At 73.4% G+C, this 57671-nt stretch carries 45 protein-coding genes and 2 pseudogenes (2 of these 47 only partly in view); 32 read left to right on the top strand and 15 right to left on the bottom strand.

The genetic code is table 11. The features are described 5' to 3' along the window. The 4 genes from ACFYTT_RS19510 to ACFYTT_RS19495 all read left to right on the top strand — a co-directional run. Nucleotides 1-925: the 3' portion of a glycosyl hydrolase family 18 protein gene (locus ACFYTT_RS19510; RefSeq protein ID WP_131053843.1), read on the top strand. The gene continues 695 nt to the left of window position 1, outside the view; only the last 925 of its 1620 coding nucleotides appear in the window; its start codon lies beyond the left edge, outside the window; its stop codon occupies nucleotides 923-925. Nucleotides 926-1132: 207 nt separating this feature from the next. Then, nucleotides 1133-1639, top strand: a complete 507-nt coding sequence (locus ACFYTT_RS19505) for a hypothetical protein (RefSeq protein WP_131053844.1) — start codon at nucleotides 1133-1135, stop codon at nucleotides 1637-1639. 86 nt (nucleotides 1640-1725) lie between these two features. Further along, nucleotides 1726-3132, top strand: coding sequence for a class II 3-deoxy-7-phosphoheptulonate synthase (locus tag ACFYTT_RS19500; protein WP_131053845.1), 1407 nt, complete (start codon nucleotides 1726-1728; stop codon nucleotides 3130-3132). Nucleotides 3133-3236: 104 nt separating this feature from the next. Then, on the top strand, nucleotides 3237-4211 hold the full coding sequence (locus ACFYTT_RS19495) for a threonine aldolase family protein (RefSeq protein WP_387261015.1): 975 nt from the start codon (nucleotides 3237-3239) through the stop codon (nucleotides 4209-4211). 64 nt (nucleotides 4212-4275) lie between these two features. Here ACFYTT_RS19495 and ACFYTT_RS19490 read toward each other — a convergent pair whose 3' ends face one another. Together ACFYTT_RS19490 and pknB are read right to left on the bottom strand one after the other, a co-directional pair. Further along, complete coding sequence (locus ACFYTT_RS19490) at nucleotides 4276-5151, bottom strand: deoxyribonuclease IV (RefSeq protein ID WP_387260869.1); 876 nt, start codon at nucleotides 5149-5151, stop codon at nucleotides 4276-4278. Next, entirely contained in the window at nucleotides 5151-7142 is a 1992-nt protein-coding gene (gene pknB, locus ACFYTT_RS19485; protein WP_357215774.1) for a Stk1 family PASTA domain-containing Ser/Thr kinase, read from the bottom strand. The genes ACFYTT_RS19490 and pknB overlap by 1 nt, the downstream gene beginning before the upstream one ends. 189 nt (nucleotides 7143-7331) lie before the next feature. Here pknB and ACFYTT_RS19480 point away from each other — a divergent pair, with 189 nt between their 5' ends. Next, nucleotides 7332-7706, top strand: coding sequence for an Rv2175c family DNA-binding protein (locus tag ACFYTT_RS19480; RefSeq protein WP_131054324.1), 375 nt, complete (start codon nucleotides 7332-7334; stop codon nucleotides 7704-7706). Nucleotides 7707-7843: 137 nt separating this feature from the next. On the opposite strand, the gene ACFYTT_RS19475 is transcribed toward ACFYTT_RS19480, so the two are convergent. Beyond that, a complete protein-coding gene (locus tag ACFYTT_RS19475) occupies nucleotides 7844-8926 on the bottom strand; it encodes a polyprenyl synthetase family protein (RefSeq protein ID WP_131054323.1) in 1083 nt (360 codons plus the stop codon). A 160-nt stretch (nucleotides 8927-9086) separates the two neighbouring features. Between ACFYTT_RS19475 and metF the strand changes: the two genes are divergently transcribed. Both metF and ACFYTT_RS19465 read left to right on the top strand, forming a co-directional pair. Further along, nucleotides 9087-10004 carry a methylenetetrahydrofolate reductase [NAD(P)H] gene (gene metF / locus ACFYTT_RS19470; RefSeq protein ID WP_131054322.1) on the top strand — a complete coding sequence of 306 codons (918 nt, stop codon included), beginning with the start codon at nucleotides 9087-9089 and terminating at the stop codon, nucleotides 10002-10004. A 43-nt stretch (nucleotides 10005-10047) separates the two neighbouring features. Further along, nucleotides 10048-10737 (top strand): CDP-alcohol phosphatidyltransferase family protein, encoded by a 690-nt coding sequence (locus tag ACFYTT_RS19465; protein ID WP_131054321.1) that lies wholly within the window; start codon nucleotides 10048-10050, stop codon nucleotides 10735-10737. A 121-nt stretch (nucleotides 10738-10858) separates the two neighbouring features. Here the strand turns inward: ACFYTT_RS19465 and ACFYTT_RS19460 are convergent, their stop codons facing one another. From ACFYTT_RS19460 to ACFYTT_RS19435, 6 genes are read right to left on the bottom strand one after another with little or no spacing between them, the layout of a single operon-like run. Next, entirely contained in the window at nucleotides 10859-12346 is a 1488-nt protein-coding gene (locus ACFYTT_RS19460) for a phytoene desaturase family protein (RefSeq protein WP_387260863.1), read from the bottom strand. 32 nt (nucleotides 12347-12378) lie between these two features. Then, entirely contained in the window at nucleotides 12379-13500 is a 1122-nt protein-coding gene (locus tag ACFYTT_RS19455; RefSeq protein WP_387261013.1) for a glycosyltransferase, read from the bottom strand. A gap of 24 nt (nucleotides 13501-13524) precedes the next feature. After that, the gene (locus tag ACFYTT_RS19450; protein ID WP_387260860.1) at nucleotides 13525-14373 is read right to left on the bottom strand and encodes a carotenoid biosynthesis protein; all 849 of its coding nucleotides are present in this window, start codon (nucleotides 14371-14373) and stop codon (nucleotides 13525-13527) included. Beyond that, nucleotides 14370-14942, bottom strand: coding sequence for a GNAT family N-acetyltransferase (locus ACFYTT_RS19445; RefSeq protein WP_176094890.1), 573 nt, complete (start codon nucleotides 14940-14942; stop codon nucleotides 14370-14372). Before ACFYTT_RS19445 ends, ACFYTT_RS19450 begins: the two co-directional genes overlap by 4 nt. Further along, a complete protein-coding gene (locus ACFYTT_RS19440; protein ID WP_131054316.1) occupies nucleotides 14939-15682 on the bottom strand; it encodes a monooxygenase in 744 nt (247 codons plus the stop codon). Before ACFYTT_RS19440 ends, ACFYTT_RS19445 begins: the two co-directional genes overlap by 4 nt. After that, nucleotides 15679-16167: a YbaK/EbsC family protein gene (locus tag ACFYTT_RS19435; protein WP_131054315.1), complete on the bottom strand. Its 489-nt coding sequence runs from the start codon at nucleotides 16165-16167 to the stop codon at nucleotides 15679-15681. The genes ACFYTT_RS19440 and ACFYTT_RS19435 overlap by 4 nt, the downstream gene beginning before the upstream one ends. Before the next feature lie 508 nt (nucleotides 16168-16675). Here ACFYTT_RS19435 and ACFYTT_RS19430 point away from each other — a divergent pair. The 8 genes and pseudogenes from ACFYTT_RS19430 (at nucleotide 16676) to ACFYTT_RS19395 (ending at nucleotide 27076) form a co-directional block, all read left to right on the top strand. Next, nucleotides 16676-17125: an SAV_6107 family HEPN domain-containing protein gene (locus ACFYTT_RS19430; protein ID WP_176094889.1), complete on the top strand. Its 450-nt coding sequence runs from the start codon at nucleotides 16676-16678 to the stop codon at nucleotides 17123-17125. Nucleotides 17126-17179: 54 nt separating this feature from the next. Beyond that, on the top strand, nucleotides 17180-17926 hold the full coding sequence (locus ACFYTT_RS19425; protein WP_387260855.1) for a hypothetical protein: 747 nt from the start codon (nucleotides 17180-17182) through the stop codon (nucleotides 17924-17926). A 61-nt stretch (nucleotides 17927-17987) separates the two neighbouring features. Beyond that, nucleotides 17988-19706, top strand: a pseudogene (locus tag ACFYTT_RS19420) (DNA polymerase Y family protein). A 78-nt stretch (nucleotides 19707-19784) separates the two neighbouring features. After that, entirely contained in the window at nucleotides 19785-23159 is a 3375-nt protein-coding gene (locus ACFYTT_RS19415) for an error-prone DNA polymerase (protein ID WP_176094887.1), read from the top strand. Between the two features lie 102 nt (nucleotides 23160-23261). Continuing rightward, on the top strand, nucleotides 23262-24041 hold the full coding sequence (locus ACFYTT_RS19410) for a methyltransferase domain-containing protein (protein ID WP_176094886.1): 780 nt from the start codon (nucleotides 23262-23264) through the stop codon (nucleotides 24039-24041). Then, nucleotides 24038-25264, top strand: coding sequence for an alkaline phosphatase family protein (locus ACFYTT_RS19405; protein WP_387260852.1), 1227 nt, complete (start codon nucleotides 24038-24040; stop codon nucleotides 25262-25264). Before ACFYTT_RS19410 ends, ACFYTT_RS19405 begins: the two co-directional genes overlap by 4 nt. Before the next feature lie 38 nt (nucleotides 25265-25302). Then, complete coding sequence (locus ACFYTT_RS19400) at nucleotides 25303-26562, top strand: DNA polymerase IV (protein WP_387260849.1); 1260 nt, start codon at nucleotides 25303-25305, stop codon at nucleotides 26560-26562. 115 nt (nucleotides 26563-26677) lie between these two features. Continuing rightward, a complete protein-coding gene (locus ACFYTT_RS19395; protein WP_131056765.1) occupies nucleotides 26678-27076 on the top strand; it encodes a DUF3040 domain-containing protein in 399 nt (132 codons plus the stop codon). Between the two features lie 289 nt (nucleotides 27077-27365). Here ACFYTT_RS19395 and ACFYTT_RS19390 read toward each other — a convergent pair whose 3' ends face one another. Genes ACFYTT_RS19390 through ACFYTT_RS19380 form a run of 3 tightly spaced genes read right to left on the bottom strand, consistent with a single transcriptional unit; the run spans nucleotide 27366 to nucleotide 32209 of the window. Further along, the gene (locus ACFYTT_RS19390; protein WP_387260845.1) at nucleotides 27366-29840 is read right to left on the bottom strand and encodes a DUF3488 and DUF4129 domain-containing transglutaminase family protein; all 2475 of its coding nucleotides are present in this window, start codon (nucleotides 29838-29840) and stop codon (nucleotides 27366-27368) included. A 16-nt stretch (nucleotides 29841-29856) separates the two neighbouring features. Then, nucleotides 29857-31155, bottom strand: coding sequence for a DUF58 domain-containing protein (locus ACFYTT_RS19385; RefSeq protein WP_131055598.1), 1299 nt, complete (start codon nucleotides 31153-31155; stop codon nucleotides 29857-29859). A gap of 1 nt (nucleotide 31156) precedes the next feature. Continuing rightward, nucleotides 31157-32209: a MoxR family ATPase gene (locus ACFYTT_RS19380; RefSeq protein WP_176094881.1), complete on the bottom strand. Its 1053-nt coding sequence runs from the start codon at nucleotides 32207-32209 to the stop codon at nucleotides 31157-31159. A 376-nt stretch (nucleotides 32210-32585) separates the two neighbouring features. On the opposite strand from ACFYTT_RS19380, the gene mbhE reads away from it, so the two are divergent. The 7 genes and pseudogenes from mbhE to leuS all read left to right on the top strand — a co-directional run bounded on the left by mbhE (nucleotide 32586) and on the right by leuS (nucleotide 41334). Next, the gene (gene mbhE, locus ACFYTT_RS19375) at nucleotides 32586-35339 is read left to right on the top strand and encodes a hydrogen gas-evolving membrane-bound hydrogenase subunit E (protein ID WP_387260840.1); all 2754 of its coding nucleotides are present in this window, start codon (nucleotides 32586-32588) and stop codon (nucleotides 35337-35339) included. Continuing rightward, a pseudogene (locus ACFYTT_RS19370) lies at nucleotides 35336-35641 on the top strand (sodium:proton antiporter); the annotation flags it as partial. The gene mbhE and the pseudogene ACFYTT_RS19370, both read left to right, overlap by 4 nt. A 110-nt stretch (nucleotides 35642-35751) precedes the next feature. Continuing rightward, a complete protein-coding gene (locus ACFYTT_RS19365) occupies nucleotides 35752-37215 on the top strand; it encodes a proton-conducting transporter membrane subunit (protein ID WP_387260837.1) in 1464 nt (487 codons plus the stop codon). Next, on the top strand, nucleotides 37212-37667 hold the full coding sequence (locus tag ACFYTT_RS19360; RefSeq protein WP_387260834.1) for a Na+/H+ antiporter subunit E: 456 nt from the start codon (nucleotides 37212-37214) through the stop codon (nucleotides 37665-37667). Before ACFYTT_RS19365 ends, ACFYTT_RS19360 begins: the two co-directional genes overlap by 4 nt. After that, nucleotides 37664-37921: a monovalent cation/H+ antiporter complex subunit F gene (locus tag ACFYTT_RS19355; protein ID WP_131053919.1), complete on the top strand. Its 258-nt coding sequence runs from the start codon at nucleotides 37664-37666 to the stop codon at nucleotides 37919-37921. The genes ACFYTT_RS19360 and ACFYTT_RS19355 overlap by 4 nt, the downstream gene beginning before the upstream one ends. Next, the gene (gene mnhG, locus ACFYTT_RS19350) at nucleotides 37918-38268 is read left to right on the top strand and encodes a monovalent cation/H(+) antiporter subunit G (RefSeq protein ID WP_131053918.1); all 351 of its coding nucleotides are present in this window, start codon (nucleotides 37918-37920) and stop codon (nucleotides 38266-38268) included. The genes ACFYTT_RS19355 and mnhG overlap by 4 nt, the downstream gene beginning before the upstream one ends. Before the next feature lie 231 nt (nucleotides 38269-38499). Then, a complete protein-coding gene (gene leuS, locus ACFYTT_RS19345; protein WP_387260831.1) occupies nucleotides 38500-41334 on the top strand; it encodes a leucine--tRNA ligase in 2835 nt (944 codons plus the stop codon). A 459-nt stretch (nucleotides 41335-41793) separates the two neighbouring features. On the opposite strand, the gene ACFYTT_RS19340 is transcribed toward leuS, so the two are convergent. The 3 genes from ACFYTT_RS19340 to ACFYTT_RS19330 are packed head-to-tail and all read right to left on the bottom strand — an operon-like array spanning nucleotide 41794 to nucleotide 44460. Further along, nucleotides 41794-42507 (bottom strand): TVP38/TMEM64 family protein, encoded by a 714-nt coding sequence (locus tag ACFYTT_RS19340; protein ID WP_176094877.1) that lies wholly within the window; start codon nucleotides 42505-42507, stop codon nucleotides 41794-41796. Next, nucleotides 42504-43223, bottom strand: a complete 720-nt coding sequence (locus tag ACFYTT_RS19335) for a type 1 glutamine amidotransferase (RefSeq protein ID WP_131053915.1) — start codon at nucleotides 43221-43223, stop codon at nucleotides 42504-42506. The genes ACFYTT_RS19340 and ACFYTT_RS19335 overlap by 4 nt, the downstream gene beginning before the upstream one ends. Next, on the bottom strand, nucleotides 43213-44460 hold the full coding sequence (locus ACFYTT_RS19330) for a MurT ligase domain-containing protein (RefSeq protein WP_131053923.1): 1248 nt from the start codon (nucleotides 44458-44460) through the stop codon (nucleotides 43213-43215). Before ACFYTT_RS19330 ends, ACFYTT_RS19335 begins: the two co-directional genes overlap by 11 nt. 354 nt (nucleotides 44461-44814) lie before the next feature. On the opposite strand from ACFYTT_RS19330, the gene mraZ reads away from it, so the two are divergent. The 10 genes from mraZ to murC all read left to right on the top strand — a co-directional run. Continuing rightward, complete coding sequence (mraZ, locus tag ACFYTT_RS19325) at nucleotides 44815-45246, top strand: division/cell wall cluster transcriptional repressor MraZ (protein ID WP_131053914.1); 432 nt, start codon at nucleotides 44815-44817, stop codon at nucleotides 45244-45246. Between the two features lie 177 nt (nucleotides 45247-45423). Next, nucleotides 45424-46527: a 16S rRNA (cytosine(1402)-N(4))-methyltransferase RsmH gene (gene rsmH / locus ACFYTT_RS19320; RefSeq protein WP_131053913.1), complete on the top strand. Its 1104-nt coding sequence runs from the start codon at nucleotides 45424-45426 to the stop codon at nucleotides 46525-46527. Beyond that, nucleotides 46524-47132: a septum formation initiator family protein gene (locus ACFYTT_RS19315; protein ID WP_131053912.1), complete on the top strand. Its 609-nt coding sequence runs from the start codon at nucleotides 46524-46526 to the stop codon at nucleotides 47130-47132. Before rsmH ends, ACFYTT_RS19315 begins: the two co-directional genes overlap by 4 nt. A 3-nt stretch (nucleotides 47133-47135) precedes the next feature. Continuing rightward, entirely contained in the window at nucleotides 47136-49334 is a 2199-nt protein-coding gene (locus tag ACFYTT_RS19310) for a peptidoglycan D,D-transpeptidase FtsI family protein (RefSeq protein WP_387260826.1), read from the top strand. A gap of 336 nt (nucleotides 49335-49670) precedes the next feature. Beyond that, complete coding sequence (locus ACFYTT_RS19305; protein ID WP_387260823.1) at nucleotides 49671-51230, top strand: UDP-N-acetylmuramoyl-L-alanyl-D-glutamate--2,6-diaminopimelate ligase; 1560 nt, start codon at nucleotides 49671-49673, stop codon at nucleotides 51228-51230. Continuing rightward, entirely contained in the window at nucleotides 51227-52633 is a 1407-nt protein-coding gene (gene murF, locus ACFYTT_RS19300) for a UDP-N-acetylmuramoyl-tripeptide--D-alanyl-D-alanine ligase (protein WP_131056877.1), read from the top strand. The genes ACFYTT_RS19305 and murF overlap by 4 nt, the downstream gene beginning before the upstream one ends. Beyond that, nucleotides 52630-53763, top strand: coding sequence for a phospho-N-acetylmuramoyl-pentapeptide-transferase (gene mraY / locus ACFYTT_RS19295; protein ID WP_131056879.1), 1134 nt, complete (start codon nucleotides 52630-52632; stop codon nucleotides 53761-53763). The genes murF and mraY overlap by 4 nt, the downstream gene beginning before the upstream one ends. A gap of 532 nt (nucleotides 53764-54295) precedes the next feature. Next, complete coding sequence (locus tag ACFYTT_RS19290) at nucleotides 54296-55723, top strand: FtsW/RodA/SpoVE family cell cycle protein (RefSeq protein ID WP_176095948.1); 1428 nt, start codon at nucleotides 54296-54298, stop codon at nucleotides 55721-55723. Further along, nucleotides 55723-56829, top strand: coding sequence for an undecaprenyldiphospho-muramoylpentapeptide beta-N-acetylglucosaminyltransferase (murG, locus tag ACFYTT_RS19285; RefSeq protein ID WP_131057404.1), 1107 nt, complete (start codon nucleotides 55723-55725; stop codon nucleotides 56827-56829). Before ACFYTT_RS19290 ends, murG begins: the two co-directional genes overlap by 1 nt. Nucleotides 56830-56987: 158 nt before the next feature. Then, on the top strand, nucleotides 56988-57671 hold the start of the coding sequence (murC, locus tag ACFYTT_RS19280; protein WP_387260819.1) for a UDP-N-acetylmuramate--L-alanine ligase. The gene runs 792 nt beyond the window's last position; only the first 684 of its 1476 coding nucleotides appear in the window; the start codon lies at nucleotides 56988-56990; its stop codon lies off the right edge, out of view.

The raw sequence follows: 57671 nt of genomic DNA, 5'->3' as shown, positions 1-57671 counted from the left end.
GGAGAGCGTCGACGGCGTCGCCGACACCTGGGACCAGCCGCTGCGGGGCAGCTTCAACCAACTGCGCAAGCTCAAGAAGATGTACCCGCACATCAAGGTGATCTTCTCGGTCGGCGGCTGGACCTGGTCCGGCGGCTTCACCCAGGCCGCGCAGAACCCGACCGCCTTCGCGGAGAGCTGCTACAACATGGTCGAGGACCCGCGCTGGGCGGACGTCTTCGACGGCATCGACATCGACTGGGAGTACCCGAACGCCTGTGGCCTGACCTGCGACGCCAGCGGCCCGAACGCGTTCAAGAACGTGGTCAGCGCGCTGCGTACCCGGTTCGGTTCCTCGGCGTTGGTGACCGCCGCGATCACCGCGGACGGCAGCAACGGGGGCAAGATCGACGCGACCGACTACGCCGGTGCCTCGACCCACCTCAACTGGATCATGCCGATGACGTACGACTACTTCGGCGCCTTCGCCCCGCAGGGCCCCACCGCCCCGCACTCGCCGCTCAACTCGTACACCGGCATTCCGCAGCAGGGCTTCTGGTCGGACGCCGCCATCCAGAAGCTCAAGAGCAAGGGCATCCCCGCCAACAAGCTGCTGCTCGGCATCGGCTTCTACGGCCGGGGCTGGACCGGGGTCACCCAGACGACGCCCGGCGGCACCGCCACCGGACCGGCCCCCGGCACCTACGAACAGGGCATCGAGGACTACAAGGTGCTCAAGAACACCTGCCCGGCCACCGGCACCATCGGCGGCACCGCGTACGCCAAGTGCGGCAGCAACTGGTGGAGCTACGACACCCCGTCCACCATCGGCGGCAAGATGACGTACGCGAAGAACCAGGGCCTCGGTGGCGCCTTCTTCTGGGAGCTCTCCGGAGACACCAGCAACGGTGAGCTGATCGGCGCCATCAAGGGCGGTCTCGGCTGAGCCGAAGGCCGACGTGTCACCCACACGACGGGGAGGGGCCGCACCGGCCCCTCCCCGTCCGCGCCGTCGGCGGCGTGATGGCGTGCAAGGAAGGGACCCTTCCTATGCAAAAGACGATAGGAAGGGTCCCTTCCTTGCACGCAGCGCGGGTGTGACAGACTCGCCGATCGACTGGTTGCGGATGGTGGGCGGGAGGTCACGACAGCGATGCCGACGAGATTCCGGCGGTCGGTCGTCACCGCCGTGCTGATCGCGAGCATGCCGGCCGCGCTGGCCGGCTGCGGCCTGCTCGGCGGGGAGGACGAGGCGGAGCAGCCCGGTCGGGCGCCCGCCGAGGAAGCCACGACCAAGGCCCGCGAGCGGGTGCAGGCGTACCTCGACGCGATGGCGGCCAAGGACGTGGCGGCCGGGCGCAGCCAGCTCTGCACCACGCTGCACGAGGCGTTCGACGATGCCGCCACCGGCCCCAACGGTGACTTCGCGGACCACTTCGAGGTACCCCGCTCCGAGATCGTCGACATCCGGCCCGGAGAGGCCGGGCAGGAGGTCAGCGTCTCGGTCACGGTGACCGCCGGTCGCCGCGAGGCCACCCGCGCGCTGCTGTTCACGGTCACCCGGGACGGGCTCGACTGGTGCATCTCGGCCGAACGTCCGGGTGGGAACAGCCCCGCCCCGGTGGCGCCGGACGGCAGTGCCCCGGCCCCGACCCCGTGACCTGCGTCGCCGTCTGACCCGTCCATCTGCCGGAACCCGGCCCCTCGCCGGTCGCCCGTCCGGCCGGTCGCCGTACGCTGGGATTCATGCGCCATGAGTGGCATCAGTTGAGCCATCCGTCGGTGGGCAGCCCGGTGTTGCAGACCAGCCGTCCGACCGTGAACTCCGCCGAGGACGAGGCCCTCGGCCTGGACCGCTGGCGGGAGCTGCCACGGGCCCAGACCCCGCCCTGGCCGGACCAGGCCCAGGTGGCCGAGGTCTGCAAGGTCCTCGACACGGTGCCGTCGGTGGTCGCACCGTACGAGGTCGACCAGCTCCGTCGGCGCCTCGCGCTGGTCTGCGAGGGCAAGGCGTTCCTGCTTCAGGGCGGTGACTGCGCCGAGACCTTCGCCGACAACACCGAGAGCCACCTGTTGGCCAACGCCCGCACGCTGTTGCAGATGGCGATCGTGCTCACCTACGGCGCCTCGCTGCCGGTGGTCAAGGTGGCCCGGGTCGCCGGGCAGTACACCAAGCCGCGGTCGCTGCCGACCGACGCCCGGGGGCTGCCGGCCTACCGCGGCGACATGATCAACTCGCTGGAGGCCACGCCGGAGGCGCGCGTCGCCGACCCGCAGCGCATGATCCGGGCGTACGCGAACTCGGCCGCCGCGATGAACATGCTCCGGGCGTACCTCGCCGGGGGGCTGGCCGACCTGCACGCCGTGCACGACTGGAACAAGGGATTCGTGCGCAACTCCCCGGCCGGCGAGCGGTACGAAGCGATCGCCCGGGAGATCGACCGGGCGATGGCCTTCATCCGGGCCTGTGGGATGACCGACGACGAGGCGCTGCGTACGGTCACCCTCTACTGCTCGCACGAGGCGCTCGCGCTGGAGTACGACCGGGCGCTGACCCGGGTCTCCGACAACCGGGCGTACGGGCTGTCCGGGCACTTCCTGTGGATCGGTGAGCGGACCCGGCAGCTCGACGGGGCGCACATCGACTACATCTCCCGCATCGCCAACCCGATCGGCGTCAAGCTCGGCCCGACCACCACCCCGGACCAGGCCATCGAGTTGTGCGAGAAGCTCAACCCGGACAACATCCCCGGCCGGCTCACGCTGATCAGCCGGATGGGCAACCACAAGGTCCGGGAGGCGCTGCCGCCGATCGTGGCTAAGGTGACCGCCGCCGGGGCCAAGGTGGTGTGGCAGTGCGACCCGATGCACGGCAACACCCACGAGTCGTCCAACGGCTACAAGACGCGGCACTTCGACCGGATCGTCGACGAGGTGCTGGGCTACTTCGAGGTGCACCGGGGGCTGGACACCCACCCGGGCGGCCTGCACGTCGAACTGACCGGCGAGGACGTCACCGAGTGCCTGGGCGGCGCGCAGAACATCGCCGACCTGGACCTGCCCGGCCGGTACGAGACCGCCTGCGACCCGCGCCTGAACACCCAGCAGTCGTTGGAGTTGGCGTTCCTCGTAGCGGAGATGCTCCGTGGCTGACGCGAGGAGTGAGCTTGCGAGCCCCGCAGTCGGCGGCCGAAGGGAGAACCGTGGCTAGTGTGATCGACCTGCGGTCGGACACGGTGACCCGGCCGACCGCCGGGATGCGGGAGGCGATGGCCACCGCCGAGGTCGGTGACGACGTCTACGGTGAGGACCCGACGGTCAACGCGCTGGAGGCGGAGGTCGCCGCGCTGTTCGGGCACGAGGCGGCGCTGTACTGCCCGAGCGGCTCGATGGCCAACCAGATCGCCCTGCAACTGGTGGTGCCGCCCGGTGCGGAGCTGCTCTGCGACGCCGACGCGCACGTCATCACGTACGAGATGGGTGCGGCTGCCGCGTACGGTGGGATCACCTCGCGGACCTGGCCTGCGGTGGGCGCGGAGATCGACCCCGACGTGGTCGCCGGCATGGTCCGTCCGGACGGCTACTGGGCGGTGCCCACCCGGGCGATCGCCGTGGAGCAGACCCACAACCGGAGTGGCGGCGGGGTGCTCCCCCTGGACACGCTCCGCGCGCTGCGGGAGGTGGCCGACTCGGCGCAGGCGGCGCTGCACTGCGACGGCGCCCGGATCTGGCACGCGCACGTCGCCGACGGGGTGCCGCTGGCCGGGTACGGTGCGCTGTTCGAGACGCTGTCCGTCTGTCTCTCCAAGGGTCTCGGCGCACCGGTCGGCTCGCTGGTGGTCGGCAGTGCCGAGCGGATCGACCGGGCCCGGTCGATCCGGAAGCGGATGGGTGGCGGGATGCGCCAGGCCGGCATTCTGGCCGCCGCCGGACGGTACGCCCTGGCTCACCACGTCGACCGGCTCGCCGAGGACCACGCGAAGGCGGCCCGGCTGGCCGAGGCGATCGCCCCGTTCGGGGTGCTGGCGAATGTCGCGCGGACCAACCTGGTGCCGTTGGATCTGACCAAGGCGTCCCTGGACGCCCCGACGCTGGCCGCCGCGGCCCGTGCCGACGGTGTGTTGATCTCGGTCCTCGGCCCGCGTACCGCCCGGCTGGTGACCCACCTGGACGTGAGCGACGACGCCGTGGACCAGGCGGCCACCGTGCTCACCCGCATCCTGCGTCGCTGACCCGCCCGCCGCCGCGTCCGCGCGGGGCGAAGCGGCGGGTACGGCCGGAGACCGGGGGAGCCGGTCAGGCGGGGGCGAGGCGGCGCAGCGTGGCGATGTCGGCGGCGTGGCCTTCGTACCCCTCGGTGGGGGTCTCCACCAGGATCGGCACGCCTGCGGTGGCCGGGTGCCGCATCAGCTCGGCGAAGGCGGGCTCGCCGATCGTGCCCTTGCCGATGGTCTCGTGTCGGTCGCGGGTGGATCCGCACAGGTCCTTCGAGTCGTTGGCGTGCACCAGCCGCAGCCGGTCCGCGCCGACGGTGGCCACCAGGACGTCGAGCGTCTCGGTCATCCCGCCCTCGGCGGCCAGGTCGTGCCCGGCCGCCCAGGCGTGGCAGGTGTCGAAGCAGACGCCGAGCCCGGGGTGGCGGTCCACCGCGTCGAGGTAGGGCCCGAGATGCTCCACGCGGCTGGCCAGGGACCGGCCGCCACCGGCGCTCGGTTCCACCAGCAGCATCGGCCCGCCACCGGCGGCGGCCGAGTCCAGCAGCGGCAGCAGCGACTCGCGTACCTGCCGCATGGCTGTCTCGGTGTGTCCGGCGTCGACCGCGCTGCCGGCGTGGAACACCACCGCACGCGCGCCGATCGCGGCACCCCGGCGCAACGCGTGGGCGAGGGTCTGCACCGAGCGCTCGACCGTGGCCTGCGTCGGCGACCCCAGGTTGACCAGCAACGACGCGTGGATGTACGCGGCCACGCCGCGTTCGGCACAACCGTCGCGGAACAGCGCGTCCTGCACCGGGTCACCGGTCGGTGTCGCCCACCCCCGGGAGTTGCCGACGTAGACCTGCGCCACCTCGGAGCCGGCCGCGTCGACGTACGGCAGTGCCGCCTTCGCCAGCCCACCGGAGGCGGGCGTGTGCGAGCCGAGCGGCCGGTGGCCGGGGTGTGCGGCCGTCATCAGAAGCACCCGATGGTGATCTGGCTGCCGGGCGGCACCTGGGCGTTCTCGCTCGGGTTCTGGAACCGGGCGACGGCGTTCGGGTTGAACTGCACGGACACCTGGAAGCCCTGGCTCTCCAGCACCTGCTTGGCCTGCTGGCAGGGCAGGTCGACGACGCGGGGGACGGTCACCTGCGGTGGTCCCTTGCTGACCTCCAGCCGGACCTGGGCGCCCTTCTCCACTCCGCTGCCGTCGGCCGGACTCTGCCCGAGCACCTCGTCACGGGGCTTGTCGGAATCCTTGTAGGTGGGCTCGACCAGCACCAGACCGAGCTGGCCGATGATCCCGCGAGCCTCGTTGAGGCTCTTGCCGACCAGGTTCGGCACGGTGATCGGGGCCCGTCCCTTGCTGAGGAAGACGGTGATCTCCTGCCCCGGTTTGACCTCCTCGCCGGCCTCCGGCTTGGTGGCCACCACCATGCCCTCGGGCAGGCCGTCGTCGAACCGGGCCGCGCCCTTGACGACCTCGAGTTGTGCGTTGGCCAGGTCCGCCTCGGCCAGGTCGAAGTCCTTGCCGACGACGTCCGGCATCGGGAACCGGTCCGGTCCCAACGACAGGGTCAGGGTCAGGGTGCCGCCCTTGAGGATCCGGGCGGCGGAGGCCGGCTCCTGCGCCAGCACACCGTCGCGCGGGACCTCGCCGTCGTGCCGTGGCTCGGCGTAGCGCACCGTGAAGCCGCCCTGGGACGCCTGGGACTCCGCCTCGGCCTTGCTCATGCTGACCAGTTCCGGGGCGGTGGTGTACCGGCCGACCCCGAACCACCAGCCACCGAGCGCGGCGACCAGCCCGAGCACCACCACGACGGCGGCGATGGCCAGGCGTCCGCCGGAGTCCCCGCCGAACAGGCGGGCCCGCAGCGCGGCCACCTGGGCGGGCAGTCCGCTGCCGCCGCTCGGCGCGGCCCGGCGCCGGCCCCGTGGCGGGGGGCTGCCCTCGGGCAGCCGGGCCCAGGGCGGTCGCTCGGGCGGGCGGACCGTCGAGACCACCATCGTGGGCTGGGAGACCACCGGCCCGTCGGCGAGCGACGGCAGCATGGTGGTGTGGCTGTTCGCGGTGCCGAGCCCGTCCCGGGCCACCTGCACCTCGGCCAGCAGGGCGGCGGCGTCGGAGGGGCGGGCCGCCGGGTCACGCCGGGTGGCCCGGGCCACCAGGTCGTCGAGCACCCTGGGCAGGCCGGGGACCAGCGTCGACGGTGCCGGGACGTCCCGGTCGACGTGCTGCCAGGCGATGTCGATCGGCCGGTCACCTTCGTACGGCACCCGGCCGGTGAGCATCTCGAACAGCACGATGCCCGCCGAGTAGACGTCGGTGCGGGCGTCCGCGCGACCGTCGCTGACCAGTTCCGGCGCGACGTACGCCACGGTGGCCATGAGCTGGTTGCCGTTGTCGTGGTCGGTGCTGGCCTCGACGGCGCGGGCCAGCCCGAAGTCGGTGACCTTGACAACCCCGTCGACGAGGTTGGCCGGACCACCGCTGGGTGCCTCGGCGACCAGCACGTTCTCCGGCTTGATGTCGCGGTGCACCAGCCCGGCCCGGTGGGCGGCGGCGATCGCCGCGAGCATCTGCTCGGTGATGGCCAGCGCCTCGTCCGGGTTGAGTCGGCGGCGCTCGGCCAGCACCTCGCGCAGCGTGCGGCCGCGCACGTACTCCATCACCAGGTAGGGCATGCCGTCGTGGGTGCCCTGGTCGTAGACCGCCACCACGTTGGGGTGGGTGAGCCGGGCGATGGCCTTGGCCTCGTCGGTGAAGCGGTCGACGAAACCGGCCAGTCCGGGGCGTGCCGGCGCGCCGGCGGTGGCGTGAATGGTCTTCAGCGCGACGGTGCGTTCGAGCCGCTCGTCGGTGGCGGTGTACACGGTCGCCATGCCGCCACGAGCCACGCGACCGCGGATGCGGTAGCGCCCGTCGATCAGCGAGCCCAGCAACGTGTCGGCGACCTGTGTGTCCATCGGCAGGGAGTCTATGTGTCCGGGGGAAGAAGATAGAATTTCTGTGTCCAGGTGGAGATAGAACTGGATGCTACCGCCGCAACCACCCCCGTGGGGCCACCCTGCGTACTCAGGCTGTCGCCGCCCCTGCTCAGTGCGCCGACGGGAGGTCGTTGACCCGGGGGGAGGGTGGCATGGCAGGGTGGTCCGGTGACCGACTCCGTACCCGCCGAGGGCACCGCGCCCGAGGCCGGCCCCGCCGACTGGCTGACCCTGCCGGACGTCGCCGAACGGCTCGACCTGACGATCAGCAAGGTCCACCAGCTGATCCGGGATCGTGAGCTGATCGCGGTACGCCGCGACGGCGTCCGGCGGATCCCCGCCGACCTGGTGGCCAACCGCACCGTGCTCAAGCATCTGCCCGGCGTGCTCACCCTGCTGGACGACGCCGGCTACGACGACGAGGCCGCGCTGCGTTGGCTCTACGAGCCCGACCCGTCGCTACCCGGCGGCACCCCCGCCACCGCCCTCGGCGGCGACCAGGCCCGCGAGATCAAGCGCCGCGCGCAGGCTCTCGGCTTCTGACCCGCAGTCGACCCCTCACCCGGTCCGGGTCGGGCCGGCGCGCGACCGAGCCGTCCGGCGTCCGACCCGCGTGCGCCCGGACCCTCCGCGCCGACCCCCGCGACCGGACCGCCGGCCCGGTCGCGGGGACGCGCCGTTCAGTCGGCCCGGCGGGTGGCGGCGATGGCCAGGTCCACCAGGGCCTGCCGGGCCTCGGTGTCCAGGTCCACGGCGACCAGCGCGGCGAGCGCCGCGTCGGTGAGCGTGACGATGCGCTGCTCGGTGCGGGCGAGCGCCCCGGTCGAGGAGATCAGCTCACGCAGCCGGGCCACGCCCTCGGTGTCCAGTTCGGCGTCGCCGAGCCCGGCCAGCAGCAGCGCGCGCCCGGCCTCGTCGGCCGCCTCCATCGTCGCCGCGACCAGGTAGGTCCGCTTGCCCTCGCGCAGGTCGTCACCGGCCGGCTTGCCGGTCTGCGCGGGGTCGCCGAAGACGCCGAGTACGTCGTCGCGCAACTGGAACGCCTCGCCCAGCGGCAGCCCGTACGCCGAGTAGGCGATGCGGACGTCGGCGGGCGCGTCGGCCAGCGCCGCGCCGAGCAGCAGCGGCCGCTCCACCGTGTACTTGGCCGACTTGTACCGGGCGACCTTGCCGGCCCGTTCCAGCGACGTGTCGCCGGTGGCCTGGGTGACCACGTCCAGGTACTGCCCGACGGTGACCTCGGTGCGCATCTCGTCGAAGTCCGGGCGGGCGCGGGCCACCGTCCGCGGGTCGAGCCCGGCGGAGTGCAGCAGCTCGTCGGACCAGACCAGGCAGAGGTCACCCAGCAGGATCGCCGCCGCGTCGCCGAATCCGTCGGGATCGCCACCCCAGCCGGCCGACCGGTGCCGGGCGGCGAACCGCCGGTGCACCGCCGGCTCACCCCGTCGGGTGTCCGACCGGTCCATCAGGTCGTCGTGGATCAGGGCGCTGGCCTGGACGAACTCCAGCGCGGCGAGGGCAGTCACCACCGGGTCCGTGTCCACCCCGCCGGCGCCCCGGAACCCCCAGTAGGCGAAGGCGGGCCGCAGCCGCTTGCCGCCGCCGAGCACGAACGCCTCGATCGCCTCGGCCACCGGCACCAGCGCGTCGTCGACACCGGTCATCCAGGTGCGGCGGGCGGCGAGGAAGTCGGCCAGTGCCTTGTCGACGCGTTGGCGCAGGCCGGCACGGTCGACGGGGGAGACAGGAGCAGCGTGGGTCACGTTCCCGACGCTAATGGGTCGGGGCCGGACACGGCGACCCACCCACCGTCCGGCGCGCCGTGGCTCACCTGCGTACCGGCCTCCCGGGGTGGGCATCGGTCACGTCCCCACCCCTGGGAAGGTGCTGGGGGTACGGGGGACCGGCCGCTAGAGTCGGTACGTGGCGCTCGGACTTCCCTCGATCCTCCCGAATTCGCAACCGGCGATCGGGGAGTTGGTCCGCGACTGCCAGCCGACCTTCTCCTTCGAGTTCGGGCCGCCCAGGACCGAGCAGGGCGAGCGGCAGCTCTGGCAGGCCATCCGTGAGTTGGAGCCGTTGCGCCCCTCGTTCGTCTCGATCACCTACGGTGCCGGCGGGACGACCCGGGACACCACCGTCGCGGTCACCGAGCGGGTGGCCACCGAGACGACCCTGCTGCCGATGGCGCACCTGACCGCGGTCAACCACTCGGTGGCCGAGTTGCGGCACGTGATCGGTCGGCTGGCCAGTGTCGGGGTGCGCAACGTGCTGGCGGTCCGGGGCGACCCGCCCGGCGATCCCAACGGCGAGTGGGTGCCGCACCCGGACGGCGTGGACTACGCCGAGGACCTGGTCCGCCTGGTCCGCCGCTCCGGTGACTTCAGTGTCGGCGTCGCCGCCTTCCCGTACCGTCATCCGCGCTCGGTGGACGTCCAGACCGACACCGAGTACTTCGTCCGCAAGTGCCGGGCCGGTGCCGAGTTCGCGATCACCCAGATGTTCTTCGACGCCGACGAGTACCTTCGCCTGCGCGACCGGGTGGCCGCCGCCGGCTGCGACACGCCGATCCTGGCCGGCGTGATGCCGGTGACCAAGATCGGCACGATCGAACGCTCCGTGCAGCTCTCCGGGGCGCCGTTCCCGCCGGCCCTGGCGGCGCGGTTCGAGCGGGTCGCCGACGACCCGGAAGCGGTCCGTCGGCTCGGCATCGAGCAGACCAGCGAAATGTGCCGGCGACTGCTCGACGAGGGCGTCCCCGGGATCCACTTCATCACCTTCAACCGTTCCACCGCGACCCGGGAGATCTGGCAGAACCTGCGGGTGGGCGCCGCGACGTGACGCGGCGGGCGCGACACCTCAGCGCCGTCGGGTCGGTTGAACCGTGGTGGGCAGACAGCTGAACTGGAACGAGTACGCCGTCGCGTGGGCCCGGCTGCACGGCGGGTTCGACCCCCGGGCGGCCACCCCCGTGGTACGCGGCTGGCTCCGTTTCGCCTACCAGGTCGGTTTCCTGCTGGGCCGGCTCCGGGTCGGCCCGACCGCGGTCACCGTCTTCGGCGTACTGCTCTGCCTCTGCGTACCACTGTTCGCCGGGCGACCGGGCGACGGACCGTTCCTGGCCGCGCTGTTCGTGCTGCTCGCCTCGGTGGCGGACAGCGTCGACGGCGCGGTGGCGGTGGCCACCGGCCGCACCACCCGGCTCGGCTACGTCTACGACTCGCTGGCCGATCGGATCGGCGAGGCCGCCTGGCTGGTGGCGTTCTGGCTGGTCGGCGCGCCGGGTGGGCTGGTCGCCGCGGCGGGCGCGCTGTCCTGGCTGCACGAGTACGTCCGGGCCCGGGCGGTCGCCGCCGGGATGCGCGACATCGGCGCGGTGACGGTGGGGGAGCGGCCCACCCGGGTCTGCGTGGCCGTCGCCGGGCTGCTGCTGGCCGGCCTGACCGGGCTGATCGACCTGGACCTGGCGGCCGGCACGATCACCATGGCGACGGCGGTGTGGGTGCTGCTGGCCGCCTTCGGCCTGGGGCAGTTGCTCTCCGCCGTCCGCCGGGCCCTGATCGACGCCGACTGAGTCGTCGGCCCGCCGGTGTGCGCGTCGGCCCGCCGGTGTGCGCGTCGGCCTGCGGGTGTTAACAAGGGGCCCTTGCTCTACCGCAGGCGTTAAGAAGGTGCCCTTCCTTACATCCCGCCCCCTACCAGGCGGGGCCGATCTCGTCGGCGACGATCTGCGCGGACAGGGCCACCATCGGCAGGCCGCCCCCCGGGTGGCTGGAGCCGCCGACCAGCCACAGGCCGTGCGCCGCCCCCCGGTTGGCCGGGCGGAGCAGACCGCCGGCCGTGCCGTAGATGGTCCCGCCCGGCGCGCCGGTGGAGTCGGCCAGGTCGGCCGGGGTGCGGATCTCGCGGAACACCAGCCGGTCCCGGACATCCATGCCCCGTTCGGCCAGCACGTCCAGGATCCGGTCGGCGTACGCCGCCGCCAGCCCCGGCCGCCGCCAGTCCACCGCCCCGGGCGCGGTGCCGTGACGGGCGGCGTTGACCAGCACGAACCATGCCTCGTGTCCGGTCGGGCGGACCGCCGGATCGTCGGCCGCCGTGACGAAGACCGTCGGGTCGGTGGCCGGACGGGCGCGTACTCCCCGCCCCGGGGCACCGAAGATCGCGTCGAACTCGGCGTCGTAGTCGCGCGGGAAGAAGACGGTGTGGTGGGCCAGCCCGGAGTTGCCGCGTACGCCGAGCAGCAGCACGAAACCGGCCAGGCTGCGGTCGGTGAGCCCGGCCAGCCGACGCGGGTCGGGCAGCAGGTCCCGGTAGACGGTGAGCGCGTCGACGTTGGCCACCACCACGTCGGCCGGCACCGGGGCGGCCTGCCCGGCGACGCGTACGCCGTGCGCCCGCCCGCCCGCCGCGTCGATCCGGGTGACCGTGGCGCCGGTGCGGATCATCACGCCGAGGTCCAGACAGCGCGACAGCAGCGCGTCGGCGAGGCTGCCCAGCCCGCCGCGCAGATACCAGCCGCCGAAGGCCAGCTCCGCGTAGGGGACCGCGACCAGCGCGGCCGGCGCGCGGCGTGGATCGGCACCGGTGTAGGTGGCGTACCGGTCCAGCAGCATCCGCAGTCGGGGGTCGGACAGGTGGGCGCGACCCAGCCCGCGCAGGCTCTGACCGGGCCGGATGGCGGCCAGGTCACCGAGCCGCCAGGCCAGCCGGGTCAGGTCCCGGGGCGAGTCGACGCGGCGGCGCAGGATGTCGTGCTCGGAGGCCCGCCACACCCGGCCGGCGCGTCGCCACAGCCGCTGCCAGTCGGTCGCCGCCCGATCGCCGAGGACGGCGCCGATGCGGGCGGCGAACTCGGTCGGGTCGGCGCAGGAGTCCAGCACCGGCCCGCCGCCGGGGAAGACGTGCCGCACGATCGGGTCCAACGGGACCAGGTCGAGGTACTCGTCGAGCTTGGCCCCGGTCGCCTCGAACAGCTCGTGGAAGATCCCGGGCAGGGTGAGCAGGCTGGGACCGGTGTCGAAGTGGAACGGCCCGGAGGCGGTGTCGTGCGTGTACCGCCCGAGTTTGCCGCCGACCGTGTCGGCCCGTTCGAGGACGGTCACCTGGTGGCCGGTGACGGCCAGCCGGGCGGCGACCGCCAGTCCACCCACTCCGGCGCCGACGACCACGATCCGCGCCATGCGATGTCCTCCCAGAGTGGGCCTACCAGGGCCTAGCCGACCGGTCGGCCGCGCCAGGACAGGCGCCGCCGCTTGCGCAGATGGTACGACCGTACGGTCAACCAACCGAGGACCGCGACCGACACGGGGTGGCCCAGCGCGTCGGGCCAGGCCCGCCCACCGGTGGCGCGTGCGCTGACCACCCGCCCGACCACCCCCAGCAGGTACGCCGACAGCGCGAGCGCGGCCACCACCGGCGCGCCGGCCAGCAGCGCGCCGACGGCGACCAGCGGCGGCGCGGTGTAGAGCAGGAGCAGCAGGGACATGACCACGGCGGCGGCGAGCGGATGCCCGAACGAGGCCCAGAGCGACTTGGTGTAACCGTCGCGCAGTTGCGGCCAGTCGTCGTACATCCGGCAGACGGCCAGCCGGGAACCGTCGGCGAGGGCGATCCGGCCGCCGGACCGTTTCACCGCCCGGGCCAGCTCGATGTCCTCCAGCACCCGGTCGGCCACCGTTGCGTGCCCACCGGCGCGCAGGTAACCGGCGCGGTCCACGACCAGGAACTGACCGCCCGCCGCGGCCAGCGACGGCCGGGGCGAGCGCTCCATCGCGCGCAGCGGCAGGAAGGTCAGCCACAACCACTGCAACAACGGCTGCACCAGCCGGTCCGCCGCCGTGCGCACCACGATCCGGGGGTACGGCGACAGCAGCGCCGCCCCGGCGGCCCGCAGCTCGGTCACCGCCGCCGCCACCGCGTACCGGTCGAGCACCACGTCGGCGTCGACGAAGACCAGCGCGGTGGTCGACGCGTCGGCGCGGTCGGCCAGTTGCCAGCAGGCGTGCGGCTTGCCCAACCAGCCCGGTGGCGGCGCGATCCCGGTGACCAGGGTGACCCGGGGATCGTCGCCGACCACCCCGCGGACCACGTCGGCGGTGCCGTCGGTGGAGCCGTCGTCGAGCACCACGACCCGCAGCCCGGGTACGCCACGCTGGGCGAGCAGGGCCCGCAGGCACGGGGTCACCCGGGCGGCCTCGTCGCGCAGCGGCAGCAGCACCGTCACCGCTTCGGTGACCTCGACCGGCCCCGACGCGGGACGGCGCAACCAGCGGCCGGCGTTGACCAGGGTGTGCCCGGTCAGCACGACGAGCACCCCGAACACGGCGAGCGACAGAGCCTCACTCACGCCGGGGCTCGCTCATGCCGAGACGTCGGCGTGGGGTCGGGGCGCGGCGTCGGCGCGTCCCGTGCGGCGCTGCCGCAGCAGGCTGACCGCCAGCGGCACCGCGACGACCGCCATGCCGGCCGCACCCCACAGTGCCGAGGCGGGCAGGTCGAGGAAGACCGCGTGAGCCAGCACGCTGGAGCCGTACGTCCACAGGTAGAGCGCGTACAGCGGAGTGTCGGTGGCGTCGGTGGTGTCCACGGCCGGTCCGGCGAGCGGGCGTAGCGCGCTCATCATGAGCACCGCGAACAGCAGCCAGCCGAGGTAGTTGCTGATCGGGATGCCGGGCAGGCCGGGCAGTGCCGGGGTCGGGTCCCGCCACACCCAGTGCCCCTCGGCCACCATCTGCGGGTCGAGGAAGAGGTCCCAGGTGGCCAGGCCGAGGGTGGCCAGCGCGATCCGGGTCGGCCACCGCCAGCGACCCGCCGCCACCGTGATCCGCGTGGTGAGCCGGGTCGCCACCAGCCACGCCGGCCAGGCCATCCAGGTCCAGGCCAGCGGGATGATCAGCGGTACGCCGGCCAGCTTCGGACCGAGCTGACCCGAGTAGTCGTAGCTGCCGAACGGAAATCCGGTGGCGACGCCGAGCGCCTCGATGGCGAACCCGCCCCCGGTCGCCGTGGCGATCAGCGCCGCAGCCGTACGCGGCCCCCGCGACAGCAGCGCGTGGCCGACCGAGAGCAGGTAGCCGAGGACGACGGTGGCCACGGTCAGCCGGGCCCGGGTCGTCCCGTCGGTCAGCGGGTAGCCGATCTGGGCCAGCACCAGCAGGACGAGCATCGCCCAGGCGTAGACCCGGGCACGGCGGGCGGACGGCGTCATGGCTGTCCGGGCCGGGCCGGCGACGTCGGTCCCGGCAGGGGCAGGTCCCGACCGAGTACGCCGAACGGGCGCTCGTCGCCGGGGAACCGGAAGTCGCGCAGCACGTCGACGAAGCCGAACCGGCGGTACAGCCGCCAGGCGCGCGAGGTGTTCTCGTCGGCCTCCGGGGTGGAGAGCAGCGTGGTGCTGCCCTCGGCCATGGTGAGCAGGGCACGCAGTTGACCGGCGCCCAGGCCGTGCCCCTGCGCCGGGGGCCGGACGTGCAGCTCGACCACCTCGAAGCAGTCGGTCAGCCAGCGCTTCCGGTCGCCCTGCTCCAGTGCCCGCCAGACCTGGTCGTGCCACCACTGGCCGGGCCCGCCGACGTAGCCGTAGCCGAAACCGGCCAGGTGACCCTCGCTGGTCAGGCTGGCCACGGCACGGAAACCGGGTCGGCGTACGTGGGTGGCGATGTAGCCACGACGGGCCTCCAGCAGGTCGGCGCGGTATCCCATCGCCTCGCCGTAGACGGCGACCACGTCGTCCAGCCGCCGGAGGAGATCGTCCGGTGTCCACCGCACCAACCTCACGCCTGTCCACCCTTCGCCGGGTCGTCCGCGTCGCCGACCCACCCCAGTACCGTCCGGTCACCGACCACGTCACGTACCTCGAATCGCGCGAAGAGTTCCTCGGCGTACCACCGCTCGGTCGGGGTGCGGGTGATCGCGGCCCGGTGCTCCGGGTGACGGTACGCGAACGCCACCAGATCCGCCGGATCCCGCCACACGCTCACCGTGCCCTGCCAGCCCAGGGGCGCCTCGCCGACGCCGAAACGGGCCAGCAGGCCGGGCGCGGCGTGCAGGGCGGCGGCCACCGGTGGGACGGCCCGCCAGAAGGTGAGCGCCCGCGCCGGACGCAGCCGGGCCCGGGTCAGTGCCAGCACCGGGCCGTGGACCGGCCCGCCGGCGGGCTCGCCGAACGGTCGCCGACCGGACCACTCACCCCGGCTGGTCAGCGGACGCAGGTCGAGCCGGACGCCGGACCGGGCGATGTCGGCCCAGGCCCGATCCACCCGCGAGCCGGTGAACCGGGCCGCCTCGGCGGGGGAGTCCCACACCGTCAGCGCGGCCCAGCGGGTGAGGTCGGCGTCGCCCGGCCCGAAGCCGGTGCCGGTCCCGGTGCCGAGCAGCTTGCCGAACCGTACGCCGGGCAGCGCGCGCAACCGGCGCGGGTCGAGCGCCATCCGGCCCAGCGCCCGGCCCAGGGCGGCCCGGGGGATCCGCCACACGTGCAGGGTGACCAGTCCGGGAACGGTCTCGGTGGTACTCACGCCACGTCGGTCGGGGTCCCGTAGGTGACCCGCAGCAGCTCGGCGTACGTGGTGGGGAAGACCGCCTGCGGCACGCCACCGGCGGCCCAGACCTCGTCGTACTTCTCCAGCGCGGTGTCGACGAGCGTACGCAGCGGGCGCGGGTGGCCGACCGGGGCGACTCCGCCGATCACCTGTCCGGTGTGCTCCTTGACGAACTGCGGGGTGGCCCGGCGCAGCCGGGTGACCCCGAGCCGGGCGGCCAGGGCGTCGGTGTCCACCCGGTGCGCGCCGGAGGTGAGTACCAGCAGGGGTTCACCGTCGGCGTCGAAGACGAGCGAGTTGGCGATGGCGCCCACGTCGACACCGAGCGCCTCGGCGGCCGCCGCGGCGGTGTGCACCGCGTCGGGCAGCAACCGGACCAGGGCCCGCTTGCCGGAGCCGTTGCGGGTGTACGGACCGTCGAGCGCGTCCTGCACCGCCTCGACGTTCGGGTGTGACTGCATCCCGCCATTCTTCCCGGTACGCCGACGGCAGGCGCACCCGGCCACGGCATGCGGAACCGGTCGCCCTGACCAGGCGGGCGACGTGGCTGGCCCCGGCGCGTCACACGTTGCGTTTTCGTCAGAGGGAGGGTGTACTGTCAGCAGTAGTTAGAACGAGTGTTCGATTGCTGGTGTCGCCGGCTAAATCGAACGTTCGTTCCAACCCCTCGGGGGCGGGTGTTTCGCGGCACCGGCTCCCGGACAGGTGCGGTGCCGCGGATCGCACCTGGGCTCCGGGCAGTCGCGAGTCCGGACCCGTCAGGCAGGCCGTCGGCCGCCGCCCACGACCCCCGGGCGGCGGCCGACGGACCCGCCGGTAACGCCGGCCGGGTGGGGTGTGGGGAAGCTCCGCACCCGGCCGGCCACCTACCTGGTGCGTCTTCCTCCGCACCGCCCGCCGCGGGCGCGTACCGCGCCGACGGGTCCACCCGTCGCGCGACCGCCCCGCTCGGCCCACGTGGAGGAGACCATGCCGACCAGTCCGGCCCAGGCGCCGACGGTGCCCGCGCACGTGTTGCCGCACCGCACTCCCGCCCAACTGCTCACCGTGGCCCGGCAGGGCCTCGCCGAGGCCGGCCGGACCGGCCCCGACGGCCTCCGGTACGCCGCCGCCCACCTCGCGGCGCTGCGCGCCGCCGCCGCGGTGCTCGCCGCCCGTGCCCGTCCCGCACCCACCCGCCGCAACCGGATCACCAGCGTCTGGGTGCTGCTCGCCGTCGTCGCCCCCGAACTCGACGAGTGGGCCGCCTACTTCGCTCTCGGCGCCGGCAAGCGCGCCGCCGCCGAGGCCGGCATACCCCGGGTGGTCACCGCCCGGGAGGCCGACGACCTGCTCCGTGCCGCCGAGGAGTTCGTGACGGTGGTGGAGGCCGCGCTCGGCCTGGCACATCAGCCGGCGATCGACGGTCTCGTCGCCTGACCAGCACCACCCACCGGCGGGCACCCGGTGGCGACACGACGGGGGGTAGGTCCGATGGCGGGCCGCATGGTGGTCGGTTCCGCCGCGCTGGCCGGGTTGGTGCGTCCGGCCAGCGCACCCGACCCGGTGGGTGGTCACCGGATACTCCCCGTCCGGCCCGAGCTGACCGGGCTGCTGCCCGGTCGTGGACTGCGGCGGGGCAGCACCATCGCGGTCGGTCTCGGGCAGCCCCGGCACAGCGGCACCACCTCGCTGCTGCTCGCCCTGCTCGCCGAGGCGTCCCGGGCCGGTTCGTGGTGTGCCGTGGTCGGGATGCCGACCTTCGGCGCGGGTGCGGCGGCCGAGGCCGGGATCGCCCTGGACCGGCTCGCCCTGGTGCCGCAGCCCGGCCCCGAGTGGCCCACCGTCGTCGCCGCGCTCATCGACGGGGTCGACGTGGTGGTCACCGCGGTACCCGCCACCGTCTCCGCCTCGGTCGCCGTCCGGTTGGCCGCACGGGCCCGCCAACGCGGCAGCGTGCTCGTGCCGTACGGCCGGTGGGACGGGGCGGACCTGACACTCCAGGTGGTCCGGGGCACCTGGGAGGGACTCGGGGCAGGGCGGGGGCGGCTGCGCCGCCGGGAGGTGACCATCTCGGCACACGGGCGGGGCGCGGCCGCCCGCGCCAAGGAGCTCACGGTGTGGTTGCCCGGTGACGAGCTGACCCGCGTCATCCCCCGCTCCGCCACCACCGCCGACCGGTCACCTCCCGCCCGGTTCCGCGTGCTGGCCTCCCCCCAACCGGCGGAGCACGCGACATGAGCGAGCGTCAGCGAGTGAGTCATCAGCTTCGTGGTGGCTCATGGCGGCGCGGAGCGTCGACATGAGCGCGCCTGCTCGGACGTTGCTGCTCTGGTGCCCGGACTGGCCGGTGCTCGCCGCCGAGATCGTCGACGGGGTGCCCGCCACCGGGCCGGTCGCGGTGCTGCACGGCAACCGGGTGGTCGCCTGCTCCGAGCAGGCCCGGGCCGAGGGGATCCGCCGGGGGCTGCGCCGACGGGAGGCGCAGGGACGCTGCCCGGGGCTCACCGTCGTCGACCACGATCCCGGTCGGGACGCGCGGGCGTTCGAGCCGGTGGTGGCCGCGGTCGAGGAGGTGGCGGTCGGGGTCGAGGTGGTCCGCCCCGGGGCCTGCGCGCTGGCCGCCCGGGGTCCGGTCCGGTACTTCGGCGGTGAGGAGGCGGCCGCCGAACGGATCGTCGAGCACGTCGCCCAGAGTTGCGCGGTGGAGAGCCAGGTCGGTATCGCCGACGGGGTGTTCGCCGCCGGGCTGTCCGCGCGGGAGGGGCGGATCGTGCCGCCCGGTGGGACGCCGGAGTTCCTGGCCGCCCAGCCGGTCGAGGCACTCGGGCGGCCCGCCCTGGCTGACCTGTTGCGCCGGCTCGGAGTGCGTACGCTCGGGGACTTCGCCGCGCTGGCCGCCGGTGACGTGCTCGCCCGGTTCGGGTTCGACGGTGCGCTGGCCCACCGGTGGGCCAGCGGTGGCGACGACCGGCCGTTGGCGGTCCGGCGCCCGCCCGTGGACCTGACGGTCGCCGCCGACCTGGACGAGCCGATCGAGCGCGTCGACGTGGCGGCGTTCGCGGCCCGGACGCTGGCCGAACGGCTGCACGAGCGGCTCGCCGGGCACGGGCTGGCCTGCACCCGGCTCGGCATCGAGGCGGTGACCGCGCACGGTCAGGAGTTGCACCGGGTCTGGCGGCACGACGGCCTGCTCAGCGCGGCGGCGATCGCCGACCGGGTCCGCTGGCAACTGGACGGCTGGCTCTCCGGCGGTGGCCGGCGCGGTGGCGACCGACCGCCCCGGCCCACTGCGGGGATCGTCCGGCTGCGGCTGGTGCCGGACGGGGTGCTGGCCCAGGCCGGTCTGCAACCGGGGCTGTGGGGCGAGACCGGTGCGGAACGCGAGCGGGCACACCGGGCCCTGAGCCGGGTGCAGGGTCTGCTCGGCCCGGAGGCGGTGGTCACCGCCGTACTCGGTGGAGGTCGGTCACCGGCCGACCAGACGCGGCTGGTGCCCTGGGGCGACGAGCGGTCACCGGCCGGTCCCGGCGCCGGTGCGGCCGTACCGTCCTGGCCGGGGCGGCTGCCGCCGCCGTCGCCGGCGGTGGTGCTGACCACCCCGCTCGCCGCGAGCGTGCTGGACGCCACCGGCGTACCGGTCGTGGTGAGCGCGCGACTGGCGGTGAGCGCCCCGCCGACCCAGTTGATCATCGCGGTGGAGGGCGGTGCCCAGGTCGGCCGGATCAGCGCACCGGCCGGGACCGCCAGTGCGGGTGGTACGGCGGACGGCGCCGTCGGTCGGGGTGGCGGGTCAGCCGGGACCGCCGGCCGGGGTGGTGCGTGGGCCGGGATCTCCGGCCGGGCCGGGGTGCCGGTCGAGATCGTCGGCTGGGCGGGCCCGTGGCCGGTCGACGAGCGGTGGTGGGACCCGGTCGAGGCGTGTCGGCGGGCCCGTTTCCAGGTCAGCCTGGCCGACGGCAGCGCCCTGCTGCTCGCCGTCGACGCCGGCCGGTGGCTCGTGGAGGCGGTCTATGACTGAGGCGGAAGTGAATCGTGGTGCGTTCCGTCCCCGGGGAGGGCCGGAACGCACCGGGATCTCGGTGGGCCGGGTGGGGCGGTGAGTTTCCACAATCCTCGGCTGCCCTGGTCGGAGCTGGAGCGGGTGCTCTCCGGGCGTACCGGGGAGGGTGAACGGCACCTGCGGGTGGTGGATCCCCTCGCGGTCGACGCCGACGGGGGTGACTCGCCGGCCTGGAGTCGGAGCCGGGAGCAGTACCGTCCGCCCGAGCTGGCCCGCCCCGACGGTGTGGTGCCGTACGCCGAGCTGCACGCGCACACCAACTTCAGCTTCCTCGACGGGGCCAGCCACCCGGAGGAACTGGCCGAGGAGGCCGTCCGGCTGGGGCTGACCGCGCTCGCCGTCACCGATCACGACGGCTTCTACGGCGTGGTGCGCTTCGCCGAGGCGGCCCGCACGCTGGACCTGCCGACGATCTTCGGGGCGGAGCTGTCCCTCGGTCTGCCCGGCCCGCAGCAGGGCGTACCCGACCCGCACGGCAACCACCTGCTGGTGCTGGCGCACGGCCACGAGGGGTACGCGCGGCTGGCCACGACCATCGCCCGCGCCCAGTTGCGGGGCGGGGAGAAGGGACGCCCGGTCTACGGGGAACTGGAGGAGGTGGCCGCCGACCTGCGGGACCACGTGTTGGTGCTGACCGGTTGCCGCAAGGGACACGTGCCGTCCGCCCTGCTCACCGAGGGGGTGGACGCGGCGGCCCGGGAGCTGGACCGGCTCACCGCGCTGTTCGGCGCGGAGACGGTGGCGGTGGAGCTGACCGACCACGGGCACCCGGTCGACGGCGACCGCAACGATGCGCTGGCCGAGCTGGCCGCCGCCGCCGGGCTGCCCACGGTCGCCACGAACAACGTGCACTACGCCACCCCCGGGCGGCGTCGGCTGGCCACCACCGTCGCCGCTGTGCGGGCCCGGCGCAGCCTGGACGAGATCGACGGTTGGCTGCCCGCCGCCGGCACCGCCCACCTGCGCAGCGGTGCCGAGATGGCGGCGCGCTTCGCCGCGTACCCGGGGGCGGTGGCCCGGGCCGCCGAGTTCGGCGCGGAACTCGCCTTCGACCTCCAGCTCGTCGCGCCCCGGCTGCCGGCGTACCCGGTGCCGCCGGGGCACACCGAGATGAGCTGGCTGCGGCACCTCACCGACGAGGGGGCGCGGGAACGCTACGGCCCGCGCGAGGCGCACCCGCAGGCGTACGCGCAGCTCGACCACGAGCTGAACATGATCGAGGAGTTGGGTTTTCCCGGCTACTTCCTGGTGGTCTACGACATCGTCGACTTCTGCCGGCGGGCGGACATCTACTGCCAGGGCCGGGGCTCGGCGGCGAACTCGGCGGTCTGCTACGCCCTGCGGATCACCAACGTGGACGCGGTGCGGCACCGGCTGCTGTTCGAGCGTTTCCTGGCCCCGGAACGCGACGGCCCGCCCGACATCGACGTGGACATCGAGTCCGACCGTCGGGAGGAGGTCATCCAGCACGTCTACGCCCGGTACGGGCGGGAGCACACCGCCCAGGTGGCCAACGTGATCTCCTATCGACCCCGGTCGGCGGTGCGGGACGTGGCCAAGGCGTTCGGTTTCTCGCCGGGGCAGCAGGACGCGTGGAGCAAGCAGATCGACCGGTGGGGCGACGTGGCCACGGTGGACGTGCCGGAGATCCCCGAGCAGGTGATCGCGTACGCCAACGAACTGACTGGTGGCTCGGGGAGGTGGGCGGGCTTCCCCCGGCACCTCGGCATCCACTCCGGCGGCATGGTGATCTGCGACCGGCCGGTGATCGAGGTCTGTCCGGTGGAGTGGGGCCGGATGCCCGGCCGCAGCGTGCTCCAGTGGGACAAGGACGACTGCGCCGCCGTCGGCCTGGTCAAGTTCGACCTGCTCGGCCTGGGCATGCTCTCCGCGTTGCACTACGGGTACGACATGATCGGGATGAGTCTGGACCTCGGCGACATGTCGCTGGAGGATCCGGAGGTCTACGACATGCTCTGCCGGGCCGACTCGGTCGGGGTGTTCCAGGTGGAGAGCCGCGCCCAGATGGCCACGCTGCCCCGGCTGCGGCCCCGGACGTTTTACGACCTGGTGGTCGAGGTGGCGCTGATCCGTCCCGGCCCGATCCAGGGCGGCTCGGTGCACCCGTACATCCGGCGCAAGAGCGGGCAGGAGCCGGTGACCTTCCCGCATCCGTTGATGCGCAACGCGTTGGAGAAGACGCTCGGCGTACCGCTGTTCCAGGAGCAGTTGATGCAGCTCGCCATCGACCTGGCCGGGTTCGACGCGGCCGGGGCCGACGAGTTGCGCCGGGCGATGGGGGCCAAACGGTCGGTGGAGCGGATGGCGAAGATCGCCGACCGGCTCTATCGCGGCATGGCCGAGCGCGGCATCACCGGCGAGCTGGCCGACGACGTCTACCGCAAGCTCACCGCGTTCGCCAGCTACGGTTTCCCGGAGAGCCACGCGATGAGCTTCGCCTATCTGGTCTACGCCAGTTCCTGGCTCAAGCGCTACCACCCGGGCCCGTTCCTGGCCGCGCTGCTCAGCGCCCAGCCGATGGGCTTCTACTCGCCGCAGACCCTGGTCGACGACGCCCGTCGGCACGGTGTGGAGGTACGCCGTCCGGACGTCAACGCCAGCGGCGCGAAGCCGGTGCTGGAGTCGACCCCGCAGACCCGCTGGGGCAGCCGGCCCGGTGAGCCGCCGCACGCCTGGGGGCTGGGCGGTCCGGCTGTACGGCTGGGGCTGTCCAGTGTGCGTACGCTCGGTGATCCGGTGGCCGAGCGGATCGAGGCGGAGCGGACGGCGCACGGGCCGTACCGCGACATGCCGGATCTGGCCCGGCGGGTGGGGCTGACCTCGGCTCACCTGGAGGCGCTGGCCACCGCGGACGCCTTCGCCTGTTTCGGACTGAGTCGGCGGCAGGCGCTCTGGGCGGCCGGCGCGGCGGCGCAGGACCGGCCGGATCGCCTGCCCGGCACGGTGACCGGCGCGACGGCGCCCACCCTGCCCGGCATGGAGGAGGTGGACCGGCTGGTCGCCGACGTGTGGGCCACCGGCCTGTCCCCGGAGCACCACCCGGCCCGGTTCATCCGTCCCCGGCTGGAGGCCCTGGGCGCGGTGCCGATCGACCGGCTGGGGCGGGTGGAGCCGGGCCGACGGATCCGGGTCGGCGGCATCGTCACCCACCGGCAGCGCCCGGCGACCGCAGGTGGGGTCACCTTTCTCAACCTGGAGGACGAGACCGGCATGCTCAACGTCACCTGCTCCCCGGGGCTGTGGCAGCGGCACCGGCGGGTGGCCCGGACCAGCGCCGCGCTGGTGGTGCGCGGGCTGTTGCAGCGGCACGAGGGAGTGGTCAACCTGGTCGCCGACCGGCTGGACGCGATCGAGCCACCGGTCAGCCCCGCGTCCCGCGACTTCCGCTGACCGATCCGCCGCCGGCGGTGCGTCTCGCCGTCGGGCCCGCGCGTCGCCGGCCGCGTGTCCCGTCGTCGGCCCGCGCCGCCCCGACGGCGTGCCTCGCCGCACATGACCGGCCGGGCAGGCCCTAGGCTCGACCGGGTGGAACAGACCCCGAACCCGGCCGGGCCGCCGCTCACCCCCCGTACCGCCGTGGTCTGGTCGGTGCTCCGCGCCGAGTTGGACCGCCGACCCGCCGCCGAGCTGACCGTGCTCGACGTCGGCGGTGGCACCGGTGGCTTCGCCGTGCCGCTGGCCCGGGCCGGGCACCGGGTCACCGTGGTCGACGCCAGCCCCGACGCGCTGGCCGCGCTCAGCCGCCGGGCCGCCGAGGCCGGGGTGGCACAGCGGGTACGCGCCGTGCAGGGCGACGGTGACGCGCTCGCCGGACTGGTCGAGCCGGCCAGCGTGGACCTGGTGCTCTGCCACGCCGTCCTGGAGGTCGTCGACGATCCGGCGCCGGTGGTGGCCGCGCTGGCCGGGGCGCTGCGGCCGGGCGGTGCGGCCAGCGTGCTGGTCGCCGGGCGGGCGGCGGCGGTGCTCGGCCGGGCGATGAACGGCCACCTGGACGTGGCGACGACGCTCGCCGCCGACCCCGACGGCACCGCCGGTTCCCGGGACACGCTGCGGCGGCGTTTCGACGCCGACGGCGCCACCGCGCTGCTGGCCGCCGCCGGGCTCGCCGTCGAGGAGATCCACGGCGTACGCGTGCTCGCCGACCTGCTGCCCGCAGCCGTGGCGGACGGCCAGCCGGGCGCCCTGTTGGAGCTGGAACGGGCGCTGGCCGCCCGGCCGCCCTGGCGGGATCTGGCGGCGCAACTGCACCTGTTCGCCCGCCGTCCGGCATGACCGGCCCGGAGGGGGCGGCCGTGCGCCCCCCGGTGTTAGGAGGGGGCCCTTCCTATGCACCAGGCGTTAACAAGGTGCCCTTCCTTGCACCTGTCACGCCGGAGTACGGCGGGGGGAGCATCGCCGACGTGCTGCCCAGCGCGCTCGCGGTGCTCGGTGTGCCCGGTGCCGCCGACCTGCTCGACCTCGGTGCCGACCTCTCCGGCGTACGCCGGATCGCGGTGCTGCTGGTCGACGGGCTCGGGTGGTACCAGATCCCGACCGCCGCGCCGTACGCGCCGACCCTGGCCGGGTTGACCGCGGCGGCGGGTCGGCCGCTCACCTGCGGCTTCCCCTCCACCACCCCGGTAAGCCTGGTCACCCTGGGCACCGGGGCGGCACCCGGCGCGCACGGGGTGCTCGGGTTCACGCTGCGGGTGCCCGGCACCGAGCGGGTGCTCAACCACATCGAGTGGTCCGGCGACCCGTCGCCGCTGCGCTGGCAGCCGGTCGCCACCCAGTTGGAGCGGGCCCGGGCCGCCGGGGTGGCGGTGACCGTGGTCAGCCGGCCGGAGTTCGGCGGCAGTGGCCTGACGGTGGCCGCGAACCGGGGCGGCGACTACCGGGGCGCGGCCGGGGTCGACGCGGTGGCCACCACGATGCTGGCCGCGCTGACCGCCGGCCGAGGCCCCACCCTGGTCTCCGGGTACCACCCGGACGTGGACCGCGACGGGCACCTCAGCGGCGTCGACTCGGCACCCTGGCGGGCCTCGGTGGCCGAGGTGGACGGGATGCTGGCCCGGTTGGTCGACGGGTTGCCGCCGGACGGGGCGCTGCTGGTCACCGCCGACCACGGCCAGCTCGACGTGCCCGCCGCGCACCGGTTCGACCTGGACACCGACCCTCGGCTGACCGACGGGGTGCGGGTCGTCGCGGGCGAGCCCCGGGTGCGGTATCTGCACACCGCGCCCGGTGCCACCGCCGACGTGGTGGCGGCCTGGTCGGCTGTGCTCGGTGACGCCGCCCGGGTGCTGGTGCGCGACGAGGCGGTGGCCGCCGGCTGGTTCGGGCCGGTGCCCGAGGTGCACCTGGAGCGGGTCGGCGACGTGGTGGTGGTCTGCAACGACACGTACGCCGTGCTGGCCAGCCGGTCGGAGAGCCCGATGGTCTCCCGGCTGGTGGCCTTCCACGGCGCGGACACCGCGGCCGAGATGACGATTCCGCTGCTGGTGCTGCGGGGCTGACCGGACGTCCTGTCCCACCCCGGGGTTAACCTGCCGGGGTGGGACGCAGCCAGTCGTTGCCCCGGGGTGGCGATCCCCGGTTCGGGCCGGACGCCGACGACGCCGGCTGTTCGATCCTGCACGTCGACATGGACGCCTTCTTCGCCTCGGTGGAGGTGCGGCACCGACCGGAGTTGCGCGGCCGGGCCGTCGTGGTCGGCGGGGTCGGCGCACGCGGGGTGGTCAGTTCGGCCAGCTACGAGGCCCGGCGGTACGGCGTCCGCAGCGCGATGCCGACGATGCGGGCCCGGGCGCTCTGCCCGCACGCGGTGTTCCTGCCACCGGACTTCAGCCGCTACTCGGCCGCCTCGCGGGCGGTCATGCAGATCTTCCGGGACATCACGCCGCTGGTCGAGCCGCTCTCCCTGGACGAGGCGTTCCTGGACGTCGCGGGTGCCCGGCGACTGTTCGGGCCGCCGGCCGCGATCGCCCGCCGGATCCGCGAGCGGGTCGCCGCCGAGCAGGAGCTGACCTGTTCGGTGGGGGTGGCGTCGAGCAAGTACGTGGCCAAGCTCGGGTCGACCCGGGCCAAGCCGGACGGCCTGCTCGTGGTCCCGGCCGCCCAGGTCCTCGACTTCCTCCATCCGCTGCCGGTCGCCGCCCTCTGGGGAGTGGGGGAGCGGGCCGAGCAGAACCTCCTGCGGCTCGGGCTGCGCACGGTGGGCGACCTCGCCCAGGCCCCGCTGGGGATGGTGCGGACCGCCGTCGGCGCGGCGGCGGCCGGGCACCTGCACGAGTTGGCGTGGGGACGCGATCCGCGTCGGGTCAGCCCCGAGCACGCGGAGAAGTCGGTCGGCGCGGAGGTCACCTTCGACGTCGATGTCAATGATCCGACCGAGATCCGGCGCACCCTGTTGGCGCTCGCCGAGAAGGTCGGTGGCCGGTTGCGTGCCGGTGGGCTGGTGGGGCGCACCGTGTCGCTCAAGGTGCGGATGGCCGATTTCCGCACGGTGAGCCGGTCGCGCACCCTGGACGTGCCCACCGACGTGGCGCGGGAGATGTTCGACACGGCCTGGTCCCTCTACACCGCTCTGGCGCCTGGTGAGCGGATCCGCCTCGTCGGCGTACGCGCGGAGGGTCTGACCCCCGCGGACGAGACGCCCCGGCAGCTCGCGCTCGGTGCGCCCGAGCGGGGATGGCGCGAGGCGGAGGTCGCGGCGGACGCTGCGGCTGCCCGATTCGGGCGGTCCGTCATAGGACCGGCCAGTCTTCTCGGGGGGCGTGATCCCCGACGAAATGAAAATCCGACGCGGCCGTAGGTCGTCCCGCTTTCCGACGCGCGAGGGCCCTCGTAGACTTGCGGGTAAGCAGCCGGTTGGCTGCCACGGTCTGTCGGTCCGACCGGACCGACCAACGTGACCGGGGAGGAGTGCCGTGCCGCTCTCGGAGCACGAGCAGCGGCTGTTCGAGCAGATCGAGCGGTCGCTTGCCGAGGACCCCAAGTTCGCCTCGGCCGTGCGCGCCAGCGACCCGCGTTTCCACGCGCGGCGTCGCCTGCTCGTCGCTGCCGGCGTGATCGTCGCTGGCCTGGCGTTGTTGGTCTATGGCGCGGTGATCAAAACTCCGCCGTTGGCAGTGGCGGGATTCGTTGTCATGTTGGCCTCGGCGGCGTTCGCGGTGCAGTCGCACCGCCGGGCGCAGTCACCGGACCTGCACGTCGTCGGAGGCACGGCGAGTCGTCGCCGGTCCCGGGGACGGTCCGGTCGCCGGTCGGGGGGTTTCCTCGACCGGATGGAGGACCGGTGGCGTCAGCGCCCGGAGGGGCACCGCTGACCCGCTGTTCCTGACGGCGGGGCATTCGTCCCGGACCTGACCGGTCCGGGACGTAGCGGCGTGCGACGACGGATGTGTGCTCCGGGTGCCCTTCGGGCGCCCAGGGCGAATGCGGTGACGTGGCGCGCTCCGTGCTGCCCAGCGAGCGGCCGAGTGACGAGCACGACCCCCAGCAGGCGGCGAGCGACAGCAGACCACGACGGGCCGGGTACCGGTGGATGTCCACCGGCACCCGGCCCGTGTCGTCGTGCCCGGACCGTGCCCTGTCGTGCCCGGACCGGGTGGGCGGTCAGCGACTCGCGCGGTTCGCGATCAGCCGGCGCGGACTGAACCGCAGCAGCCGGTGGCGTACCTGACCGCCGGAGTTCACCAGCCGCGACGAGGTGTCCGCGACGGTGGTGCGCCAGCGTTGCAGCACCGACGGCGGCAACACGGTCGCCATCAGTCGGGTTCGCCGGTCGGCCCGCTCGGCCAGCGCACCGCGTACCGTGCGCAGGGCCGTGGGCAGCGGCTCCCCGGTCAGCGGGTCGCGCGCGTACCGGGCCCGCTCCTCGGCGCGACCGAGCAGACGGGCCGCCGTCCCCGCCCCGGTGTCCGGTGCGAGGGCCTCCCGGACCAGCCGGTCGGCGGTCGCCCGGGGGGTCTCCGTCCGGTCCACCCGGATCCGGTAGTCGACAAGCGTGTCGAGCAGTTCGTCCCAGGCGGCGTGCGCGTCCGCCCGTGCCCGGTCCGGGTCGGCGCCGACCGACACCGCCGGTCGGTGCTCTCCGGTGGCGGTCGCCTTCGTCGCGTCGACCGTCCGGATCACCGGTGCCGGCCGACCTCGGCGGTGGCGTAGCGCGAGCCGGCGCAGCGCCGGCACGGCGAGCAGCGCCAGCAGGGCGAGTACGCCCACGGCGAGCAGCCACGGCCAGCGCGGCGCCTGCTGGGTGGGCGCGCCCGGGGCGGCACCGACGGCCGGGTCGTCGCCCTCCTGGAACTGGTCCGGTCCGGCGTCCGGTCCGGCTGACGGGTCATCCGCGTCGGGCGCCTCCGTGGCGTCGGTCTGCGGGGTGTTGTCCTCCGGGGCGTCGACGTCCGGCGCCCACGCGGAACGGGCCGAGCCCGGCACGCCGTAGGTCGGGGTGGCGTCGAAGGGCACCCACCCGATCTGGTCGAAGTACACCTCGGTCCAGGCGTGCAGGTTCCGGTTGGTCAGGGTGAGGGTGTCGGCGGTACGCCGGCTGCCGTTGGTGAACCCGAAGGCCACCCGGGCGGGGATGCCGGCGTCGCGGACCATCCAGGCCAGCGCCGCCGCGTACTGCTGGCAGTAGCCGGCCTTGTTCTCCAGGAAGTCGAGGATCTCCTGCCCGCTGGTGCCCTGTTCGGTGCTGAGCTGGTAGGTGAAGCCGTTCTCCTCGGAGAAGTAGTCGTAGATCGCGCGCACCTTGTCGTACTCGGTGCGCTTGCCCCGGATCAGGTCGGCGACCAGGGTCCGCACCTCGGGCACGTCGGGGGTGACGGTCTGCTGGACCCGGCGGGGGTCGTCGGCGGACAGCGCCCGGGCCGCGCGCAGGGCCTGCGGCGTGTACGTCGAACGGACGTAGTCGAACGAGTACGACTTCTCCCGGGAGTTCTCCCGGTTCGAGAAGACCACCTGCAGGTCCTGGTCGTAGAACCAGTTCCGGTTCAGGTCGGTGAAGTCGACCGGCTCGGCGTACACCGGCATCAGCGGCATGGCCAGGGCCCGGGTCACCTCGACGGTGGCCCGGTGCCGGGTCCGCTCGACCCCCCGTACCTGCTGCTCCGACGGGTCGGGCAGCTCACCGGTGACCCGGCTGCCGTTCGGTCCGCGTACCCGGAAGCCGTCGCCGCGCAGCTCGTCGGCGACGCCGAAGCGCAGATAGAACGGCTCCTCCTCGGTGGTGGTCACGGTGACCAGGTCGGTGGTCTCGGACTGGTTCAGCGTGCCGCTGAGCGCGGCGAACAGGTCGACGCGGCCGGGCGCGCCGCCGAAGCCCTGCCCGCCCAGACCGCTGCCGACGCCGGAGTTCAGGTTGTTCATCAGGCCGGAGGTCATGCCCGGTACGGCCAGCGGCACCAGGACGGCCAGCGCCAGGCCCACCACGGCCAGCCGCCGTCCGGCGGCGGCCAGCGGGGACGCCTCCCAGACGTCGACGTCGCGGCCGTCCCCGGTGAACCGCCGGCCGAACCGCCGGACCCGGTCGACGTTGTCGGTGACCAGCAGCCAGAGGAAGCCGGCGGCCCCGACGGCGAACGGCAGCGGCGGCACGCTGTCCACGTAGACCGCCACCGGCACCGAGTAGATGGCCAGCATCGGCAGGCCGGCCAGGGCGGGCCGGCGCAGCCCGACGCAGAGCACGTCGACCAGGACCGCGACGCCGCCGACGCCGAGCACGGTGATGAACAGCAGCGGGTCGGTGTCCGGCACCTTCACGCCGTGCGAGCGCATGTCGTCGACCGAGGTGCTGAGCAACTCGGCGAAGTGCCCGAAGGTGGCCGGCGTGGGCAGCACCGCGAGCAGTTCCTCGCCGCTGGGGAAGAGCCAGGTCAGGGCCAGGGTGAGGCCGGCGACCATGGCCAGGATCTGGGCCCACAGCGGGGTCCGGCCGAGCCGGGACAGGGCCGCCGCGGCGGCCACCGCGGCCACCGCGATGACCGACTGCACCAGCCAGGTCCACTGTTCGAAGATGGCCGACAGGGGCGCGGCGGCGAGCAGGGTCGCGGCGGCGGCCACCAGACCCAGGTTCCGATGGGCGATCATGAGAGGGACCTTCCGTTCATCGCACGCCGCCGGCCACCGTCTCGGCCATCGCGGCCCGCAGGGCGAAACCCTGCGAGCCCCGGCCGGCCTGCGGCCAGAGCGCCGGCAACCGGCCGCCGTGGTCGACGCCGATCACCCGCCAGCCGGACTGCATCAGGGCCAGCGCGGCGGTGTCGTGTGCCTGGTCGGCCTCGGTCCGGGCCTGCGCCGGCAGGTTCAGCCAGGCAGAGCTGTCCAGCAGGAAGCAGACGCAGGTGGCGCCGTTGGCCCGCAGCCCGGACAGCACCTCCGCCTCGGCGGTGCTCAGCGACCCGAAGACGCCGATGATCAGACCGCCGTCGGAGCGCTGCCGGACGTGTTGCACCAGGGCGGTGATCTCGACGCGTTCGTCCAGCCGCACCTCCGCGAGCTGGTCGAGGAGCAGACCGTCACCGGCGCCCTCGGTCGCGTTCACGTCCGCGCCGGAGCCGGTGACCAGCCGCAGCTTGTAACCGGCCTGACGCAGGTGCACGGCGATGCTGGCGGCGGCCGAGACGGCCCACTCGAAACTGGCCGTCGGGCCGTCGCCCTGGTGGCCGTACGCCCGGGTGTCCAGCAGGACCGTCGCGCGGCTCTCCCAGGGCTGTTCCTCCCGGCGCACCATCAGCTCCCCGGTGCGCGCGGTCGACTTCCAGTGCACCCGGCGCAGGTCGTCGCCGCGCCGGTACTCGCGGGTCGCCGCGTCGTCCTCGCCGTGCACCGCCACCGAGCGGGCCCGGCTCTCGCCGCTGCCGGCGTACTCACCGGGCAGCCGCACCGCCGGCAGCGGCACCACCTGCGGCACCACGGTCAGCGAGTCGGTGCCCGGGAAGGCCCGGCTCAGTTCGCACAGACCGAACGGGTCGGTCATCCGGACCACCAGCGGCCCCACCTCGTACCGGCCGCGCACGTCCGCCCGCACGGTGTACGCCACCGAGCTGGCCTGGTGCGCGCCGAGCCGTTCCAGCACCACCCGGGGCCGGCTGCCGAGCGCGTACGGCAGTCGGTCCTCCAGCAGCAGGGTTCCGGTGGGCAACCGGGACAGGTTCTGCAACCGCAGCACCATCCGGGCGGTGGCGCCGACCGGCACCCGGTGCGGGTCCAGCGAGCGGTGACAGGCGAGCTTGTAACGGCTGCGGCCGACGTAGAGCGCGGCGAGCAGCGGGAGGACGGCCAGCAGCACGGCCACTCGCAGCAGGTCCTTCTCGCCGAGGATGCCGGCGGAGACGGCGGCCGCCAGCGCGGCCGCCAGGAAGGAGCGACCGCGGGTGGTCAGGCCGCGTAAGCCGTCACGCACGTCACGGCCTCCGGGGTTCGAACGGGGCGCGACCGTTGCCGGCCGGCGGGCGGCTGTCGTACGGCGAACGCTGGCGGTCGTGCGGCAGCGGCAGCCGGTGCACCAGGTCCGCCACGATCGCGTCGGTGGTACGCCGGGCGAGCTGGGCGTCGGCGGTGGGGATGAGCCGGTGCGCCAGGACCGGTACGGCGAGTACCTGGAGATCGTCGGGGAGGACGTAGTCGCGCCCGTCGAGGGCGGCCACCGCGCGGGCGGTGCGCAGCAGTTGCAGGGTGCATCGCGGGGACGCGCCGAGCCGCAGTTCGGGTGCCTCGCGGGTGGCGGTGACCAGGTCGATCGCGTACTGCTTGACCGCGTCGGCGACGTGCACCTGCCGGACGTGACCGATCAGCCGGCGCACGGTGTCGGCGTCGGAGACCGGGCGCAGTGCCGGCAGCGGGTCCACCGCGCCGTGGGCGTCGAGCATCGCCAGCTCGGCACTGGGGTCGGGGTAGCCCATCGCGATCCGGGCGGTGAAGCGGTCCCGCTGCGCCTCCGGCAGGGGGTACGTGCCCTCCATCTCGATCGGGTTCTGGGTGGCGATCACCATGAACGGGGTCTGCAACTGGTACGTCACCCCGTCGACGGTGACCTGCCGTTCCTCCATGCACTCCAGCAGCGCGGACTGGGTCTTCGGCGAGGCCCGGTTGATCTCGTCGCCGACGACCAGGTTGGCGAAGACGGCACCCGGCCGGAACTCGAAGTCGTGCGTCTCCTGGTTGTAGACGCTGACGCCGGTGACGTCGCTGGGCAGCAGGTCGGGGGTGAACTGGATGCGGCGGACGGAGCAGTCGATGGAGCGCGCGAGGGCCTTGGCCAGCTTGGTCTTGCCGACGCCGGGCACATCCTCGATGAGCAGATGCCCTTCGGCGAGCAGGACGGCCAGAGCAAGCCGCACGGTGGCGGTCTTGCCCTCGATGACCTGTTCGATGTTGGCCACGATGGCGTCGCTCGCTGCGCGGAACTCGTCGTGCGGCAGCAATCCGCCAACTTCGTCCCAGGTCTGTTGAGTCACGGGCCTCCTCCTCGTCGCCGTCACGGCAGCTCTGTACGGAGCACCTGGACCCGCCGTTGGGTTCGCGACGTGCGAGCCTCGTCTGCCGCAACAATCTCACTGGCCTCTCAGGCTAACCATGTTTCTCGCCAACGCCGACTGGCGCAGGTGTTTGGGTGCTTACTGACTGATTTGTGGTTCACGCAGCGCATGTCGTCGGTTCTGCCGGGTAAGCGGCGCCGGACGCCCCGACACCTGACCGAGGAGGGACATGCGCGACCGGACGCAGACCCCGTGGGGCCGCCCCGGCCCGGGGGCGTCCGGCGACCGTGCCACCGGGCGTTGACATGGCGACGGCACCGGCATCCGAGGTGCTCCCGGCCGGGCGGGCGGCGTCGTGATCCTCGCCGTGGCGCTCGCCTGGCAGCTCGGGCTGGCGGCCTGCGTACCGCTGCTGACCCGGCGCCTCGGGCGGAACGCCGGCTACCCACTGGCCGTCGGCTACCTGGTCGCGGCCGGTCTGCTGCTCACCCGGCTGCCGACGATCCTGGACGACCGGTACGTCACCCTCGGCTGGCGGTGGCTGCCCGGCCTCGGAGTCGACGCCGCGTTGCGGATGGACGCGCTCGGTCTGGTCTTCGCGCTGCTGGCGCTCGGCGTCGGCGCGCTGATCATGGCCTACTGCCCCCGCTACCTCAGCGTCGACGACGACGGGCAGGAGCGGGTGTACGTCACCATGACCCTCTTCGCCGCCGCGATGCTGGGCCTGGTGCTCGCCGACGACCTGCTGGTCCTCTTCGTCTTCTGGGAGCTGACCTCCATCCTCTCGTTCGTCCTGATCGGACAGGGCGGACGTCCGGCGGCCACCGGCCCGGCCGTGCAGGCGCTGCTGGTCACCGTGGCCGGCGGGCTCGCCCTGCTGACCGCGATCGTGCTGCTGGCGGTGCAGACCGGCACCACCAGCCTGGAGACGATCGTCGCCGAGCCGGAGCGGCTGCGCGGCGGCACCGCCTGGGCGGCCGGGGCCCTGATCGTGCTCGCCGCGATCACCAAGTCGGCCCAGTTGCCGTTCCACTTCTGGCTGCCCGGCGCGATGGTGGCGATCACCCCGGTGAGCGCGTACCTGCACGCGGCGACGATGGTCAAGGCCGGCATCTACCTGCTGATGCGCTTCTCCGCCGTGTTCGGCGGCACGGTGGTGTGGGACGTCACACTGATGTCGGTCGGGCTGCTCACCGCGATCGTCGGCGCGCTGCTGGCGCTGCGGCAGTACGACCTCAAGGCGCTGCTGGCCTACTCGACCGTCAGCCAGCTCGGGCTGCTGGTCGGCGTGATCGGCGTGGGCACCCCGGCGGCCGACGCGGCGGCGATCCTGTACACCGTCGCGCACGCGTTGTTCAAGGCGACGCTGTTCATGCTGGTCGGCATCATCGACCACCAGGCGGGCAGCCGGGACGTCCGGGAGCTGTCCGGCCTGCACCGGGTGATGCCGGTGACGGTCTGGCTCACCGTGCTGGCCGCGATGTCGATGGCGGGGTTACCGCCCACCATCGGGTTCGTCGGCAAGGAGGCGATCTTCGAGGCATTCGGCGATGCGCACGGCGTCGGCCGGCTGGGCTGGGTCGCCGCCGGGCTCGGTGTCCTCGCCTCCGTGCTCACCTTCGCGTACGCGGCCCGCCTGGTGCACGGGATGGTCGAGGGGCCGACCCGGCAGCGGCGACTGCGCGAACCCTCCTGGGCGTTCCTCGCCCCGGCGGCGGTCGCCGCGGTGACGGCGACCGTGCTCGGTCCGGCGGTGTCGGTGCTGAGTCCACTGGTGGAACGCGCCGCCGACGCGGCCCGGCCGGAGGGCACACCGCCGTACCTGGCGTTCTGGCACGGCTTCACGCCCGCACTGGGCCTCAGCGCCGCCACCGTGCTGCTGGGCACGCTGATGTTCCTCGGCCGGGTCCGGGTGGACCGGCTGCTGCGGGCCGTACCCACCACACCGCCCTTCGCCGAGCTGGTCGAACGCGGCCGGCGACGGTTGCTCCGGGTCGGCGCGCTGGTGGCCCGCCCGGCGCACGCCACCGGCCCGGCGCCTTTCCTGGTCCGCCCGCTGCTGGCGGTGGTGGTGCTGGCGGCGGGCGCCGCGTTGCTGGCCGACGTCGCGCCCCTGCCGCACGTCGACCCGGCCCGCCCCGGCGACTGGCTGCTGGTCGGCCTGCTCGTCACGACGCTCGCCGGTCTGCTGGCGGCGCGGTCCGCGCTGGCCGCGATCGGGCTGACCGGGGTGGTGGGTCTGCTGCTGTCGGCCTGGTTCCTGACGGTCGGCGCGCCGGACGTGGCACTGACCCTGATGTTGGTCGAGGTGCTGACCGCGGTCGTCGTGATGCTGGCCCTGCGCCAGCAGCCGGACCGGCTGGCCCCGGTCGGGCGGCGCTGGTCGGTGACCGCCGCCGCCGCGCTCGCGGTGGTGACCGGTGTCGCCGCGGCGGCCGGCACCGCCGTGCTGACCGGCCGGGGCGAACCGTCCGGTCCGGGACGGTGGTACCTCGACCGGGCGGAGGGGTTGACCGGCGGCGCGAACGTGGTCAACACCATCCTGGTCGACTTCCGCGCCCTGGACACCCTGGGCGAGGCGGTGGTGCTCGCGGTGGTGGCCCTCGGGCTGGTCCGGCTCGGTGCTGACCGCCCGGCCCGGCCCGACGTCGGCGACCCGGCCGACGACGACGTGGTGCTCGCGTTCGCCTACCGGATGCTGGCACCGGTGATGCTGGTCGTCTCGGCGCTGCTGTTCCTACGCGGGCACGAGGCCACCGGCGGCGGATTCATCGGGGCGTTGCTGGCCGGTACGGCGGTCGGGCTCGGGCAACTGGCCCATCCCGGCGGGGCGCCCCTGCTGGGCCGGGTGCCGGCGGTGCCGCTGGTGGCCGCCGGGTTGCTGATCGCCGTCGGCGCCGGGGCGGCCCCGCTGGCCGTCGGCGAACCCCTGCTCACCCCGCTCGGCCTGAGCACGCCCGACCCGCTGCCGACGCTCTCCACCGCGCTGGTGTTCGACCTCGGCGTCTACCTGATGGTCCTGGCGTTGGTGGTGGCCGCCGTCCGGCGGCTCGGGCTGCCGTCGGGTGCCCCGCCCGCCGCCGCCCCACCCGTCGGCGCCGCCCGATGAGCGCCGCCGTGCTCGTCGGCACGCTGGTCGCCGCCGGGGTGTTCCTGCTGGTCCGGCCCGGACACCTGCGCGTGGTACTGGGTTTCGTCCTGCTCGGCCACGCGGTCAACGTGGTGCTGCTGGCCGCCGGCGGGCTCGGCCGCCGCACGGCGCCGGTCCGTGAGGTGGGCCCGGACACGGCGGACCCGCTGCCGCAGGCGTTCGTGCTGACCGCGATCGTGATCACCTTCGGGGTCACCGTGCACCTGCTCGGCCTGCTGCGTCGGGGCTCCGCGGACCCGGACGCCGACGCCGACGGCCCCGGCGGCGTCACCGACCCGGACGGCCCGGGCGAGACCGACGCCGACGAGCGTGCCGGGGACGGCGACCCCGAGAGTGGTCCGGCACCGACCGGACCGGACGGGGTACGGCGGTGACCCTGCTGCTCCTGTTCCCCGTCGCCGGGCCCCTGCTGGTGGCCGGTGGGCTGCTCGCCCTGCCGGGGCGGCTCCGGACGCACCGGGTCGCCGCACTGGTCATCACCGTCGCCGTGCTGTCGGCGGGCGTGGCGCTGCTGGTGACCACCACCGTCGCCGGGGACATCCCGGTGCTGAGGGTCGGCGGCTGGCCGCCACCGGTGGCCATCAGCCTCGCCGCCGACGCGTTCGGCGCCCTGCTGGTCACCGTGTCGGCGGTGGTGGTGCTCGGCTGTCTGGTGTCGGCCGTGGGCTCCGGCGACGACCGCCGCCCGTACTTCCTGCCGCTGGTGCTGGTGCTCTCGGCCGGGGCGTACGGTGCGTTCCTCACCACCGACCTGTTCAACCTGTTCGTGCTGATCGAGGTCATGCTGGTGCCCTCGTACGTGCTGTTGAGCCTCGCCGGGGGCATCGGGCGCGGCGGTGCGGGCCGGGTGTACGTGTCGACGAACCTGCTCGGCTCCACCCTGCTGCTGGGCGGAGTCGCGCTGGTCTACGGCACCACCGGAGCGGTCGGACTGGGAGACCTCGCCGGGGCGGCCCGCGACGAGCCGGCCGTGGCGGTGGCCGGCGGCGTGGTGCTGCTCGCCCTGGGCGTCAAGAGCGCGCTGGTCCCGGTGCACGACTGGCTGCCCCGCACCTATCCGGTGGCCTCGCCGGTGGTGGTGGCGCTCTTCTCCGGCCTGCTGACCAAGGTGGGTCTCTACGCCGTCATCCGGATCTACGCGGTGGTGTACGGCGGCGACCCGGCGTACCACTGGCTGCTCGGCGTGGTGGCGCTGCTGTCGATGGCGGTCGGCGTGCTCGGCGCGGTCGGCGAGGGCTCGATGCGCCGGATCCTCGTCTTCCACATGGTCAGCCAGATCGGCTACGTGCTGCTCGGCGTGGCGCTGTTCACCGCCGCGAGCCTGGCCGCGGCGGTGTACTACCTGGCCCAGTACGTGCTGGTGAAGGCGGCGCTGCTGCTCTGCGCGGCGGCGGTACGCGCCGGCCGGGGCACCGACCGGCTGGACGGCACCGGTGGCCTCGCCGTGCAGCGCCCCGCGTTGGCCCTGGCCTTCGCCGGTGCGGCGCTGTCGCTGGCCGGCCTGCCGCCGTTCTCCGGCTTCCTGGCGAAGTTCCTGTTGCTGCGGGCCGCCGCCGAGGTCGACGCGTGGTGGGCGATGACGGTGGCGGTGCTGGTCAGCCTGGTCACCCTGCTCTCCATGCTGAAGATCTGGAGCGCGTTGTTCACCGGTGAGCCGGCCACCGACGCGGTCACCGGCCGGATCGGGCGGTCGCTGGTCGCCCCGCCGCTGGCCCTGGCCGTGCTCTCGCTGGTCGCGGGGCTGGCCGCGCAGCCGCTGCTGACGGTGGCGGAGACGGCGGCGGACGGACTCCGCGACCCGGCCGGCTACGTGCGGGCGGTGACCGGGCGATGAGCGCGACACCGGCGCTGGCCCGCCGGACGGTGGTACGCCTGGGCCGGATCCTGCGGTTCACCGGCTACTTCGCGGTCCGGCTGGTGCAGGCGAACCTGGCCGTGGCGTGGGAGATCCTCACGCCGGGGTCGCGACTGGAACCGGCGGTGGTGCGGGTGCCGCTACGGGCCGGCACCGACGTCGAGGTCGCCGCGGTGGCCCTGGCGGTCAGCCTGACCCCGGGCACGCTGACCCTGGCGATCCGGCGGGAGCCCGCGACCCTCTGGGTGCACGGCGTGTACGCCGCCGACCCGGTCGCGTTCCGCCGCGAGGTCACCGAACTGGAGTGGCGGGTGCTCGCCGCGATCCGCCCGGCCACGCACCCGGCCGGCGGCGGCCGACCCGACGACGGCTCCTCCGACGACGGTGGTCCGTCCGACAACGACCCGCCCGAGACGTGGAGGTCGCGATGATCCTGCTGGACGTGGTGCTGGTGGTGCTGGCGTGCGCGATGGCGGTGGTGATCGGCCGGCTGGTACGCGGACCGACCGACGCCGACCGGGCCGCCGCGCTGGACCTGGGCTTCTTCGTCTTCCTGGCCGCCCTGGCGGTGCTCGCCGCCCGGCTGGACGCGCCGGACCTGCTGGACCTGGTGCTCACCGGGACGCTGGTGAGTTTCCTGGCCACGGTGGCGATGGCCCGGCTGGTGCACCGGGGGCAGCGGTGATCCGCACGGCACTGGCCTGGGCGCTGCTGCTGCTCGGCACCGTCCTGATCTCGATCAGCGCGGTGGGCCTGGTCCGCCTGCCCGACGTCTACCACCGGATGAACGCGGTCGCCAAGGCGGCCAGCCTCGGCCTCAGTTGTGTGCTGTTCGGCGTGCTGCTGCTGATCCCGAGCGTGCGTACCGCCGTGGTGGTGCTGGTGGCGGTCGGCCTGCAACTGTTCACCGCCCCGGTGGGTGGCTACGCGCTGGCCCGCGCGGCGTACCGGGCCGGTGCGCCGCTGGCCCCGATCACCCGCTACGACGAGCTCGACGGCCGGGTCGGCGACGGTCGCCCCGACACCGGCTGACGGGGTACTGGGCGGCGGTGCCCGAGGGGTCGCGGTACACTGCCGGTCATGGCCGGAGTCTTCCTGCTTCTTACCGAGCCGTGCTGATGCGCTGACGGCGCGACAGCACGGCGGCCCCTCCTGTGCGAGGGGCTTTTTCGTGCCCGCCGGGGCCCGGGGCGGGCCGCCGAGCACGGACACGAGACCAGCCAGCACGGAGAAGACCCCGCCGGTCGACGCGAGGAGAAGGCCATGACCGAGGCAGCCGCCAACGACACCCCACCGTTCCGGTACACCGCCGTGCTGGCCGACGAGATCGAACGCCGCTGGCAGGATCACTGGGAACGCGAGGGCAGCTTCCACGCGCCGAACCCGTCCGGCCCGCTGGCCGACCCGGCCCACCCGCGCTCCGGCGCCGAGAAGCTGTACGTGCTGGACATGTTCCCGTACCCGTCCGGCGCGGGACTGCACGTCGGGCACCCGCTGGGCTACATCGGCACCGACTGTTACGCCCGCTACCAGCGGATGGCCGGGCGCAACGTGCTGCACGCGATGGGCTTCGACGCGTTCGGCCTGCCCGCCGAGCAGTACGCGGTGCAGACCGGCACGCACCCCCGGACGACCACCGAGGCGAACATCGAGCGGTACCGGGAGCAGCTGCGGCGGCTGGGACTGGCCCACGACCAGCGGCGCTCGGTGGCCACCATCGACACCGACTTCTACCGCTGGACCCAGTGGATCTTCCTGCAGATCTTCAACTCCTGGTACGACCGCCAGGCCGGTCGGGCCCGCCCGATCAGCGAGCTGATCGCCGAGTTCGCCGGCGGTACCCGGCGTACCCCGGACGGCCGCCCGTGGGCCGAGCTGTCGTCCGCCGAGCGTCGCGCGATCGTCGACGACCACCGCCTGGCGTACGTGTCGCAGGCGCCGGTGAACTGGTGCCCCGGGCTGGGCACGGTGCTGGCCAACGAGGAGGTCACCGCCGACGGTCGCTCCGAGCGCGGCAACTTCCCGGTCTTCAAGCGCAACCTGAAGCAGTGGATGATGCGGATCACCGCGTACGGTGACCGGCTGCTGGACGACCTGGACAAGCTGGACTGGCCGGAGCCGATCAAGCTCATGCAGCGCAACTGGATCGGCCGATCCACCGGTGCGCACATCGACTTCCCGACCCCCACCGCGCCGATCCGGGTGTTCACGACCCGGCCGGACACCGTCTTCGGGGCCACCTACATGGTGCTGGCACCCGAGCACGAGCTGGTCGACGCGCTGGTGCCGGCGGCCTGGCCGGAGGGGACCCGGGATGCGTGGACCGGTGGGCACACCGATCCCCGGGCAGCCGTCGAGGCGTACCGCAAGGCGGCGGCGGCCAAGACCGACGTCGAGCGGCAGGCCGACACCAAGGAGAAGACCGGCGTCTTCATCGGCGCGTACGCCGTCAACCCGGTCACCGGTGGGCAGGTGCCGATCTTCATCGCCGACTACGTGCTGGCCGGCTACGGCACCGGCGCGATCATGGCGGTACCCGCGCAGGACGAACGGGACTGGGAGTTCGCCGATCTCTTCGAGCTGCCGATCGTGCGTACCGTGCAGCCGCCGGAGGGCTTCGACGGCACCGCGTACACCGGGGAGGGGCCGGCGATCAACAGCGCCGCGCCCGACCGCGACCTGGACCTGAACGGACTGGGGGTGGCCGACGCCAAGGCCCGCATCATCGCCTGGCTGGAGTCCACCGGCGCCGGTCGGGGCGCGGTGACCTACCGGCTGCGGGACTGGCTGTTCAGCCGGCAGCGGTACTGGGGCGAGCCGTTCCCGATCGTCTACGACGCCGACGGTGCCGCGATCGCGCTGCCGGAGGAGATGCTGCCGGTCGAACTGCCCGAGGTGGACGACTTCTCGCCGCGCACCTTCGACGCCGACGACGCCGACAGCGACCCGGAGACGCCGCTGTCGCGCCGCCGCGACTGGGTCGAGGTCGAGCTGGACCTGGGTGACGGGCCGAAGCGGTACACCCGGGAGACCAACGTGATGCCGCAGTGGGCCGGCTCCTGTTGGTACGAGCTGCGTTACCTGGACCCGACCAACGAGGGACGGTTCGTCGACGCGGAGAACGAGCGGTACTGGATGGGGCCGCGCGGCGAGGGCGACTGCGGTGGCGTGGACCTGTACGTCGGCGGCGCCGAGCACGCCGTGCTGCACCTGCTGTACGCCCGGTTCTGGCACAAGGTGCTGTTCGACCTGGGGCACGTGTCGTCGTTCGAGCCGTTCCGCAAGCTGTTCAACCAGGGCTACATCCAGGCGTACGCGTACACCGACGCCCGGGGCGCCTACGTCCCGGCCGAAGAGGTCGTCGAGCGCGACGGCGACTGGTTCCTGGGCGACGTCCAGGTCAACCGCGAGTACGGCAAGATGGGCAAGTCCCTGAAGAACGTGGTCACCCCGGACGAGATGTGCGCCGCGTACGGCGCCGACACGTTCCGGGTCTACGAGATGTCGATGGGGCCGCTGGAGGTGTCCCGCCCGTGGGAGACCCGGGCGGTGGTCGGCTCGTACCGGTTCCTGCAGCGGGTCTGGCGGGCGGTCGTCGACGAGCAGACCGGCGAGTCGCGGGTCACCGACGAACCGGCCGACCAACAGACCCGCCAGTTGCTGCACCGGGTGATCGACGGCGTCCGGGGCGACATGGAGGGCATCCGGTTCAACACCGCGATCGCCAAGCTGATCGAGCTGACCAACGCGGTGACCAAGCTGGCGACGACCCCGCGCGAGGTGGCCGAACCGCTGGTGCTGATGGTGGCGCCGCTGGCCCCGCACATCGCCGAGGAACTGTGGCGGCGGCTGGGTCACCAGACCTCCCTGACGTACGCGGACTTCCCGGTCGCCGACCCGGCGCTGCTGGTCGCCGAGACCGTCACCTACCCGGTGCAGGTCAACGGCAAGGTCCGGGGCCGGGTCGAGGTGCCGGCCGACGCCGCCGAGGACGACGTGCGTTCCGCCGCGCTGGCAGCGGTGGCGGGGGTGCTGGCCGGCAAGGAACCGCGCAAGGTCATCGTGATCCCCGGCCGGATGGTGTCCGTCGTCGCCTGACGCTGTTGGCGAGCTGTCGGTGTAGGTGAGCTGTTGTTGGTGAAAGGAAGGGTCCCCTGCTAACGCCTCGTGCATAGCAGGGGACCCTTTCTAACGTTCGAACGCCGTGCTCGGTGCGGCGGCCGAGCCCTCCAGTGCACGGTATGCGGGCGCGCGTGCGGTGCGAGCCGGCGCTGCGGCGGGCACCCGTGGGGCCACGTGGGCGGGAAGAAGACGTGCCGCACGCTCCGGCGCTACGAAGGCGGCGTCTTCGAGTTCCCGGGGTGCGGCGACTCGTCGCAAGGTCGTGCTCGATCCGGGATCGAGTGGTCTCGTGCTGACACCGAGGCCACTCGATCCAGGATCGAGCGTGATCATGGAGCGCGATGCGGCGAGAGCGGGGGCGCGGCACGATCGCGCTTGCCGAGTTGTTAGCAGGGGTCCCCTGCTATACGCGAGGCGTTAGCAGGGGACCCCTCCTTACATCTGGGTGGTGCGGCGTCGGCGTTCGGCGAGCCACCAGCGGGTGAGCAGCACCGCGCTGGCGATGAAGCCGAGCGCGGCGGGGGTGGCGGCGAGCCAGTTGACCTCGCCGGGACTGGTGACGGCGGCACCGACGGCGGCGTAGCCGAACGCCGACGGGGCGGAGGCGATCACGCTGCCGACGAGGAACGGCAGGATTCGCGCGCCGGTGGTGCCGTAGCCGTAGCTGACCAGGCCGTAGCCGGAGATCGGCAGCAGCCGCACGGTGATCACCCCGAGCACGCTCTGCCGGGTGAACCAGCGATCCAGTCGGGCCAACCGGCCCCGGACGCGCTCGGCGACGAACTCCCGCCCGAGCACCCGGCCGACGGTGAAGCCGATCGCCGCCGCCAGCAGGGCGGCCCCCAGCGCGTACGCGGCACCCTCCAGGGCGCCGAAGAGCGCGCCCGCGGCGAGCGTGATGAACGTACGGGGGACCAGTGCCACCAGCAGCAGCGCGCCGCCGAGGACTCCGGCGACCGGGGCGAGACCGCCCAGTCGGTCGCCGAACTGCGGCAGCGCCGTGGGGTCGGGGTGGGGGACCAGGATCAGGGTCACCCCGAACCCGGCGATCAGGAGTAGCAGTAGGCCGAACCGGACGACCGACGGTGTGGTGGCGACCGGCTGCACCGATCGCCAGTACCGTGCGAGCCGCCGGACGGCCGGGGTCATGCCCGGGCGGCGGCCACCGCGGCCCGACGTTCGGCCCGCAGCCGGTCGGCCCAGGTGTCGTCGAGCGGCGGAAGCTGCTGTGCGCCGGTGGCCCAGCGCAGCAGCAGGTCGGCCAGGGCCGGGTTGCGGGCCAGCGCCGGACCGTGGGAATACGTGCCGAGCAGCTTGCCGCGCCACGCGCCCTCGGTGGCGCCGTCGTTGCCGATCCCGGCGGTGACCCGGGCCAGCGGGGAGACCTCGGCACCGAGACGGGTACGGCCGCCGTGGTTCTCGAAGCCGGTCAGCGGAGGCAGACCCAGCCGGGCGTCGATGTCACCGGCCAGTTCGCCGACGGCCCGGGTCTCGCCCCGGTCGGAGGAGAGGTCGAGCAGTTCCAGGCCGCGGTACTGGGTGCCCTTGGCGAAGAACGACGTGCCGAGCAGTTGGTATCCGGCGCAGACGCCGAACACCACCGAGCCCTGGGCGACCGCCCGGTGCAGGCCGCCGTCGGTGAGCAGCCGCTGGGCGCCGAGCGCCTGCGGGCCGTCCTCGCCGCCGCCGATGAGGTAGATGTCGGCGGTGGTGGGCATCGGCTGGTCGGAGCGGACCTCCAGCACCTCGATCGGGAAGCCGCGCTGCTGTGCCCGCCGGGCCAGGATCAGCATGTTGCCCCGGTCGCCGTAGGTGGAGAGCAGGTCGGGGTAGATCCAGACGATGCGCAGGGTCTCAGTTGACACGGTCCAACTCCGCTCGGATGTCCTGGAAGGCGGTGTAGTTCGCGATGACCTCCAGCCGCCCTGGCGGCACCGCCCGGATGGCGTCGTCGAACGTGCGGACGTGCTGGAACGGCACGCCGTTGACGTCCAGCCGGACCGCCAGGTCGTACGCGCGGTCGCCGGTGATGAGCACCTGACGTCCGCGTAGCGGGGCGAAGTCGACGTCGAAGAGCCAGGAGGTGTCCAACCCGTCGGGGTCGCGGGCGTTGATGGAGAGCAGGGTCGCGGTGTGCTCGGCCATGTCGAACGCCTCCAGCCAACTGGCCGGGTTCTTCGCCAGCAGCAGCCGGACCAGCCGACCGTCCCGCTCGACCTGGGCGTACCGTCCGGCGACCGAGGTGACGTCGCCGAGGCGGGGGACCGCGTCGAACGGGCGTACGCCGAACTCGGCGGCCAGGGCCAGCGCGGTGGCCGCGTTACCGATGTTGACCTTGCCGGGGAGCTGGAGCTTCACCTTGTACCAGGCGCCGGTGGGGTCGAGGACACCCTCGTCGTCGACCGTCCACTGCGGCTGCGGGCGGCGCAGCGGGCATCCGCTGCACCACCACTGCTCACCGGAGCGCTGGATGGTCGAGCCGCACTCGGGGCAGACCCACGAGTCGTCGTGCCACCGCTGCCCGGCGGAGAACCAGGTGACGTGCGGTGGGGTGATCCGCTGGTCGTGGGCGGCCGGCGGGGTGGCCGCCCAGACCACCATCGGGTCGTCGGCGTTGGCCACGATGCGGATGTCCGGGTGGCGGACCAGGGCCGCGCGCCAGAGCTGCGCCATCATGGCGACCTCCTTGGCCCGGTCGAGCTGGTCGCGGGAGAGGTTGAGCAGCGCCACGACGTGCGGCTCGGTCGCCTCGATCACCTGCGCCAGGTAGTGCTCGTCGACCTCCAGCACCGCGTACGGGGTGCTGCCCGCCTTGGCCAGGGCCGAGGTGTGCCCGGTGGGCATGTTGGCGCCGAAGGAGTTGGTGGCGACCCGGCCGAGCACGCCGACGGCGGCGGCGGCCAGCCGGGTGGTGGTGGTCTTGCCGTTGGTACCGGAGACCAGTGCGATGGCCCGTCCGGCGGAGAGGTGCGCCAGCAGGTCCGGGTCGATCTTCAGGCCGATCCAGCCACCGATCACCGAGCCGTCGCCACGGCCCGCAGCCCGCGAGAGGGCTGCGGCGGTCCGTGACACGGAGCTGGCCACCTTCGCCCGTAGGGGCATCTTCGCGTCCGTCACGCGAGCGAGGTTACCGGACCAGACCACCCCTCAGATCGCCGCCGACGGTGTTCCGTTCTGTCCACTTCGTCGGTGAGCGGGGCGGTGGGCGTCCGGACCGGCCCGAGTGGATCTATGTCGGATAGCGGACCACGTCCGCCGCCCCGCCGCCCTCCACTCCGCTCCACCCCGGCTGACGTGCGGTTTTGTGGCGCGCGGCGACGCGCCGCGCGGTCGATTCTGGTTGCGGGTGGAGGGAAGTGGAGTAGAGTGGGGCGCATTGGTGGGGCCGGGAGGGGCCCACCGGCCCGGGGGGTCAACGGCGCGCGAACGCCGTTAAAGGGCGAGGGGGTTGGGCCGATGTTTCTCGGCACCCACACTCCGCGCCTGGACGACAAAGGCCGGTTGATCCTTCCGGCGAAGTTCCGGGATGAGCTGGCGGGGGGTGTCGTGATCACCAAAGGGCAGGAGCGCTGCCTCTACGTCTTTCCGACGCCTGAGTTCCAGCACATCGCGGAGCAGTTGCGCGCGCAGCCGATGACGCACAAGGCGGCCCGGGCCTACAGCCGTGTCTTCTTCGCCAGCGCGCACGACGAGATACCCGACAAGCAGGGCCGGGTGACCATCCCGGCACACCTGCGCAGCTACGCGGGGCTCGACCGGGACCTGGTGGTCATCGGCGCGAGCACCCGGGTGGAGATCTGGGACAAGGTCGCCTGGGAGACCTACCTCGCCGAGAGCGAAGACGACTTCGCCGACATCGAGGAGGGGGTGCTGCCAGGCGGTCTGTAGGGCGTGGCGACGCCCGACGTACTGCGAGATCTCCAGCCGCTTTCGAGTTCCTGGCATCCCTTCCCCGGTGCCAGGCGCACGAGTCGAGAGCGGATGGGGATCTGGCGGTACGACGGCACGGCGTCGTCCGACGAGCAGGACGCGACAACGAGACCGGTTCAACCAGTGGGGGGCGACATGGGGGAGCTACGCGGCACGCATGTGCCGGTGCTGCTTGAGCGGTGTCTCGAGCTGCTCGCCCCCGCGCTGGGTCGAGGCGGCCGCACGGTCCACGTCGACGCGACGCTCGGTCTGGCCGGGCACGCCGAGGCGGTGTTGCAGGCACATCCGGAGACGATCCTGGTGGGCCTGGACCGGGACACCGAGGCACTCGCACACGCTCGGGTACGGCTGGCCCGGTTCGCCGATCGCGTCCACCTGGAACACGCGGTCTACGACGAGTTGCCCGAGGTGCTGGACCGGTTGGGCTACCCGTCCGTGGACGGTGTGCTCTTCGACCTCGGTGTCTCCTCACTGCAACTCGACGCGCCCGACCGCGGGTTCGCGTACGCACAGGACGCGCCGCTGGACATGCGGATGGACCAGACCCGGGGGGTGACCGCCGAGGAGGTGGTCAACACCTACCCCCACCCGGACCTGGCCCGGGTGCTGCGGGTGTACGGCGAGGAGAAGTTCGCCGGCCGGATCGCCTCGGCGATCATCCGGGAACGGGACCGGGGCCGGATCACCTCGTCGGCGCGTCTGGCCGAGTTGGTGCGGGAGTCGATCCCGGCGCCGGCCCGGCGAACCGGGGGACACCCGGCAAAGAGAACGTTTCAGGCTTTACGGATCGAGGTAAACAGAGAACTGGCAGTGCTGGAGACGGCGCTGCCGGCCGCTCTGGACACACTTTCCGTCGGCGGTCGCATGGTGGTCCTGTCCTACCACTCGTTGGAGGACAGGCTCACCAAACAGGCGCTCGCCGGCCGGGTCCGCAGTACGGGCCCGGTCGACCTCCCGGTCGAACTGCCCGGGTCGGAGCCGACGTTCCGGCTGCTCAGCCGGGGCGCGGAGCTGCCCGGGGAGAGGGAGGTCGCCGCCAACCCGCGAGCCGCATCGGTGCGGCTACGGGCGGCGGAACGGATCGACCCGCAGGCCCGGCACCAGGGGCGTACCGACCGCGAACGGTACCGGCGCCGGGTCAAGGCGATGCACCAACCGGGGACGGGGTCGGCCGCGGAAACCGGAGGGGGACCGCGGCGGACGCCGGGGGACACGGACGAAGAGGGGGAGGGAATATGAATGTGAGCAAGCGTCGGGACGTCGCCGGCGTCGGGCAGCGCACACCGCGGTCGGGGGGCCGGATCGCGGCGGAGCGGACCCGAGTAGCCGGAAACGACACCCGGCGGCAGGACCGGGTGAGCCGGCTGGACGACACTCGCGCCCGGGGGGCGCGCGAGTTTCCCGTCCAGGGCAGCGCCGCACTGCGTCCGGTGGAACGGGCCGACACCGGCAAGCCGGAGAGGGCCGAGTCGCCGCGGCTGCGGGTCGCCCCGCCGCCGCCGGTGCGGGTGCCCCGGGCACCGTTCGCGGCGCTCGTGGTGGTGCTCGTCGTCGGTGGAGTGCTCGGCATCCTGGCCGTCAACACGAAGATCAACGAGAATGCGTTCCGGCTCGACGAACTCCAGCAGCAGCAGGCCAAGCTCGACGTGGAGCAGCAGCAGCTGAAGAAGCAGATCGCCGAGTCGGAGTCGCCGGGCAACCTGGAGGCCCAGGCCCGCCGTCTGGGGCTGGTCGAGTCGGGCGAGCTGGCGTACATCCGGCTGCCGGACGGCAAGATGATCGGCGTGCCGCAGCCGGCCAGCGGGCAGGTGTCGATCACCAGCCAGCAGGGCTCGGAGGGGTAGGCCGTGCCCTCGAGATCAGACGAACCGCGCCGGGACGCCACAGGCTCCCGGCGCGGTTCTTCCCGTAACGGGGGTGCACCGGACGAGCGCGGCGGCGAGCCGGGTATCGGCGGCATCTCCGACGCCCGCGCGTACACCCCCCGGGGGCGCACCGTCCGGGACGGCGGCGGCCGGGCCGAGCAGCGGCGCAGCCCGCGCACCAGCCGGACCCAGGACCCGTTCCGCCCGGCGTTGCAGGTGCTCGACGGCGGACGCTCCGCCGCCACCCGCGCCGGTGCCCGGTCGGGTGCCGCATCCCGGCGGGAGTCCACCGCCGGCAGGACCACCGTGGTCCGGACCGTCACCGACCGCACCCCTCGGGGCGAGGCGCCGGCCGGGACGCCCCGGCGTCGCGTCGGGGGACGGGAGCCGCGCCGGGGCGACCGCCCGGCCGCCCCGCGCCGCCCGGCCCGCAAGGCGCCGCGTCCGCCCCGGCTCGCCGACCCGGGACGCCGGCTGCGGCTGGGTACCGCGCTCGCGTTGGCCCTCTTCGTCGCCATCGGCGTGCGGCTCGTCGTGCTCCAGACCGTCGACACTCCGGCGTACGCCGACGGCGGCATGGCCGACCGGCTGCGAACCGTGCCGCTGCCCGCGCCGCGCGGGGCGATCTTCGACCGCGACGGTGCCGCCCTGGCGCACAGCGTCGAGGCCCGGTACGTCTACGCCGACCCCACCCGGATCGAGGACATCCCGGCGACCGCGCAGACGCTCTCCCCGCTGCTCGGCATGCCCGCTTCGGACCTGGCCGAGAAGATGAAGCCCCGCAAGCGGATCAGTGGCGTCGACTCCCAGTTCGAGTACCTGGCGCGCGGGGTCACCGTGGCCCGGGCCCGGGAGATCATGGAGCTGGGTCTGCCGGGCATCGCCGTGCACCGCGACGAGCGGCGCGAGGTCCCCGGCGGTGACCTGGCCGCCAACCTGATCGGTTTCACCAGCCTGGACATGGTCGGGTTGGAGGGCCTGGAGGCGCGCTACGACGACCTGCTGCACGGCGAGGACGGCCAGCGTGTCTTCGAGGTCGGCCTGGGCGCGTTGGCCGCGCCCATCCCCGGCGGCTACAGCCGCACCACCAAGGCCAAGCCGGGCAGCTCGATCGTGCTCACCATCGACCGTGACCTCCAGTACACGGTGCAGCGGATCCTCAGCGAGCGGATGAAGGCGGTGCAGGGCAGCACGGGTGCCGCGGTGGTGCTCGACGCGCGGACCGGGGAGGTGCTGGCCCAGGCCAGCCATCCCACCTACAACGCGGCGAAACCGCAGGCGAGCGACCCCACCGACCGGGAGGACGCGGCCACCAGCTTCATCGTCGACCCGGGTTCGGTGCACAAGGCGATCACGTTCGGGGCGGCGTTGCAGGAGGGCGTCATCACCAAGGACACCGTCTTCCCGGTCAGCAACGGAATCCGCAAGGGCGACACCTGGTTCCGGGACACGTTCCCGGCGAACGGGAAGCGGATGAGCGTGGCCGGGATGATGGCCCACTCCTCCAACGTCGGCACCATCCAGATCGCCGACCAGCTCGGCCCGGAACGGCTGCTCGACTACCAGCAGCGGTTCGGGCTCGGCAAGCCGACCGGTGTGGGCATGCCCGGCGAGGCGGGCGGGCGACTGCTGCCGGTGCAGGAGTGGAGCGAGTCGTCGCACGGCTCGGTGCCGATCGGGCACAGCGTGGACGCCACGCCGCTGCAGATGGCCGCCGCGTACGCCGCCATCGCCAACGACGGCACGTACGTGCAGCCGAGGCTGGTCAAGGAGACGATCGGGCCGGACGGGAAGCCGACACCGGCCGAGGAACCGGTGACCCGTCAGGTGCTCAGCCCGAAGAACGCCGCCGAGTTGCGGCACATCCTGGAGGCGGTCACCACCGTGGACAACGCCACCGGACTGTCCGCGGCGGTGCCCGGTTACCGGGTGGCGGGCAAGACCGGGACCGGGTGGCGGCTGGTCGAGGGGAAGAAGCAGCCCGGCGAGGTCGCCTCGTTCATCGGGATGGCCCCGGCGGACAAGCCGCAGTACGTGATCGCGGTCTTCGTGCACAGCCCGAGTGGCGGCGGTGGCCGGGTCGCGGCGCCGGCGTTCAAGGAAATGATGACCTTCGCGCTGCGCCATTTCCGGGTGCCGCCGTCGAGTGATCCGGCCCCGAAATTCACCGTGTTCCCGTAACTGTCGTCGACGTCAATCCTCGGGTCACCGGTTCCGTCACCGGTGACCCGAGGAATTGACGTACGCGTATTCGCTGGTGTGCTTTCCGGCCTTTTCGTGGCGACCGTGCCCGGATGCGTCGTCTTTCCGTATCCGTCGTCGGCGGGAATGGTCGTCGACGCCGGAAGTCGTCTGGTCGCGTCCTAACGAGAAGGCGGGCGGTCGCCCTGGGGAGGCGGACGGTCGCCGGGACACCCGCCGGTCGGGTGCCCGATCGGGGCCGTCGGGCGTACGCCTGCCGCATCCACCGGTCGCCACCTGCGGTTCGACTTCGTGCGGCGGAGATTCAGGCGCGCCGTGCGGCCGGACCCGGGCGACCGGGTAGGGTCTGACGCCGTGCGCGGCAATCCTCGTCCCCGTACCGTGACCGGAATCCGGCTCGGTGACCTAGCCGCCCGGCTCGCCGTGGCGCCCTCTACCAGCGCCGATCCGGTGGTGACCGGGGCAACCCATGCCAGTCAGGAGGTCCGACCCGGCGACCTGTACGCGGCCCTGCCCGGCGCCCGCCGGCACGGCGCGGAGTTCGCCGCCGGTGCGGCCCAGGCCGGCGCGGTCGCCGTGCTGACCGACCCGGCCGGGGCCGAGCCGGCCGCCGGCACCGGACTGCCGGTCCTGGTGGTCGACGACCCGCGTGCGGCGCTCGGCCCGGTCGCCTCGACGATCTACGGCGACCCGACCGCGCACCTGCTGACGATCGGGGTGACCGGCACCGCCGGGAAGACCTCCACCGCCTACCTCGTCGAGTCCGGGCTGCGCGCCGCCGGCCACACCACCGGCCTGATCGGCACAGTCGAGACGCGCCTGGGCGACCTCGTGGTGGACAGCGTGCGGACCACGCCGGAGGCCACCGACCTGCACGCGATGCTCGCCGCCGCCCGCGAGCGGGGCGTCACCGCGGTGGTCATGGAGGTCTCCAGCCACGCCCTGGCGATGGGCCGGGTCGGCGGGGTGCGGTTCGGCGTCGGCGGCTGGACCAACTTCGGCTCCGACCACCTGGACTTCCACGCCGACGCCGAGGACTACTTCGCGGCCAAGGCGCGCCTCTTCGACGGGCGCTGCGCGGTGGAGGTGCTCAACCGCGACGACCCGGCGCTGGAACCGCTCTTCACCCCGGCCACGGTCAGCTACTCGGCGGCCGGTGACCCGACCGCCACGTGGTGGGCCGAGAAGGTCGACGGCGACGGGTACGCCCAGCGCTTCACCGTGCACGGCCCGGACGGGCTGACGCTGCCCGCCGGGGTGGCGCTGCCCGGCCGGCACAACGTGGCGAACGCCCTACTGGCCATCGCGACCCTGGTCGCCGCCGGAGTCGAGCCGGTGACCGCCGCCGAGGGGGTGGCCGCCTGCGGTGGCGTACCCGGGCGTCTGGAGTCGGTGGGCGTGGCCGGCGGGGTACGCGGGGTGGTCGACTACGCACACAAGACCGACGCCGTGGTGGCCGCGCTGGCCGCACTGCGCGGACTCAGCGCCGGCCGGCTGATCTGTGTGATCGGTGCGGGCGGCGACCGGGATCGGGGCAAGCGGCCCCTGATGGGTGCCGCTGCCGCGGAGGGAGCCGACGTGGTCGTGGTGACCGACGACAACCCGCGTACCGAGGAGCCGTCGGCGATCCGCGCCGAGGTGCTCGCCGGTGCCCACCAGGCCGGTACGGCGGCCCGGATCGTCGAGGTGGCCGGGCGTCGCGCGGCGATCGACGAGGCGGTCCGGCTGGCCGAGCCGCAGGACGTGGTGGCGCTGCTGGGCAAGGGGCACGAACGCGGCCAGGAGATCGCCGGCGAGACGTACCCGTTCGACGACCGGACGGAGCTCGCCGACGCGCTGCGGGCCCGCTTCGGGGACCTGGCGGGGCAGCGGTGATCGCGCTCAGCCTGGCCGAGGTCGCCTCAGCCGTCGACGGTCGACTGGTCGACGCCGACCCCGACGCGCGGATCACCGGCAGCGTCGAGTTCGACTCGCGCAAGGTCGCCGCCGGTGGACTGTTCGTCGCGTTCGACGGGGAGAAGGTCGACGGGCACGACTACGCGGCGGCGGCCGTGGCGGACGGCGCGGTGGCGGTGCTGGGCACCCGCGAGGTGCCCGGCGTACCGATGATCGTGGTCGCCGACGCGTTGACCGCGATGGGTCGGCTGGCCCGGACCGTGGTGGACCGGCTGCCGGAGCTGACCGTGATCGGGTTGACCGGTTCCTCCGGCAAGACCACCACCAAGGACCTGATCGCCCAGCTCACCGCGCGCCTCGGCGAGACGGTGGCGCCGCCCGGCTCGTTCAACAACGAGCTGGGGCACCCGTACACGGCGTTGCAGGCCGGGCCGACGACGCGCTACCTGGTGATGGAGAAGGGCGCGCGGGGCATCGGCCACGTGCGCTACCTCTGCGAGGTGGCACCGCCGCGCATCTCCGTGGTGCTCAACGTCGGGGTGTCGCACATCGGGGAGTTCGGCTCCCAGGAGAACATCGCCGTGGCCAAGGGCGAACTGGTGGAGTCGCTGCCGGCCGACGGCCTGGCGGTACTCAACGCCGACGACCCGCTGGTCGACGCGATGGCGAGCCGTACGGTGGCCCGGGTGGTCCGCTACGGCGAGGCGGCGCACGCCGACATCCGGGCCGAGGACGTGACGCTGGACGAGCGCGGCCGGCCGTCGTACACCCTGGTGACGCCGGAGGGCGACGCGCCGGTGCGGCTCGGGCTCACCGGACGGCACCAGGTCTCCAACAGCCTGGCCGCCGCGGCGGTGGCCCGGGAACTGGGCATGCCGTTGACCGAGCTGGCCGTCGCGCTGGGCGCGCTCGGGCTGGTCTCGACCCGTCGGATGGACGTCTTCGAACGCACCGACGGGGTGACCGTGATCGACGACTCATACAACGCCAACCCGGCGTCGATGGCGGTGGCGCTGCGTGCGCTCGCCGGCATCGGCAGCGGGAGGCGTACCGTCGCGGTGCTCGGCTACATGGCCGAGCTGGGTGACTTCGAGACGCAGGGGCACGCCGACATGGGCCGTCTCGCGGCCGAGCTGGGCGTCGCCCGGCTGCTGGTGGTCGGTGAGGCCGCGGCGCCGATTCACCACGGGGCGACATCGGTAGGTGACTGGGGAGGAGAGTCGGTGCTGCTCACCGATCAGGCGGCGGCCGTCGAGGTGCTGCGAAGCGAGCTACGGCAGGGCGATGTCGTCCTGGTGAAGGGCTCTCGGTACCGGACCTGGGAGGTGGCCGACGCGCTGCGCGTCGACGTGGCCGCAGACGGCGAGGGTGACGCTTCGTGAGAGCGGTCATCGTGGCCATCGGGGTGGCCTTCCTCGTCTCGCTGTTCTGCACCCCGATCGCGATCAAGGTGTTCACCCGGCTCAAGGCCGGCCAGCCGATCCGGGCCGAGGGCCCGCAGATGCACCAGGGCAAGAAGGGCACCCCGACCATGGGCGGGGTGGTGTTCATCCTGGCCACCGTGATCGCGTACGTGGCCGGCCACCTGGCTCTGACCACCCTGCCGGACGCGCAGATCGCCCAGGTCGAGCCGACCATCACCGCGCTGGTGCTGCTGGGCCTGATGGTCTTCTGCGGCGCGGTCGGCTTCGTCGACGACTTCCTGAAGGTGCGCAAGCGGCACAGCGGCGGATTGAGCGCCCGGGGCAAGCTGCTCGGCCAGATCCTGGTCGGCGCGCTGTTCGGGGTCGTGGCGCTCTATTTCCCGTCCACCATGACCGACGCCAGCGGCGAGGTGACCAACACCGAGACCGTCGGCAGCACGACGCTCAGCTTCATCCGGGACATCCCGGCGCTGGACGTCACCAAGATCGGCGCGGTGGTCATCTTCATCTTCGTGGTGATGGCGGCGACCAACGGCGTCAACCTCACCGACGGCCTCGACGGCCTGGCCACCGGCGCCTCGGTGATGGTGCTCGGCGCGTACGCGGTGATCGCGTTCTGGCAGTACCGGCACTGGTGCGCCGACCCGTCGTACACCGCCAACCCGAACAACTACTGCTACGCGGTCCGGGATCCGCTGGAGATCGCGTTGATCGCCGGTGCCGCCGCCGGTGCCTGTGTCGGCTTCCTCTGGTGGAACACCTCACCGGCCCGGATCTTCATGGGCGACACCGGTGCGCTCGGCCTGGGTGGCCTGATCGCCGGCATGGCGATGTCCACCCGGACGGTGCTGCTGCTCCCGATCATCGGTGGGCTCTTCGTGATCATCACGATGTCCGTGGTGATCCAGATCATCTCCTTCAAGACCACCGGCAAGCGGGTGTTCCGGATGTCGCCGCTGCAACACCACTTCGAGCTGGCCGGGTGGAGCGAGGTCAACATCGTGGTCCGGTTCTGGATCATCGCCGGCATCGGTGTCGCCATCGCCCTGGGCCTCTTCTACAGCGACTTCCTCGCCAACATGGGCTGACCCCCCACCCCCGCCCCACCCGCCCCACCCCTCCCTCGCGGCCTTCCCCGCCGACCTCGCCCCCGCGATCATGGAGTCGTGGTATGGACGAATGCGTCCGTACCGGCATGAAACGCCGACCACTACTCCATGATCGCGGGGGCGAGCGGGCGGGCGGGGCGAGGGGGCGGGCGGGGACGAGCGGGCGGGGGTGGCGGAGGGTGATCGGTGGGCGGCGGAGTGTGGTTGAACGCACGTTCGACACGCCGACCAGCCGGTACCGCCGGTGTCAGGTCCCCGGAGCGGCGATGATGGCGCTGTGGGGGAGGTGCGAGAAGACGACGGCGCGCGGTCGACCCGACGGTCGTCCCGGGTAGGAACCACCGGGGGATCGTCTGCGGCGGTCGGAACCGAGGACGCGGTGCGACCCGGTGGATCGGGAGCGGCCGGCGGCACGCGCGCGGCCGGGGCCGCGACAGCCGGGGCGGGTACCGGTCGTGCCGGCGGGTCCGGTGCGTCCGGCGAGACGCCGGGTGGTGGGCCGTGGCGTGGCCTGGACGCGGTGGGCGGGCTCGCCGCGCTGCGTGGCCTGCTCTCCCGGCCGCTGGCCTCCTACCATCTGCTGCTCGCCAGCGCCGGACTGCTGCTGCTGATCGGCCTGACGATGGTCTTCTCGGCCACCAGCGTGCGCGACTACGCGCAGGGCGGCAGCGCCTCGACGTCGCTGACCAGGCAGGCGATCTTCGCGGTGATCGGCATCGTGGTGTTCTGGGCCTGCCAGCGGCTGCCCGCCAGCACCTACCGGTCGCTGGGTCGGCCGGCGCTGGCCGTCTCGGTGGCACTGCTGGTGGTGCTGAACCTGCTGGAGGCGTACGGGCGGTTGACCGACGGCGAGCCCCGGATCGGCCCGCTGGAGGCCGACCTGCTCTGGCTGTACGTGTTCGGGTTCGGCCTGCAACCCTCCGAGCTGGCGAAGTTCGCCCTGGTGCTGTGGGGGGCGTACGTGTTGGCCCGCAAGGGCGCGGCGCTGGGCTGGTGGCGGGAGCTGGCCACCCCGCTGTTCCCGGTGGTGGCCCTGATGTTCGTCCTGGTCGGCTACAACGACCTGGGCAGCATGCTCTGCCTGCTGGCCCTGGTGGTCGGCCTGCTCTGGGCGGCCGGGGTGCGGTTGCGGATCTTCGCCGCGCTCGGCGCGATCGGCCTGGCCGGCATCGGCCTGTTGGTCGCGGTGGCCTCGCTCGGCGCCGGCTCCGGCGTACGCGGTGAGGAGAACTACCGGCTCGCCCGGCTCACCGTCTTCTTCAACCCGCCGCCGCTGGACGACTGCCGCGACGCGCTCTGCTACCAGATGGTCCAGGCGCGCTACGCCATCGCCAACGGCGGCTGGTTCGGCACCGGGCTGGGGCAGGGGCGCACCAAGTGGGCCTGGTTGCCGGCGGCCGAGAACGACTTCATCTTCGCGGTCATCGCCGAGGAACTCGGGGTGGTCGGCTGCGCGGTGGTGGTGGTGCTGTTCGCCGTGCTCGCCTACACCGGCCTGCGGATCGCCCGCCGCGTGGACGACCCGTTCCGCCGGCTGGCCGCCGCCGGGGCCACCGCGTGGCTGGTCGGCCAGGCGTTCATCAACATGGGTGGCGTGATCGGCCTGCTGCCGCTGACCGGTGTGCCGCTGCCGTTCATCTCCGACGGCGGCAGCGCCCTGGTCGTCACGCTCGCGGCGGTCGGCATGCTGGCCTCGTTCGCCCGGGCGGAACCCGATGCGGCCCGGGCCCTGCATGCCCGTCCGCCGGCCCGGTGGGTCCGACTAGTGTGGGCTCCGTTGCCGCCGCTTCCCGGCCGACGCCGCCGCGCGGCGCCGCCGACGGCTGCCCGTGGGTCCGTACCCCAGGCACGCAAGCGGCGCAGTGACGACCAGGCCGCACCGCGTGGCACCCGGGAGGGCCGGGGCCGTGGCGGGTCGGCGGACGAGAGGAGACGTTGATGGGTCCGCTGCGTTCGGTGGTGCTCGCAGGAGGTGGCACCGGGGGGCACATCTACCCGCTGCTCGCCTTCGCCGACTGCCTGCGCCGACACGACCCCGGCGTCCGGATCACCTGCCTCGGCACACCCAAGGGCCTGGAGAACGAGCTGATCCCGCCGGCCGGCTACGACCTGCGCAACATCCCGGCCTACCAGCTGCCCCGGTCGGTCAACCTGAACCTGGTCCGTACCCCGGGCCGGATGTGGACGGCGGCCCGCGCGGCCGGCAAGGTGATCGACGAGGTGCGCGCCGACGCGGTGGTCGGCTTCGGCGGGTACGTGTCGGTGCCGGCGTACCTGGCCGCGTGGCGGCGGGAGCTGCCCATCGTGATCCACGAGGTGAACGTGCCACCGGGGGTGGCCAACCGGCTGGGCATGAAGTTCACCAAGCACATCGCGGTGGGTTTCCCACACCAGCCGGCCCAGGCCGAGTCGCTGCGTGACGCCCGGGTGGTCGGGGTGCCGCTGCGCCGGGCCATCGCCGGGCTGGACCGGGCCGCCATGCGCAACGCCGCCCGCGCCCACTTCGGACTCCGTCCCGACCTGCCGGTGCTGTTCGTCGCCGGTGGATCGCAGGGCGCCCGCTCGATCAACCTGGCGGTGGCCGGGGCGGCCAAGGAGTTGGCCCGCAACGGCATCCAGGTGCTGCACGTGATGGGCGCCCGTAACGAGCCGGTGCCGGTCCCGACCGACCTCCCGGTGCCGTACGTGAGCCTGCCGTACCTCTCCGACATGGATGCCGGGTACGCCGCCGCGGACCTGATGCTGGGCCGGGGCGGGGCGATGACCTGTGCCGAGGTGGCCGCGATCGGCCTGCCGACCATCTACGTGCCGTACCCGCACAGCAACCAGGAGCAGAAGCGCAACGCGTTGCCGGTGGTGGAGGCCGGTGGCGGCCTGCTGGTCGACGACGCGGAGCTGACCCCGGACTGGCTGGAGCGGACGGTGATCCCGCTGGTCCGCGACCCGCAGCGGCTGCACGCGATGAGTGAGGCCGCCGCCGGGTACGGCCGGCGCGACGGCGACGAGGCGCTGCTGAACTTCGTCTACGAGGCGGTGAACCGGTGAACCGGCCGGAGTCGCGAACGAAAGGGTGGCTCCGGTGAGCGCGAGGAGTGAGCCGGGGTTGCGAGCCCCGGAGTCGCGAACGAAAGGGTGGCTCCGGTGAGCGCGAGGAGTGAGCCGGGGTTGCGAGCCCCGGAGTCGCGAACGAAAGGGTGGCTCAGATGACCACGTTCAGCCCGGCCGGCACGCTGACCGCCGAGGACCTGGGCCACATCCACCTGATCGGGGTGGGTGGCGTCGGGATGAGCGGTCTGGCCCGGCTCTTCCTGACCCGGGGTCTGCCGGTCTCCGGAAGTGAGCTGCGGGAGTGGCCGTCCCTGGCGGGCCTGCGGGCGCTCGGCGGGACGATCCACATGACCCACGAGGCGACCAACCTGGACGGTGTGGACACCGTCGTGTACTCCTCGGCGATCCCCGCCGACCATCTGGAGATGGTCGAGGCACGGGAGCGCGGGCTGCGGGTGCTGCACCGGTCGGAGGCGCTCGCGGCGGCGATGACGGGCCGGCGCACGGTGGCGGTGGCGGGTACGCACGGCAAGACCACCACCACCTCCATGGTCACCATGGTGTTGCAGCGGGCCGGCACCGATCCGTCCTTCGTGATCGGTGGGGAGATCTCCGAGGGCGGCTCCGGCGCGCACCACGGCACCGGCGAGTACTTCGTGGTCGAGGCGGACGAGAGCGACCGCTCGTTCCTCATCTACCGGCCGTTCGTCTCGATCATCACGAACGTCGAGGCCGACCACCTGAACACCTACGGCGACCTGGCCACCCTGGAGGCGGCCTTCGCCGAGTTCGCCCGGCTCACCGACCCGGCGGGCTTCGTCATCACGTGTGCCGACGAC

The sequence above is a fragment of the Micromonospora sp. NPDC003816 genome, assembly GCF_042874705.1.
Lineage (GTDB): Bacteria > Actinomycetota > Actinomycetes > Mycobacteriales > Micromonosporaceae > Micromonospora.
This window is presented reverse-complemented; position numbering and strand designations above follow the sequence as displayed.

Bases quoted from the DNA above. Each gene is read 5' to 3' on its own strand.
- mraZ (WP_131053914.1), top strand. From the start codon at position 44,815: ATGTTTCTCGGCACCCACACTCCGCGCCTGGACGACAAAGGCCGGTTG.
- ACFYTT_RS19450 (WP_387260860.1), bottom strand. From the start codon at position 14,373: ATGACGCCGTCCGCCCGCCGTGCCCGGGTCTACGCCTGGGCGATGCTC.
- ACFYTT_RS19410 (WP_176094886.1), top strand. From the start codon at position 23,262: ATGACCGGCCGGGCAGGCCCTAGGCTCGACCGGGTGGAACAGACCCCG.
- ACFYTT_RS19360 (WP_387260834.1), top strand. From the start codon at position 37,212: ATGAGCGCGACACCGGCGCTGGCCCGCCGGACGGTGGTACGCCTGGGC.
- ACFYTT_RS19490 (WP_387260869.1), bottom strand. From the start codon at position 5,151: ATGACGGCCGCACACCCCGGCCACCGGCCGCTCGGCTCGCACACGCCC.
- murG (WP_131057404.1), top strand. From the start codon at position 55,723: ATGGGTCCGCTGCGTTCGGTGGTGCTCGCAGGAGGTGGCACCGGGGGG.
- ACFYTT_RS19355 (WP_131053919.1), top strand. From the start codon at position 37,664: ATGATCCTGCTGGACGTGGTGCTGGTGGTGCTGGCGTGCGCGATGGCG.
- ACFYTT_RS19435 (WP_131054315.1), bottom strand. From the start codon at position 16,167: ATGCAGTCACACCCGAACGTCGAGGCGGTGCAGGACGCGCTCGACGGT.
- ACFYTT_RS19330 (WP_131053923.1), bottom strand. From the start codon at position 44,460: ATGCCCCTACGGGCGAAGGTGGCCAGCTCCGTGTCACGGACCGCCGCA.
- ACFYTT_RS19315 (WP_131053912.1), top strand. From the start codon at position 46,524: ATGAATGTGAGCAAGCGTCGGGACGTCGCCGGCGTCGGGCAGCGCACA.
- ACFYTT_RS19390 (WP_387260845.1), bottom strand. From the start codon at position 29,840: ATGATCGCCCATCGGAACCTGGGTCTGGTGGCCGCCGCCGCGACCCTG.
- ACFYTT_RS19505 (WP_131053844.1), top strand. From the start codon at position 1,133: ATGCCGACGAGATTCCGGCGGTCGGTCGTCACCGCCGTGCTGATCGCG.
- rsmH (WP_131053913.1), top strand. From the start codon at position 45,424: ATGGGGGAGCTACGCGGCACGCATGTGCCGGTGCTGCTTGAGCGGTGT.
- ACFYTT_RS19425 (WP_387260855.1), top strand. From the start codon at position 17,180: ATGGCGGGCCGCATGGTGGTCGGTTCCGCCGCGCTGGCCGGGTTGGTG.
- ACFYTT_RS19340 (WP_176094877.1), bottom strand. From the start codon at position 42,507: ATGACCCCGGCCGTCCGGCGGCTCGCACGGTACTGGCGATCGGTGCAG.
- ACFYTT_RS19430 (WP_176094889.1), top strand. From the start codon at position 16,676: ATGCCGACCAGTCCGGCCCAGGCGCCGACGGTGCCCGCGCACGTGTTG.
- ACFYTT_RS19500 (WP_131053845.1), top strand. From the start codon at position 1,726: ATGCGCCATGAGTGGCATCAGTTGAGCCATCCGTCGGTGGGCAGCCCG.
- ACFYTT_RS19460 (WP_387260863.1), bottom strand. From the start codon at position 12,346: ATGGCGCGGATCGTGGTCGTCGGCGCCGGAGTGGGTGGACTGGCGGTC.
- leuS (WP_387260831.1), top strand. From the start codon at position 38,500: ATGACCGAGGCAGCCGCCAACGACACCCCACCGTTCCGGTACACCGCC.
- ACFYTT_RS19405 (WP_387260852.1), top strand. From the start codon at position 24,038: ATGACCGGCCCGGAGGGGGCGGCCGTGCGCCCCCCGGTGTTAGGAGGG.
- pknB (WP_357215774.1), bottom strand. From the start codon at position 7,142: ATGGACACACAGGTCGCCGACACGTTGCTGGGCTCGCTGATCGACGGG.
- ACFYTT_RS19495 (WP_387261015.1), top strand. From the start codon at position 3,237: ATGCGGGAGGCGATGGCCACCGCCGAGGTCGGTGACGACGTCTACGGT.